Below are 57,671 nucleotides of genomic sequence, written 5' to 3'. Positions count from 1 at the left end.
TTCTGCTGGCGTTGCTCGGTGAGCTCGTAGCGCAGGCGCTCGATGGTCGAGGTGAGGCCCTCGAGGGCGTCGGCCGCGGCGTCGCGTTCGGCGAGCAGTTCGATGCGGCTGGGCTGTTCGCCCGAGCCGCCCGAGAGCACGTGGGAGGTGAGGACGTCTCCGGTGTCGGTGACGACGGTCACACGGTCGGGATGCGTGAGCGTGACGCGTTCGCGGCGGGCGCTGTCGACATCCGGCGCCACGTAAATGGTCGAGAGGAGCGCGAGCACGCCCTCGGGGGCCTGCACGAGCGTGTCGGCGCGCACGAGGCTGCCGGCGCGCGCCGGGAAGTCCATCGAGCCGGCGCCGTCGTGGCGAGCACTGGCCTTTGTGTCCGAACCCGCAACGTCCGCGTCTGAGGCGCGGCCTCGCTCTGTGGCGTTGGCGTCGTCCAAATTTGCGTCGGGGGGCGGGGAAAATTGCAGCGACGCGTCTCCCGCGATGACGACGTCGACGCGGCCGAGCTTGTTGTCCCGGGCGTAGGCGACCGCGCGCGCGGCGTTCTCATCGGTGTCGGCCAGGACGGCTTCGGCGAGAGTGCCGAGCGCCGCCGCGATGGCGGCCTCCGAACCGGGCGTCACCTGCACGTGGTCGGCGACGACGCCCAAGATCCCCGCGAGCCCGGCGGCCGTCAGGTCGGCCGAGCCGTTCTTCACGTCGAGGGCGCGGGATAGGGCGCTCTTCTTGGCCTGCAGGGCGTCGCGTTCCCGTTCGGCCCGGTGCAGCTCGTCGCGCAGGCGTTCGATCTCGGCATCCGTGTCGAACACGCGCGCCTGCGCGAGCTCGTACTCCTCGTCGAGGCCCGACTGCCCGTGGTCGGTGGGTGCCTCTTCGCCTTCGAGGTCGGCCAGACGAGCGGATGCATCCAGCCGGCGTTGCTCCGCCGCCTCCAGCGCGTTCTGCTGCCGCAGGTGTTCCCCCCGCACGGCCGCCAGGCGCGATGCGGCTGTGTCGGCCTGCCCGCTGAGCTTCGAGATCTCGAGATCGTGGCGCGACACGAGGGCGCTCTGCGCGGCGATCTCCTGGTCGATCCCGTCGAGGCTGGCCCGGGCCGCGGCGGTCTCGGCGGCCGCCCGCTTCCAGGCATCGTCGGCATCGTCTACGGCTGCGGTCAGGCGCAGAAGTTCGGCGCGCGCCTCATCGATGGTCGCGGCACTCACGGTCGGCTGGGCGTCGGGCGTCTCGGCCTCGCTGCCGAGCAGGGCCAGGCGCTGGTTCGCCAACGTGTAGAGGCTGCGCAGTCGTTCCTGCACCGATTCGAGTGCGAACGCCGTGCGCCTGGCTGTGTCGACGGCGTCGCCGATTTGCGCCTGTTCGAGGCGGGAGGCGCGCAGCTGGGCCTGCTCGAGCTGCTCTTGCACGACGATGCGTTCGCTGTGCCGCTCCTGCTCGCCGCGGGTGTGGTCGTCGAGGGCGCGGCGCAAGGCCACCACGTCGTCGGCCAGGAGGCGGGCTCGAGCATCCCGAACCACGGCCTGGATGCTCTGGGCCTCGCGCGCGATCTCGGCCTGGTGTCCGAGCGGCTTCAACTGGCGACGGATCTCGCCCGCGAGGTCGCTCAACCGCGTGAGGTTGGCCTGCATGGCGTCGAGCTTGCGCACGGTCTTCTCTTTGCGCCGACGGTGCTTGAGGATTCCGGCGGCCTCTTCGATGAACCCGCGACGCTCTTCGGCGCTGGCGTGCAGCACCTGGTCGAGCTGCCCCTGGCCGACGATGACATGCATTTCGCGGCCGAGACCCGAGTCGCTCAGCAGTTCTTGCACGTCGAGCAGCCGGCAGCTGTCGCCGTTGATGGCGTATTCGCTGCCGCCGTTGCGGAACAGCGTGCGGCTGATCGTGACCTCGGTGTAGTCGATGGGCAGCGCGCCGTCGGAGTTGTCGATGGTGAGCAGAACCTGGGCCCGGCCGAGGGGCCCGCGCGTCGACGTTCCCGCGAAGATGACGTCTTCCATCTTGCCGCCGCGCAGCGTTTTGGCGCCCTGCTCCCCCATCACCCAGGCGAGCGCGTCGACGACATTCGATTTGCCCGAGCCGTTGGGCCCGACGACGCACGTGACGCCCTGCTCGAAGGCGAACGTCGTCGATTGCGCGAACGACTTGAACCCCTTCAGCGTGAGGCTCTTCAGGTACACCGGGTTCGCCCTTTCGGTGGCGGGAGATTGATCTTTCTACGCTAGCGGATGCGGTGCCCGGAGCCCCGGACATCCGCGCGTTTCAGGCCTTGTCGGCCGTGCGGGCAGCGCTCGCCTCTGCGGGTTTCCTCGCCGCCCGTGGGCGCTTCTGGCAGAACGGGCAGAAGTGCGAGCCCCGGTTCATGAAGGAGACGCGTTCGATGGGGGTGCCGCAGCGCGCGCAGGGTTTGCCCGTCTGGCCGTAGGCATTGAGGCTGTGCGAGAAGTACCCGGATGCGCCGTTGACGTTGACGTATTGCGCGTCGAAGCTCGTTCCGCCTTCGGCAAGGGCCTTCTGCAGCACCGTGCGCACCTCGTCGAGCAGCACGGCGGCCTGACGACGCGTGAGGGCCGCGGCCTGGCGTTCGAAGTGCAGGCGCGCCGCCCAGAGCGACTCGTCGGCATAAATGTTGCCGATGCCCGACACGACGGTCTGGTCGAGCAGCACGCGCTTGATGCCCACCTTCTTGCGAGACAGCGCCTCGAAGAACGCGGGCTCATCGAAGTGCGGGTCGAGCGGATCGCGCGCGATGTGCGCCACCTGCGACGGGATGAGCGCGGCGGGCGGGATGTCTCCGGCAAAACCCGAGGGGAAGCCGTCGCGCGTGGGAACAAGGGTGTCGATGGCGAGCGAGCCGAAGATGCGTTGGTCGACGAAGTTGACACGCAAATCGCGGTGCTCAGGATGCTCGAGCGACAGTCCGATGCGCGTGCGCTCATCGAGCGTCCCCGGCTCGCGCAGCAGCATCTGGCCGCTCATGCCGAGGTGGCCGACGAGCGCGCGGGGGCGTTCATCCGCACCGGTCTCGAGCGGGAACCAGAGGAACTTGCCGCGGCGCACGGCGGCTGTGACGCGGCTGCCGCGCAGGAGGTGGACGAAGGTGCCGAGTGCGCGGTCGTGACGGCGAAGTGAGCGCTCGTCGTAGATGTCGATGTCGGCGATGCGGGCACCGACGATGGCGGGTTGCAGGCCGGCGCGAACGACCTCGACTTCGGGAAGCTCAGGCACGGGAACTGCCTTGCAGCGCGTGTGTCGCTGAAATCACCGCGTGCGCTCGGGCTTCACAAAGCCCGTCAGCTGCGACCAGGCGTCGAGGGCGGCGGCCATCTCGGCGTGCTTCTTCGACGAACCCGTTCCCTCGCCCCGCGCGACGCGGCCGACGGTGACGACGGCCGTGAAGCGGCGATCGTGGTCGGGGCCCTCGCTCGTGACCTCGTAGTGCGGCGCCGGCTGGTTCTGGCGGGCAGCGGCCTCTTGCAGGCTGGTCTTCGGGTCCATGGCGGCGCCGAAGCGCTCGCTGTCGGCGAGAAGCGGCCCGACGAGGCGGAGGACCAAGTCGGTCGCGACGTCGGGACCGCAGCCGAGGTAGACGGCGCCGATGATGGCCTCGACCGTGTCGGCGAGAATCGACGGTTTGCGCGCACCGCCCGTGAGGATCTCGCCGCGGCCGAGCAGGATGTGCGGGCCGAGCTCGATGCGCTCTGCCACCTCGGCGAGGGCGATCGTGGAGACTACGCTGGCGCGGCGCTTGGCGAGCTCACCCTCGGACAACTCGGGGTTGTCGCGGTAGAGCTTGACCGTCACGGCCTGGCCGAGGATCGAGTCGCCGAGGAACTCGAGGCGCTCGTTGTGCGGCGTGCCGCCGTGCTCGTAGGCGTAGGACCGGTGAGTCAGGGCCAACGACAACAGCTCGGGGTCGAGGTCGACTCCGAGCGTATGACGAAGAACGGACCGGTCGACCTGCTCCCCCTCGACGGAGGAAACAGCGTCGACCGATCCGGCAATTCTGCGTTCGGCGTTATTCAATTCGCGGCGGGGCGTGCTCTCGACAGGCGTGCTCTCGACAGATGCCACGGGTGAACCGATACCGAATGAACCGAGCGTCTGTTTAGACGTCGGCGACCTTGCGGCCCTTGTATTCGAGGAACAGCGCGGTGCCCGCGGAGTCTTCGACAACCTTGGCGCGGTGCGGCAGGCTGTAGGTGACCTTGCCGTTTTCGACCGTCTTCACCAGGGTGGGGACTTCGGCCTTCCACTGCGAACGGCGGGCGTGGGTGTTGGCGCGCGACTTTTTCCGCTTCGGGACAGCCATGGTTATCTCTCTTCTGTATCGGCAGCGTCGACGTCTCTCGAGCTGATGTCTGGGGTGAAACTCGCGAGCGCAGCCCAGCGAGGGTCAACGGGTTCGTGAGAGTCTTCGTCGGGTTGTTCGGCCAGCGGCTCGCCAGTTTCTAAGTCGAGACCGGGGCAGTCAGGCCGGCAAACCGGCTGAAACGGCAGTGACAAAACCACTGCGTCTCTGATGAGAGGTTCAAGATCCACGTGGTCATCGTGAACCTCATACTCAGATGCTTCCTCGTTAGGATACGCGAAAAGCTCCTGGAATTCGACTTCGACAGGCTGAACGATGTCTTTCAGGCATCGACCGCATACTCCCGTGGCCCGGGTTTCGAGTTCTCCGGTGACCAGGATGCCCTCGTGCACCGACTCGAAACGGACGCGCTGGTAGAGCGGCTCGCCCTTCGGAACGGACACGAGGCCCTCGCCGAGCTTCTCGGGCGACGGGATCTCGTAATCGTGCTCACGCATCTCGCCCGGATGCCGGACGATGTCCCGAAGGTTCACCGTAAATGGCGTCTTCTTCACATAACTCACCCCGCGAGTCTACCCGCCGCGTGCTGAGGCAATGCGCCGTTTCACCCAGGGCGGACGCGGCGTGGCGAGCCTCAGTGGGCGTCGGCGGGCGTACGTTCGCGGCGCGCCGACGGGGTGAGCACCGACGCGGGCAGGGCGGTGGCGAGGATGCGGCGACCGGTCGGACGTGAGCGTGCGAGGGCATCCAGAACCGTCGTCGTCGCCCGTTCGAGGCTGACACCCTCGGGCGGGCCCGCCACGCGATCGCCCGCGAAGCGCAGACGCTCGACGGCCTCGAGAAGTTGCGTCAGGCGCGCGGACTCCAGCGGGGCGAAGGGCACCTCGGCGGAGAGGGACTCCGCGATCTGGCGGGGTGTCGCCGCATCGGAGACCGACAGGCCGAGGTCGCGCGCGGTTTCGGAGATCTCGAGCCAGGCGACATCCGCTGAGGCCGCGCCGGAACGCAGACGGCCGAGCCGGAGCCGGCGCCGCACGCCCCGCACCGTGCCGGGGATGGCCGCGAACAGCAGCAAGAGGAGCGCGAGCAACGGGGCGGTTGCCGGAGGGGTCGCGTCGTCGGCGCTCTCGGCGACGGATGTGTCGGCCGGCGTGGTGGCGGAGGGCGTGGGCGTCGACTGCTGGCCGTTCTGCTGTTGCGGGTCGACAGGCGCCGCCGAGGACGTGGACGAGGTCGACTCGGGGATGGCGTAGTCGGGCACCTCGCCGCGGCTCGGGGTGGGCTCGAAGGGCACCCAGCCGACACCCTCGAAGTAGAGCTCAGGCCACGAGTGCAGGTCGTCCGACGAGACCGAATACGAGATTTCGTCGCCCGATGCCCCCGAACGCGTGCCGGGGAGGTAGCCGAGCGAGACGCGGGCCGGGATGCCCTCGAGGCGCGCCATGATCGCCATGGCCGACGCGTAGTGCACGCAATAGCCCGACTTCTTCTCGAGGAACTGCGCGATGACGTCGAAACCGTCGCCGTCGTAGCCCTCGTCGACGGGCGCCGATTCGGAGTAGAGGAAGTCGCCCGAGCGGAAGTACTGCTGCAGGTCGACGGCACGCTCATAGGCGGTGGTGTCGCCCTCGGTGGCCTGGTCCGCAGCATCCCGAATCGTGCCGGGTACATCGTCGGGCAGATCCAGGAAGCGCGAGACATCCTCAGGGAATCCAGCGGATGCCTCGGCCAGCTGCTCGGGCGTGGGCTCGATGTTCTGGCTCGTCGCCGTATAGGTCTGGTCGCGCGTGCTCGAGATGCGACTCGAGAGCGTCAGGCCCTCGACATCCCACATCCACGTGCCGCGCAGATCGGAGACTTCGGTGCTCGGGAACGGCACGGGAAGCCACGGGCTCTCCATGGTCTCGATCTGAACGCGCGTCGTAGCCTCGGTGGTGGCGATATCGGGACCGAGACCCGGGATGTCGATCACCGTGTCGTCGTCGTTGCGCTCGGTGCGGTCGGAATTCGACGACGACCACGTGGTGCCGTCGAACTGATCGAGGGTGAGCAGGCGGAAGTACTGGCGGTCTTGGCTCGTGGTGCTGTAGCGGAAGGCCTCGCTCGTGCCGGGTTGCCGTAGGTCCTTTCCGAGGTCGATGAGCGGGCTCACTCCCCCGCCGATGCGCACGCCGCCCGCGGATGGCACGAGCGAGGCGCCGTTGAAACCGGGGACGTTGAGGGTGGCGATCAGCGCGACGACGATGGCCGCTGCGCCGACGGCGGCCACACTGCCGAAACTGCGGCGAGCCAGGCGGCGAGCCCCCGCATCGGCCCACAACACCAGCACGTAGAACACGGCGCACAGAGAGAACGACCACAGGTCGACGTCGCCCGTGAAGATGCCCGGCACGATGGCGAGCCCGATGACCGGCACGCCCACCACGGCGGGCATGCGGCCCGTGAACGCGACGACGTCGAAAAGCACGGCGAAGAGCCCCGCCCCCACGACGAGGAGGAACTGGATGCCGATGTCGAGCGTCGCGGGCGTCGCCTGCGAATTGATGGACGCCGCACCGGCGTTGGCGAGAGACGAGATCGTGTCGATGCTCGCGGGGGTGGGGATGACGAACAGGATCGAATCACCGGCCGCGAAGAGCATGACAATGCTGGCCAGCCAGATGACGGCCGCGCCGACCGAGGCCCCCCATCGCGGCGCACCGAGCAGGCGGATGATCTGGGCGCCCACGAGCACGACGATGCCGACCAGTGCGGGCTCGAACCACCAGTCGATGCCCTCGATGACGGGCGCGAGGCCGCTGATCGCCACGAGGAAGAGCGCGACGAGCGCGAGTGTGAGAGGCCAGAGGGTCGTCGCGCGGACGCGGCGCACGAAACGAGAGTGGTCGGAGACGGAGCGATCGGCCGGACGGGACGACGAGGAGCCGCGGCCGCCACCGCTATCGCCGGAGGGACGTGACGCGGAGGGACGTGGAGGCGCTTGCGTGCTCATCGGCGTGCCCCCTCGCGGTCCGTGCCGCCGACGGCGATCTGACGCCAGGCATCGTCGAGCGGGCGGCCGGCGGGCAGGTGGGCGGCGCGCCATCCATTCGTCAGGAGGGAGTCGCGGAGGGCCGTTGCCGAAACCGACTGCTCTGCGGCGACCATGGCCACGGCCGGGTCGGCCGCACCCTTCACCGCGGTCAGGCGCGTCGAGCTGGCCGTGCCCGTGCCGGTGAGCACGCAGAACACCGGCAGCATGCCGCCGAGGGAGCGCAGATGCCCATCGACACCCGACCACACGTCATCGTCGTCGGTGGCGATCACGCGGCGCACGTCGGCCAGGTCCATGAGCAAGCTGGGTGCCGAACCGGGGCTGTAGTGACGCACGCGCGGGGCAACGCGGTCGCCCTCCCGTTCGAGTGCGGTCGCCGTCTCGATGACCGTGACCGCGAAACCGTCGGCGAGAAGCCGCAGCGCGATGGATGCCGCAGCCTCCACAGCTCGCTCGAACTCCGCCTCGGCGGCCGAGGTCGACGCGCCCGCACTGAGGCCGTTCGACGCCGCGCGCGGCGCAACAGTGGTGTCGAGCACGACACACGCCTCGGGATCGCCCTGCTGCTCTTCTTGCCGCACCATCAATTCGCCGCGGCGCGCGGTCTGCCGCCAGTGCACGCGGCGCAGCGGGTCGCCGGCGCGGTATTCGCGAGCGATGAGTTCGTCGGCGCGCGGATTCGAGGGCACATAGAGCTGGTGTCGCCCGCCCTCGCCCGAGGCCGTGAGCACGCCCGGCTGGTCGAGCACCGTCACGCGCGGCGTCACCGTGAGCGTCGACACCTCGCCCGCGGGCCGGAGCGCGACGGCGAGACCCAGCGGGTCGCCGTAGCCGAGCCAGAGCGGGCCGATCGGATAGCGGCCACGCTTCGGGGCACGCACGCGGTACTCGACCATGCCGCCGAAGCGACGGGCGTCGGCACCCGCCGACCAGAGGTCGCCGCCTTGTTCGCCGAAGCCCGCGGGCAGCTGTTCGGCCCAACGGTTGAGGCCGCGCGCCGAGCCCGTGGCCTCGATGACGACGCGCACCGTGGCGAGCTCGCCGACGGCGACGGCCGGTTCGGCGAAACGTCGGCGCACCTGCACGCGGGGCCGCACCATCCAGACCAGCACGGCCGAGACGAGCACGAGCGTGAGCAAGAAGAAGCCCACGTAGAGACCCTCGCGGCGGTCGATGAGTGTCGACGCCACGATGAAGGCGAGGGCGACCGCGAGAAAACCCCAGCCGCGCACGGTCGGGCGCACGGCGGCGCCGGAGGAACGTGAGCGTCGGGCCATGTGTTCTACCGCCCGGGAACCGGGACCGGGGTGTTCTCGACGATGCCCGCGAGTATGCCGGCGACGAGCTGGTCGGCATACTGGTGCTGGCCGAGGGCGCGGCCCGTGGGCACGACGCGGTGGCCGAGCACGGGAAGCACGAGTGCGTCGATGTCGTCGGGCAACACGAAGTCGCGACCCGAAACGAGCGCCAGGGCCTTCGCCGCCCGCACGAGCTGCAGCGTGGAGCGCGGGCTGCCACCGAGGCGGATGTCGGGGTGCTCGCGCGTGGCGCGCACGATGTGCACGGCATACTGCTTCACGGCTTCGGCGACGTAGACGTGGTGCACGGTCGCAATGACGCGTCTGAGGCCGGCCGTGGACAGCACGGGCTCGAGCACCTGAAGCGGATTGGCCTCGTTGCGGGAGCTCAGCATGCGCAACTCGGCGGTCTCGTCGGGGTAGCCCATCGAGATGCGCGCCATGAAACGGTCGCGCTGGGCTTCGGGCAGCGCGTAGGTGCCCTCCATCTCGATCGGGTTCTGCGTGGCGACGACCGTGAACGGCGTGGGCAGCGGGTAGGTCGAGCCGTCGACGGTGACCTGACGCTCCTCCATGCATTCGAGCAGCGCGGATTGCGTCTTGGGTGAGGCGCGGTTGATCTCGTCGCCGATGACGATGTTCGCGAAGACGGCACCCGGCTTGAACTCGAAGCGACCATCGACCTGGTTGTAGACCGAGATGCCCGTGACATCGGAGGGCAGCAGGTCGGGCGTGAACTGGATGCGACTCACGGTGGAGTGCACCGACTTGGCGAGGGCCTTGGCGAGCATGGTCTTGCCCACGCCCGGAACGTCTTCGATGAGGAGGTGGCCCTCGGCGAGCAGCACGACGAGCGCGGTGCGGATCTCGGCCGATTTGCCGTCGATGACGTGCTCGACGTTGGCCTGCACGCGCGCGACGACCTCGGTGGCCTCCTCGATCGTCATCGCGATATCGGATGTCGCGGACGAGGCCTGCCCGTCGGTCGGGGCACTGGTGGGATAGGTGGTCATGATTCCTGCAAGAAGTCGGCGACGGGCGCGGGAACGTAGGGTCGGATGTCGCCGCCGAGAGAGGCGACCTGCCGCACGAGCGAGCTGGACACGTGCGCGTGGGCGGGGTCGGGCAGCAGGAAGATCGTCTCGACGCCCGCGAGGTTGCGGTTGACGATGGCCATGGGCGTTTCGTAGGCGACGTCGACCTGCGAGCGGATGCCCTTCACGAGCACGGTGGCTCCGACATCCGTGGCGTAGTCGACGAGGAGGCCGACGCTCCACGACGCGACGACGACGTTGGTGATGCCGAGGGCGGCTATCGATTTCTCGAGCAGGGCGACGCGCTGCGCGATGGGCAGCAGGGCCGCCTTGTCGGGGTTGTGCACGACGAGCACGTGGAGCTGGTCGAACAGCCCCGCGGCTCTCTCGATGACGTCGAGATGACCCAGGGTGACAGGGTCGAACGAGCCGGGAACAACGGCGATCCTCTGCATCGCTCTAGCTTACCGGCCGGTCGTTACCTTTCCGTGACGATCAGACAATCGTCAGGGACGGTGAGGAAGCCTCTCAGGGCCGCTCGGTTTCGCCGGCGTTCCGGCCGAGGGAAGCTCAGTTTTTGGAGAGGGCCGCGCGCTCGGCGTCGTCGAGGCGGCGCTCGAGGGCCGACCGCAGGGCGGGATGCTGCGCGAGATCGGGATCGCCCGCGAGGAGTTCGCCCGCGTGCTCTCGGGCGCGCATGATGAGGTCGCCGTCGGAGACGACGCGCAGCAGCTTGAGCGAGGACCGCCCGCCCGATTGCCGATTGCCGAGCACGTCGCCCTCGCGCCGCAGCTCGAGGTCGATGGTGGCGAGCTCGAAACCGTCGATGGTGGATGCCACGGCCTCCACTCGCTCGCGTGCCGTCGTCTCGACCGGGGCCCCCGTGACGAGCAGGCACAGGCCCGCGTGCTGCCCACGCCCGACGCGTCCGCGCAGCTGATGCAGCTGCGACACCCCGAAGCGGTCGGAATCGAGCACGACCATGGTGGAGGCGTTGGGCACGTCGACGCCGACCTCGATGACGGTCGTCGCGACCAGGATGTCGATGTCACCGGCCGCGAAGGACTGCATGATGGCATCCTTCTCCTCGGACGACATGCGGCCGTGGAGCGCCTGGATGCGCAAACCCGACAGGGCGTCGAGCCGCTGCAACTCGGCGAGCGTGTCGACGACGGTGTGCGGGAGCGCGGGCGCGGGCTCGGCCGGGTCGGATTCCGAGGCCGAGGCAGAGGCAGCGGCGTCATCGGCCGTCGCGGGCAGATTCTCTCCCTCTTCGGCGACGGCGCGGTCGATGGCCGAGCACACGACGAAGGCCTGGCGCCCCTTGGCGACCTCTTCGGAGACGCGCTGCCACACCCGCCCCATCCATCCCGGCCGGTCTGCCGTGGGCACGACGAAGGATTTGATGCCCGCGCGGCCCGCCGGCAACTCGTGGATAGTGCTGACGTCGAGGTCGCCGAAAACCGTCATGGCGACGGTGCGCGGGATGGGCGTGGCCGTGAGGACGAGCACATGCGGGGGCACGTGGCCCTTCTGCCGCAGGGTTTCGCGCTGCTCGACGCCGAAACGGTGCTGCTCGTCGACCACGACGAGGCCCAGGTCGTAGAAGCTCACGGTGTCGGACAGCAGCGCGTGCGTGCCGACGACGATCTTGGCCTGGCCGCTGACGACGCGCAGCAGGGCACGTTTGCGCTCGGCCGCGGACAGCTGGCCTGTGAGCAGGGTGGGCACGAGCTCGGCGGCGAGGTCGGGGCCGAGGGAGCGCACGATCGAGCGCAGGTGCTGCGCCGCCAGGACCTCGGTGGGCGCGAGCAGCGCCGATTGGCCGCCCGAATCGGCCACGGCCAGCATCGCGCGCAGGGCGACGAGCGTCTTACCCGAGCCCACCTCACCCTGCACGAGACGGTTCATGGGCGCGGGGCTGCCCAGGTCGAAGAAGATCTCGGAGCCCACGGACTGCTGGTCGCCCGTGAGCGAGAACGGCAGCGCGTCGTCGAAGCGGTCGAGCAGGCCGCCATCCTTCGGCACACGCACGGTGGCGATGCGTGCGCGATCGCTCTGGCGTTGCTGCAGAAGCGCCGCCTGCAGGATGAACGCCTCGTGATACCGCAACGTGTCGCGCGCACGCATGAAGTCGGCGTCTTTCTGCGGGCGGTGCATGAGTTCGTAGGCCTCGCCGAGACCGAGCAGCTGCTCTTCGGCCCGCACCTCGGCGGGCACCGGGTCGTCGAGGGAGGGCAGCTGGTCGAGCACCAGCTCGACGGACTTCTGCACCTGCCAGCTGGCGATCGTCGACGTGGCGGGATAGATGGGAATGGGCATCTGCGCCCACTTCTTGGCCGCCTGCGAATCGGCCGGCCGCGTTGCCTCGTCGAACAGCTCATAATCGGGATGCGCGAGCTGCAACGCCCCGCGATAAGCCCCGACCTTGCCCGCGAAAATGCCCCGCACACCGGGCGACAGGTCCTTGGCCCGCCACGCCTGATTGAAGAACGTGAGGGTGAGGATGCCTTCGCCGTCGGTGATCTTGACCTCGAGGATGGACCCGCGGCGGGCCCGCATGGGTCGCTCGCGCACCTCGATGACCTCGGCCACGATCGTCACCGCATCGCCGATGGGCAGCTGGTCGAGCGCCGTCAACTCGCCGCGGCGGGCATAGCGCCTCGGGTAGTGCGCCAGCAGGTCGCCGACCGTGCGCAGGCCGAAGGCCTTCTCGAAGGCCGTGGCCGTGCGCCCGCCGAGAATGCCCGACAGCGCGGCATCAAGCGGGGACTCGGTCATGCGTCGAGTCTATTCGGGGCCACCGACATCGGCCGGTCGTCCCGCTATCGTGGAGCGGTGACCCGAATCGTCGCCGGCGCGGCCGGATCCCTCACCCTGCAGGTGCCGAAGCGCGGCACCAGGCCCACGAGCGACCGCGTGCGCGAGGCCATCTTCTCGGCCCTCGACGCCCGTGATCTGGTGCGGGGCGCGCGCGTTCTCGACCTGTACGCAGGGTCCGGGGCGCTGGGGCTCGAGGCCGCGAGCCGCGGGGCCGTCCACATCGACCTGGTCGAGCGCGGGACCGAGGCGGCGCAGGTGTGCCGCCGCAACGCGACGGTCGTGCGCAAGGCGCTGGCTAGCGACATCCCGATCGATGTTCATGCCAAGTCGGTGCAGGGGTATCTGGATGGGACACCGACGGGAAACTGGGACATCGTTTTCATCGACCCGCCCTATGACGTGGGTGAAGACGAGTTGACGGCGGTTCTCACGTCGTTGGCCCCCCTCGTCGCACCGGGCGCGAGCATCGTCGTCGAACGCAGTGCCCGCACGCCGCAACCCACGCTGCCCGCAGGCCTCGAGGTCGAGCGCCGCAAAGACTACGGCGAGACCACTCTGTGGTGGGTCGGGCCCGTCGAAGAATAGGTCATTCTGGGCGACTTGCTCCGAAGACTGCGTGCGTTGCCTCACCGCGGAATGATTGGCTCGGGCCCCCACGCGGCGACGAAGCTGGGCACCGGAGCGACATCGCACCGATATCGAGAGTCAGCCCTGCGCGCCGCTCCACGAGCTATAAGGGTCCCAACCATGCGGGTCGAGGTCGGTGCCGTCGAGGCTCACACCGTGGCCCGGCAGGACCCGGCCGATGACGGTGAAGCCCTCGGGGACGGCATCCTCGGTCGGGAACGCCGCGAGAAGTGAGTGGTCCTCTCCCCCGCGCAGCGCGAACCGGCCGTGCGGTTCGAGCGCAGTACCCGAGATATCGAGGCGCACACCGGATGCCGCGGCCAGGCGTGATGCGTCGAGGAGCAACCCGTCCGAGACATCCATCATTGCCGTGGCACCGGCCTCGGACGCGATGACGCCGTGGCCGATGGGCGGGTGCGGCGCGGTCTGGGCCCGGATGAGATCGGGGTGCTCGGTACGCAAGCGGGCCGTTGCCTCGACATCAGGATGCCCGTCGGCGTCGACGCCGTGCCGGAACAACAGGTCGAGACCTTCGGCGGCGCGGCCCATCGAGCCCGCGATTGCGAGCACATCGCCCGCGTGAGCGCCCGAACGGAGGACGGGTTCGCGACCCTCGAGGTCGCCGAAAGCCGTCACCGCGATGGTCAACGTGGCCGAGACCGAGAGGTCTCCGCCGACGACGCCACACCCCGGTGCCATCGCCGCACACCCCTCGCGGATGCCGTCGGCCAGCTGTTCGAGGAATTCGACCGGCAGGTCGGCCGTCGCCGCCAGTGCCACGACCAGGGCCGTCGGCCGGGCCCCCATCGCCGCGACGTCGGAGAGATTGGATGCCGCGGCCTTCCAGCCGAGCTCGAACGGCGTCGACCATGCCATCCGAAAATCGGGGCCGTGCACCATGAGGTCGGTCGTCACGACGAAACGTCCATCGGGGGCGCGCACGACGGCGGCATCGTCGCCCGGGCCGACGAGCGCCGCATCGGCCGCTCGAAAACGGGGCAGGATGCGGGCCAATAGCTCCGACTCTGCTGTGTGTCCGACCCGCTGGGGGTCGACGCCTGAGGACGACATATCGACAACGGTAGCCTGGAAGCGATGTCTTCCCGAAAACGCCTCCTCCCCCTCGTCAGCGCCCTGGGCGCCGTCGCGCTCGCGCTCGTCGTCACCGGCTGCGCACCGACCGTCACGGCCACCTCGGCCCCCGACGCCAACGACCCGGCGTGTGCCGACGTGACCGTGCGGCTGCCCGACACCGTGGCCGGCAAACCGCAGCGCGACACCGACGCGCAGGCGACGGGCGCGTGGGGAACACCGGCCGCCGTCCTGCTGCACTGCGGCGTCGCGGTTCCCGGGCCCACCACCGATACGTGCGTGTCGCTCAACGGCATCGACTGGATCGCCGACGACAGCGACAAACCCAACTACCGCTACACCACCTACGGCCGCACGCCCGCCGTCGAGGTGTTCGTCAACTCGGATGCCGACACGGGCGGCGTCAGCGGAACGACGGCCCTCATCGACCTGGGGCCGGCCGTGTCGACCATCCCCGCGACGAAGGCGTGCACGGGCCCCGAAGACGTTCTGGGCGGCGTCGGCTCGGACAACGGCGACCCGACCGCAACACCCGTGAACCCGGCCGAGCCGTCGACCAAACCGTCGGCCGAACCGACGACGGAGCCGTCAAACCCGACGCCCACTCCGTAAAGCCCGGCCGTAACGCCCGGCACTGTGCCGTCTCCCGCGCCGCTGGCGCACGCTGCGGCCGCACGCGGCGCGATCAGCCGCGTCGGGCGACCGCGACCTCGATGAGCTCGGTGATGAGCTCGGGGTAGCTGAGACCCGACGCCATCCAGCACGTCGGGAACATCGAGATGGGCGTGAACCCGGGCATGGTGTTGATCTCGTTGACGACGAGGTCGTCGCCCGAGAGGAAGAAGTCGACGCGGGCCAAACCCTCGGCGCCGATGGCGTCGAAAGCGCGCACGGCGACGTCTTGCAAGCCCGCGAGCTCGGCGTCGGTCAGCGCGGCCGGGCACACCAGCTCGATGCCGGGGGCGTCGAGGTATTTGGCGTCGAAGTCGTAGAAGTCGCGGCCCGTGATGATGACCTCGCCGGCCACGGAGGCGCGCGCGGGTTCGCCCGGGCGGCCGCCGAGCACGGCGATCTCGACCTCGCGGCCCGGCATGCCCGATTCGATGAGCACCTTGTCGTCCTCGTCGAAGGCGATACCCATGGCACGGTGCAATTCGGCGACGTCGCTGACCTTGCTGACCCCGACGCTCGATCCGGCGCGAGCCGGCTTCACGAACACGGGCGCGCCGAGCTGCTCGAGCGCCTGCTCGGCCACCGACGGTTCGGTGGCATAGTCGAGGGCCGTGATCGTGCGCCACGGGGCGACCTGGATGCCGGCCTGCTGCAGCACCGTCTTGGTGAAGTGTTTGTCCATCCCGAGGCTCGAGGCGAGCACACCCGATCCGACATACGGGATGTCGGTGAGCTCGAGCATGCCCTGGATGGTGCCGTCCTCGCCGTAGGGACCGTGCAGGATCGGGAACACCAGGTCGATATCGCCCAGCACGTCGACCGTGCCGTCCTCGCGCACGACGCGCAGCGTGCGGGAACGCGTGCTGTCGGGCCACTGCACGCGCGTGCCGTTGTCGAGCACCTCGGGCAGCTTCGCGGCGTTGAGTGCGAAGCGCGACGGGTCGTCGACCTCGAGCACGAACGCGCCGTCCCGCGTGATCCCCACCGGGATCACGTCGTAGCGCGTGCGGTCAATTGCCGCCAGAACCCCGCCCGCCGTGGCGCAGCTGATGGAGTGCTCGCTGGAACGGCCGCCAAAGAGAACTGCCACCGTCGGCTTGGGGTTCATCGTTCGTCCTTTCGCCCTGAGGTTCATCAGAGTCGGTGGTGAGGTGAGGGGCGATGTCTTTCGGGTTGAGAGTACCGTTCAGCACCTGTTCGACCTGTTGGACGATCGGCATGTCGACGCCGATGGTTCGCGCGAGTTCGAGAATGGGGGCCACGGATGCGAGGCCCTCCGCCGTCTGCTGCATCTGCTTCACGACGGCGTTGAAGCTGTAGCCCTGGCCGAGCAGGCGACCCGCCGTGTTGTTGCGGGACAGCGGGGACTGGCAGGTGGCGATGAGGTCGCCGAGCCCCGCGAGACCCGACAGCGTCTCGGCTTTAGCGCCGTGGGCGACCGCGAAGTCGGTCATCTCGACGAGACCACGCGTGATGATCGACGCCTTCGTGTTCTCGCCGTAGCCGACGCCGTCGACGATGCCGATGGCGACGGCGATGAGGTTCTTGAGCACGCCGCCGAACTCGGTGCCGATGACATCCGTGTTGACGAATGTGCGGAAGTAGCGGTTGCGCGCGAGCAGGGCCACGGCTTGGGCGGTCTCGAGGTTCGACGACGAGATGACGGCCGCGGTGGGCTGTTCCTTCGCGATCTCGAGGGCCAGGTTGGGGCCCGAGGCCACGGCGATGCGGGAGGGATCGATGCCGAGACCTTCTTCGAGCACCTGGCTCATGCGCAGGCCCGTGCCTTTTTCGACGCCCTTCATGAGCGAGACGACGATGGTGTCGGGGCCGATGAGCGGCTTGAGAGCGACGAGGTTGTCGCGCAGCGTCTGGCTCGGCACCGAGACGTAGATCTGCGCGGCACCGCGCACGGCGGCGGCGAGATCGCTTTCGGCGGTCAGGTTCTCGGGCAGCGTGACGCCCGGTAGGTAATCACTGTTGCGGTGGCGCAGGCGGATGTCGTCGGCCAGCTCGGGGCGGCGCGCCCACATGGTGACGTTCGTGCCGCCGTCGGCGAGGATCTTGCCGAAGGTCGTGCCCCAGCTGCCGGCACCGATGACGGCGACGCGTGTCGCGCCGGCGGGTTTACGACTCAAAGCGGCCCGTCTCCTTCTGGTTGTGCTTGGACGGGTCCCAGCGCTCGGCTGGTGCCTTCTCGCCGCGCAGCTGCTCGAGCAGCTTCGTGATGTCATCCATCACCGCGGAGGTCGCCTCGGTGAGCGTTGCCGAGTCGAGCGGGCGGCCGGCGAACGCCGACAGGTCGACGGGCTCGCCGAGCAGCAGGTCGATGCGCTTGGGCGGGAAGAAGTTGATCTTCTTCGAGTAGCGCGCCATGACCTTCTGCGTGCCCCAGTGCGCGATGGGGTAGACCGGGATGTCGTGGGTGAGCGCGATGCGCACCGCTCCCGTCTTGCCGCGCATGGGCCACATGTCGGGGTCGCGCGTGAGCGATCCCTCGGGGTAGACGATGACGCCCTGCCCGGCCTTGACGAGCTGGGCCGCGGCGGACACGGGGTCGTTGCCGCGCGTCGAGCCTTCGCGCTCGACCGGGATCTGCCCCGCCTTCTTCAGCGTCCAGCCGAGGAGCTTGTTCTTGAACAGCCCCGCCTTGGCCATGAAGCGCGGCGCGCGGCCGATCTTCCACACCGCGAGGGCGACCACGATGGGGTCGATCTCGCTGTAGTGGTTGGGCGCCAGGATGAAGGGCCCCGTGCGCGGAAGCATCTCGGGGTTGCGGATCTTGAGCCGCATCATCGACCACGAGACGGGTACCACGATCGCCGCGAGGGGCCACAGGAAGGAGGGTTTCGCCTTCTCGGGGCCCGCTCGCAGTCGGCCGGGTCGAGGGGTCAGCTCGGACTTCTGGTCAGGCATGGGTTCAGCCTTCGAGAACGAAGTCGGCTCCCAGCTGTTCCAGCTTGGTGATGAACTTCTCGTAGCCGCGGCTGATGATGCCGACGTTCGAGACGGTGGAGGAGCCTTCGGCGCTCAGCGCCGCGATCAGGTGCGAGAACCCGCCGCGCAGGTCGGGCACGACGATGTCGGCGCCGTGCAGCTTCGACGGACCGGAGATGACGGCCGAGTGGTTGAAGTTGCGCTGACCGAAGCGGCACGCCTGGCCACCCAGGCACTCCTTGTGAATCTGGATGGTGGCACCCATGTCGACCAGGGCGTCGACGAAGCCGAAGCGCTGTTCATACACGGTCTCGTGCACGATCGAGACGCCCTCGGCCTTGGTCAGGGCGACCACGAGGGGCTGCTGCCAGTCGGTCATGAAGCCGGGGTGCACATCGGTCTCGATCACCACGGGGCGCAGCGGCGTGCCGGGGTGGTAGAAGCGGATGCCGTCGTCGTGGATCTCGAACTTGCCGCCGACCTTGCGGAACACGTTGAGGAACGTGAGCATCTCGGCCTGGCGTGCGCCGCCCACGAAGATGTCTCCGTCGGTGGCGAGAGCGGCGGCAGCCCAGCTGGCCGTCTCGTTGCGGTCGAACAGGGCGCGGTGCGTGTAGCCCTCGAGGCGGTCGACGCCCTCGATGCGGATGACGCGGTCGGTGTCGACCGAAATGATCGCGCCCATCTTCTGCAAGATGTTGATGAGGTCCATGATCTCGGGCTCGATGGCGGCGCCACGCAGCTCGGTGATACCCGCCGCGCGCACGGCCGTGAGCAGGACCTGCTCGGTGGCGCCGACGCTCGGGTAGGGCAGCTCGACCTTGGTGCCCGACAGGCCGTTGGGGGCCGTCATGCGGATGCCGCTCGGCAGCTTCTCGACCACGGCACCGAACTGGCGCAGCACCTCGAGGTGGTAGTCGATGGGGCGGTCGCCGATGCGGCAACCACCGAGGTCGGGGATGAAGGCCTCGCCCAGACGGTGCAGCAGCGGGCCGCAGAAGAGGATCGGGATGCGGCTGGAGCCCGCGTGCGCGTCGATGTCGGCCATGTGCGCCGACTCGACGGCCGACGGGTCGAGAAGCAGCGTGCCCTCTTCGTCGCCCGGGGTGACCTTGACGCCGTGCACCTCGAGCAGGCCGCGCACGACCCGCACATCGCTGATGTCGGGAACGTCGCGCAGCACGCTGGGCGTCTCGCCGAGAAGGGCGGCGACCATGGCCTTGGTCACCAGGTTCTTGGCACCCTTCACCTCGATCCGTCCGCGAAGAGGCCGCCCACCACGAATGGTGATGCGGTCACCCTTGAGGCCGACGCTCGCGCCGGCTCGGGAGGAATCTTGAAGAAGAGTAGTCATTTTCACCTGTATTACTTCGTTATCTGGCGGGAAGAGTCTTCGGGCGCCAGGGTGCTCGGGTTTCTTCGAATGCGGTGATCTGTGCTTCGTTGCGCAACGTCAGTCCGATGTCGTCGAGACCTTCGAGCAGCCGCCACCTAGTGTAATCATCGATGTCGAAAGAGACTGTGAGGTCGCCCGCCGACACGGTCTGTGCAACCAGATCGACGGTGAAGCTTATTCCCGGCTGTGCGTCGATGACGGCCCACAGCTTCTCGATGTCATCCTCGGCCACCTGGGCCGCGAGAAGGCCCTGCTTGCCCGAGTTGCCGCGGAAGATGTCGGCGAATCGCGGGCTCAAGACGACCTTGAAACCGAAGTCGCGCAACGCCCAGACGGCGTGTTCGCGCGACGAGCCGGTGCCGAAATCGGGGCCGGCGACCAGAATGCTGGCGCCCTGGAACGGGGCCTGGTTCAGGATGAACTCGGGGTCTTGTCGCCATCCCGCGAACAGCGCGTCTTCGAAGCCCGTCTTGGTGACGCGCTTGAGGTAGACGGCGGGGATGATCTGGTCGGTGTCGACGTTGGACCGCTTCAGCGGGGCTGCGATGCCCTCGACGGTGATGAATTTCTCCATGATCAGTTCTCCAGGTCGCTCGGGCTCGACAGGGTTCCGCGGATGGCGGTGGCCGCGGCCACGAGCGGCGACACCAAGTGCGTGCGCCCGCCCTTACCCTGGCGGCCCTCGAAGTTGCGGTTGCTCGTGGAGGCGCAGCGCTCCCCCGGGGCGAGTTGGTCGGGGTTCATGCCGAGGCACATCGAGCAGCCGGCGAAGCGCCAGTCGGCACCGAAGTCTTTGAAGATCTGGTCGAGACCCTCGGCTTCGGCTTCGAGGCGCACGCGGGCCGAGCCCGGCACGACCATCATGCGCACGTTGTCGGCCTTCTTCTTGCCCTTGATGATCTGGGCGGCGGCGCGCAGGTCGTCGATGCGGCTGTTGGTGCACGAACCTAGGAACACCGTGTCGACGGGGATCTGCTTCATGGGCGTGCCTGCAGCGAGGTCCATGTATTCGAGCGCGCGCTCGGCGGCGGCGCGCTCGTTGGGGTCCGAGATCTGCGACGGGTCTGGCACATTCTGCGAGAGCGAGACGCCCTGGCCGGGGTTGGTGCCCCACGTGACGAACGGCTCGAGCTCGTCGGCGTCGAGGAACACCTCGGCGTCGAACACGGCGCCCTCGTCGGTCGGCAGGGTGCGCCAGTATTCGACGGCGGCATCCCAGTCGGCACCCTCTGGCGCGTGCGGGCGACCCTTCAGGTAGGCGAACGTGGTCTCGTCGGGTGCGACCATACCCGCGCGGGCGCCGGCCTCGATCGACATGTTGCAGATCGTCATGCGGCCCTCCATCGAGAGAGCGCGGATGGCGGAGCCACGGTATTCGAGCACGTAACCCTGGCCACCGCCCGTGCCGATCTTGGCGATGACGGCCAGGATGATGTCCTTGGCCGTGACACCCTCGCGGAGCGTTCCCTCGACGTTGATGGCCATGGTCTTGAACTCTTTGAGCGGCAGCGTCTGCGTGGCCATGACGTGCTCGACCTCGCTCGTGCCGATGCCGAATGCCATGGCACCGAAGGCTCCGTGCGTGGAGGTGTGCGAGTCGCCGCACACGACCGTGATGCCGGGCATGGTCAGGCCGAGCTGGGGGCCGACGACGTGCACGATGCCCTGTTCGATATCGCCCAGCGAGTGCAGGCGGATGCCGAATTCTTCGGCGTTGTTGCGCAGCGTCTGAATCTGGGTGCGGCTCGTCAGGTCGGCGATGGGCTTGTCGATCGCGACGGTCGGCGTGTTGTGGTCTTCCGTGGCGATCGTGAGATCGGGCCGACGCACGGGGCGCCCGGCCAGGCGCAGGCCGTCGAAGGCCTGGGGGCTCGTGACCTCGTGCACCAGGTGCAGGTCGATGTAGATGAGGTCGGGCGTGCCGTTCTCGCCCTTCACGACGAGGTGGTCGGCCCAGACCTTCTCGGCGAGCGTGCGCGGGCCGGCGTTGTCGGTGGCGACCGCTGAGGCCGAGGCCTGTGTGTCGGCGACGACAGCCTGATCGGGCTGACTTGTCTGATCGGGCTGACTCTGGCGATCGGGCTGCCCGGCGAGGTTCGCGGCGCCCGTCGTGGAATCGGCGCTCGCAACCGGCGTGCCGGATGCTGACGTGTTCGATGTCTGCTGCATTGACGTTTTCCTTCGAGAAAGGGGGTGGTCAGGCACCGCCAAACTCCGCGTCGAGGGATGCCTGGAACTAGGCCTCGTCGCGGCAGCTAAGAAGGAGCAGACCGAACAACATCCCGTCAGACTACCATCCTGACGCTCGCCTAGACGTCGTCGGAGGGGGCGTGTACGGGCGGGGCCGTGACGCCGCGCTTGCGGTCGCGCCGGTCCTTGATGAGGCTCGCGATGGTGGCGATGGCCATGGCGCCGATGATGACGGCGAGCGACGTCCAGGTGTCGATCTCGGGCGCCCACTCGATGTGCTTTCCGCCGTTGATGAAGGGCAGCTCGTTCTCGTGCATGGCGTGGAAGAACAGCTTGACACCGATGAACGCGAGGATGAAAGCGATGCCGTACTTGAGGTAGTCGAGGCGGTCGAGCAAGCCGCCCAGCAGGAAGTACAGCTGGCGCAGGCCCATGAGCGCGAACACGTTGGCCGTGAACACGATGAACGGGCTCTGCGTGATGCCGAAGATGGCGGGGATCGAGTCGATGGCGAAGATGAGGTCGGTCGTGCCGATGGCGATGAAGACCACGATCATGGGCGTGAAGAAACGCTTGCCGTTGATGGTGGTGCGGATCTTCGACCCGTCGAACTCGTCGGTGACCTTGAGCTTGCGCTTCAGGAAGGTCGTGAGGCGAGTCTCGCCGTCCTCGGCGTCGTCGTTGTGACCGAAGGCCTGGCGGAACGCCGTGACCAGCAGGAACGCGCCGAAGATGTAGAAGATGAAGCTGAACGATTCGATCAGCTGTGCGCCCAGAAGGATGAAGATTCCTCGCAGCACGAGAGCGATGATGATGCCCACCATGAGCACCTCTTGCTGGTATTTGCGCGGCACGCTGAAACGAGCCATGAGGATGACGAAGACGAAGAGGTTGTCGATCGACAGGCTGTATTCGGTCAACCATCCGGCCAGGAACTGCCCCGCGAACTCACCGCCCGCGAACTGCAGCATGAGAAAAGCGAAGACGAGCGCCAGCCCGACGTAGAAGACCACCCAGAGGGTCGCCTCCTTCATCGAGGGGATGTGCGGGCGCTTCACGACGTAGAGCAAGTCGAAGGCCAGCACCAGCAGCAGAACGACGTACGAGCCGATCTCGAACGGAAGGGGCAGAACGGGATGCATCGGCACGACGCCTTTCAGAGGGGGTGCGCCCGGGCGCACGACGATGATCGAAAGTCTCTCCCGCGCCGATGGTGCCGGCGCCCCGTGCCCGGAACCGCGAAGATGCGGTTCGTGATGACGATCACGGTGTGAGTGGGATACTCCCCTTCGCAAGGGTCAAGCATAGACCCGGGGACGACGACGGGGTGGATGCTCGAGCATCCACCCCGTCTGTGTGCAACCGGCCGCCCGAGGCGACTAGCGGTTGCGGGTGCGTTTGGCCGCCTGCGCGTCGGGATCGGGCACGGGCAGGGACGCCAGCAGCGTGCGCGTGTAGTCGTTGCGCGGCGCCGTGAGGATCTGCTCGCTCGTGCCCTCTTCGACGAGTTCGCCGTGATAGAGCACCCCGATGCGGTCGGCCAGAAGGTCGACCACGGCAAGGTCGTGCGAGATGAACAGGGCCGCGAAACCGAACTCACGCTGGATCTCGGCGAAGAGTTCGAGCACGCGCGCCTGCACCGACACGTCGAGCGCCGAGGTGGGCTCGTCGGCGATGAGCAGCTTCGGGTCGAGCGCGAGCGCACGGGCGAGGCTGGCGCGCTGACGCTGTCCACCCGAGAGCTCGTGCGGGTAGCGGGCACCGAACGCCTTCGGCAGCTGCACGGCCTCGAGCAGTTCGCCGACCTTCTTCCGCGTCTCGCGTTCGCCGAGCGAGCGCCGGTGGATGCGCAGCGGTTCGGCCACGCAATCGGCGATCGTGAGCAGCGGGTTGAAGCTCGACGCCGGGTCTTGGAACACGAAGCCGATGTCTTGGCGCGTCTTCTTGAAGTGACGCTCCTTCACACCGTTCATCTCCGTGCCGAGCACCGTCAGCGAACCGCCCGTGACCTGCGTGAGCCCCGCGATGGCGCGACCGATCGTGGTCTTTCCGCTGCCCGACTCCCCCACGAGGCCGAGCACTTCGCCCGCGCGGATCTGGAACGAGACGCCGTCGACGGCCGTGAACGAGCCGCGGCCGAGGCGGCCGGGGTATTCGATACGCAGACCGGATGCCTCGACGAGCGTTTCGGCCGTCTCGAGCGATTCCTTCTTGGCGCGCTCCTCGGCCGAACCGTGCACGCGCTGGCCGATGCGGGGCACCGACTCGAGCAGCTTGCGCGTGTAGTCGGCCTTCGGCGCAGCGAACAGCTCGCGCACGGGCGCCTCTTCGACCAGCTCGCCCTGATACATGACGGCGACACGGTCGGCCAGGTCGGCCACGACACCCATGTTGTGGGTGATGAGCACGATGGCCGCGCCGAACTCGTCGCGGCAGCGGCGCAAGAGGTCGAGGATCTCGGCCTGCACGGTGACATCGAGCGCCGTGGTGGGCTCGTCGGCGACGATGAGGCCGGGGTTCAGGACGAGCGCCATGGCGATGACGACGCGCTGCTTCTGCCCGCCCGAGAACTGGTGCGGGTAGTAGTCGACGCGCGTCGACGGGTCGGGGATGCCGACCTTGCCGAGGATCTCGATGGCCTGCTGCCGAGCCTCTTTCTTCGAGACCTTGTTGTGGGCGCGGATGCCCTCGGCGATCTGCCATCCGACCGTGTAGACGGGATTGAGCGACGTGGACGGCTCCTGGAAGACCATTGAAACGTCGCGGCCGCGCACCTCGCGCAGACCCTTGCGGTCGAGCGAGAGGATGTCGTGCGAATCGCTGCCGTCGCGGCGCGCGAGGATGACCGCTCCCCCGGCCGTCGCCGTCTCGGGCAGGAGGCCGAGGATGGTCTTCGCCGTGACGGTCTTACCGCTGCCGGACTCGCCCACGATGGCGAGGACCTCGCCGGGGGCAACGCTCAGGCTGACGCGGTCGACGGCTTTGACCGCTCCCGCGTCGGTCGAGAACGAGACGTCGAGCTGCTCGATCGTGAGCACGGCGGCCGGACGGGTGGTCGAGGCATCCGCCCCGGGTGTTGTGACTGCGCTCATGGCCTGGTCTCGATTCCGTCGTCGCCGAATGTTTCTCCCGATTCGAGGCCGCCGAGACCCGCGGGTCCGGCGGTCTGTGCGCCACCCGGGACGACCGAGGTGGCGGCAACGGTTCCGGATGCCGCGGCGACACGTCGTCGCCCACGCAGACGCGGGTCGGCCAGGTCGTTCAGGCTCTCACCCACGAGCGTGACGCCGAGCACCGCGAGGACGATGGCGATGCCCGGGGGAAGAGCCGTCCACCACACACCCGACGACACGTCGACGATGGCCTTGTTGAGGTCGAAGCCCCACTCGGCGGCCGACGTCGGCTCGATGCCGAAGCCCAGGAAGCCGAGGCCCGCGAGCGTGAGGATCGCCTCGGAGGCGTTGAGCGTGAAGATGAGCGGCAGCGTGCGCGTGGCGTTGCGGAGCACGTGGCGGAAGATGATGCGCGCGTTGCTCGCACCCACCACCTTTGCGCTCTCGACATACGCCTCGGATTTGATGCGCACGGTCTCGGCGCGGATCACCCGGAAGTACTGCGGGATGAATACGACCGTGATCGAGATGGCGGCCGCGAAGACGCCACCCCAGAGGCTCGACTGTCCGCCCGAGATGGCGATCGACATGACGATGGCGAGCAGCAGCGTGGGGAACGCGTAGATGGCGTCGCACACGACGACGAGCACGCGGTCGAGCCATCCGCCGAAGTATCCCGACACGAGGCCGAGGAACACGCCGACGAAGATCGACAGGATGACGGCGACGATGACGACCGACAGAGCCGTCTGCGCGCCCCAGATGGTGCGGGACAGCACGTCGTAGCCGCCGACCGTGGTGCCGAACAGGTGGTCGGCACTCGGGGCCTGCTGCGAACCGAAGGCTCCGTCGTCGCCGCGCAACTGCGAATAGCCGTAGGGCGCGATGACGGGAGCGAGGAGGGCCGTGAGAATGAACAGCCCGGTGACGACGAGGCCGGCCACGAGCATGAAGCGCTGGATGCCCATGCTCTGACGCACCTGGTGCACGATGGGCAACCGCGACAGCAGGCTGCGCTTGTGGTCGGGCGCGTCGGGAACGGTTTTCGGGGTCGTGACGGTCATGTCAGTACCTCACCCTCGGGTCGATGAGCGCCGCGATGACGTCGACGATGAAGTTGGTCAGCGCCACGATCACGGCGAGCAGGGCGACGATTCCCTGCACGGCCACGAAGTCACGCGCCTGCAGGTATTCGGCCAGCTGGAAGCCGAGACCCTTCCACTCGAACGTGGTCTCGGTGAGGACCGCTCCGCCGAGGAGGAGGGCGATCTGCAGGCCGATGACCGTGATGATGGGGATGAGCGCCGGACGGTAGGCGTGTTTGCGCACGAGCCGGAGCTCGCCGACGCCCCGTGAGCGCGCGGCATCCACGTAGTCGGTCGAGAGCGTGCCGATCATGTTGGTGCGCACGAGCCGCAGGAAGATGCCCGCCGTGAGCAGACCCAGCGTGATGCCGGGCAGGATGGCGTGCGCCAGGACGTCGCCGATGACGTCGGGGTTGCCGGAGCGCAGGGCATCGATCAGGTAGATGCCCGTCTTGCCGTCGAGTAGCTGCAACTCGAGTTCGGACGACGTGGTCGCTCTGCCCGACACCGGCAACCACTTGAGCTGCACCGAGAAGATGAGCTTCATGAGCAGACCCGCGAAGAACACGGGCGTGGCATAGAACAGGATGGCGAGGATGCGCAGCACGGCGTCGGGGAAACGGTCGCGGAAGTAGGCCGCGACCATGCCGAGCGGGATGCCGACGATGAACGCCACGATGAGCGCGTAGAACGCGAGCTCGAGGGTGGCGGCGCCGTAGGTGAGCACGACCTCGATGACCGGACGGTTGTCGCTGATCGTCTGGCCGAAGTTGCCGGTGAAGATCTGGCCGAGGTATTCGAAGTACTGCACGATGACGGGGCGGTCGTAACCGGCCGCGACGATGCGTTCCTGCAGCTGGGCACCCGAGAGACGGCCACCGAGGGCCGCCGTGATCGGGTCGCCCGTCGTGCGCATGAGCAGGAACACGAGCGTGACGAGGATGAAGACGGTGGGAATGATGAGCAGGAAGCGGACCAGGATGTAGCGGCCGAGGCCGCCCGATCGACGCTTCTTCGCCCGGGACGAAGGCTGTGGTGCGGGCGCTGCCGGTGTGGCTGCGGCATCCGCGAGTGTGGAGCTCAGGAGGAGGACCCTTCTTCTGTGCGGCGTGGGCCGCACTCAACGGTGTGAGCGGGTGGAGCGGCGGAACGGTGATGCGGTGATGCGGTGAAACGTGCCCGGGCCGACCGGAGCCGGGGCCGACCGCGTGAACGATCGACCCCGGCTGACCGGCTGGCCCGTCGGCCGCTCCCTCGGAGGGAAGCGACCGTCAGGGGGTGTTAGCCCTTGCTGAGCGGGGCGTAACGGAACTTGAACGACGCGTCGAGCGTGACGCCGTCGACGTCGGTGCCCGACACGGCGACCTGGGCGCCCTGCAACAGCGGCAGGGTGGACAGGTCGGCGGCCACGGCGGCCTGGATGTCCTCGATGAGCTTCGTGCGCTCGGCAGCATCAGGCGTGGAGGCCTGCTTGAGGATCATGTCGTTGACCTCGGTGTTGCTGTAGTGGTTGGCGAGGAAGTTCTCGGTGAGGAAGAACGGCGTCAGGTAGTTGTCGGCGTCGGAGTAGTCCGGGAACCAACCCAGCTGGTAGAGCGGGTAGACGTCGGCCGTGCGGTCCTTCGAGTACTGCACCCACTCGGTGGTCTGCAGGTTGACCTTGAACAGGCCGGACTCTTCGAGCTGCGACTTGATCAACGCGTACTCGTCGCCCGAGGACGGACCGTAGTGGTCGTTCGAGTACTGCAGGTTGAGCTCGACGGGCTCGGTGATGCCGGCGTCGGCCAGAACCTTCTTGGCCTTGTCGAGGTCGGGCTTGCCCGCACCGTCGCCGTACAGGTCCTTCAGAACCGTGGTGGCACCCGTAAGGCCGTCCGGAACGAAGGAGTAGAGCGGCGTGTAGGTGCCCTTGTAGACCTCGTCGGCGAGTTCGTCGCGGTCGACCAGGTCGGCGACGGCCTGGCGCACGGCGAGAGCCTTGGCCGGGTCGGCGTCGTCGGTGGTGCCACCGAACGGCTGCGTGTCGAAGTTGAAGACGATGTAGCGGGTCTCGCCGCCGGGGCCGGTGTGCACCTTGACGTTCTTGTTCTTGCTGAGGTCGTCGACGTCGGTGGCCGACAGGCTGCGGTAGGCCAGGTCGATGTTGCCTTCCTGCACCTCGAGCTTGAGGTTGGAGGACTCGGCGTAGTACTTGACGTTGACCGTCTCGGTCTTGGCCTTCTCGAGCAGACCCTTGTAGTCGGGGTTGGCCTTGTAGGAGATCAGGTTGTTGAAGTCATAGCTCGCGATCGTGTACTGACCGGCGAACGCCTCACCCTTCACGATGTCCTGGTCGGGCGTGAGAGCGTCGGCCGAGAAGACATCCTCGTCGACGATCGGGCCGGCGGGGCTCGAGAGGATCTGCGGGAAGACCTGGTCGTTCTCGCTCTTCAGCGTGAACACGACGGTGAGGTCGTCGGGCGCCTCGGTCTTGTCGAGGTTGTAGAGCAGCGAGGACGGGCCGTTCTCGTCGGCGATCTTCAGCTGGCGGTCGAACGAGAACTTCACATCGGATGCGGTGAGCTCGTTGCCGTTGGCGAACTTGAGGCCCTCTTTGAGCTTCACGGTGTATTCGGTCGGGGTGGTGAACTCGGCCGACTCGGCGATGTCGGGTTCGACGTCGGGGCTGTTCGACGGGGTGTTCATGAGGAACGGGAACACCTGGTTCTGCACGGCGAACGAACCGTTGTCGTACGACCCGGCCGGGTCGAGCGAGGTGACCTTGTCGGTGGTGCCGATCGTGAGCGACTTGGAGCCGCCGGACGAGTTGTTGCTGGATCCTCCGGCACAGCCGGAGAGGGTGAGCGCTGCAATCGCGACGCCTGCTGTGGCGGCTGCGATTCGGCGACCGGTGCGTGAAGCGGATGTCATATCCGTCTACCTCTTTCTGGGGTGGCAAGGCGCGGCACGGGCACAGTTCAACCGCGGCCGCTTTGCTGTGGTTGGGGATCATGCTTACACAGATCGCGCTCCCACGTTTGTCATTCCGGGGCTCGGCGCGCGGAAATAACATGACCGTAACCTGCCGAACAATGGCCGGAAACCTGGGATCTGCCCGAATTCGGGCACAAAAAATCCCCCTCCACGATTTCTCGAAGAGGGGGATTTTGATGCTGCGCTTCGTGAATGAAATTCACTCGTGACCCCAGCGGGATTTGAACCCGCGTTACCGCCGTGAGAGGGCGACGTCCTAGGCCGCTAAACGATGGGGCCGTTTTTGCAACTTGACGATTATGACACGGATTCGAGGCACCGGGCAAATCGAGCGAGGAGGCGTCGGCGAGGCTTGCTCACGGCCGCGCGGAGGGGTTAGCTCGAAGCATGAGACTGACCAAGCTGGAACACGCCGGACTACTGCTCGAAGACACCAACAAGAAGCTCTTCGTCGACCCCGGCATGTTCACCACTCCCCTGACCGAGGTGGCCAACACCTTGGCCATCGTGATCACGCACGAGCACCCCGACCACTGGACGCCCGAGCAGATCGAGCGCATCGTGTCGAAGAACCCCGACGTGCAGATCTTCGGACCGGCGGGCCTCGCGCAGGCGGCCCCCGATCTGCCCATCAACGTGGTGCAGGCGGGCGACGCCGTCGAGGTGGGGCCGTTCCGGCTGCGGTTCTTCGGCGGCAAACACGCCGTCATCCACTCGAGCATCCCCGTCATCGACAACGTGGGCGTGCTCGTCAACGACACGCTGTTCTACGGCGGCGATGCGCTCGACGTGCCCGAGGGCATCGAGGTCGACCTGTTGGCCGCCCCCGTCGGTGCCCCGTGGCTGAAGATCGGCGAGGCCATCGACTATGTGCTCGCCGTGAAGCCGAAGCGCACGTTCCCCGTGCACGAGATGGTGCTGTCGAAGGCCGGCAAGGACATGGGCAACGACCGCCTCAAGTGGGCGACCGAGCAGGGCGGCGGCGAATACTTTGCGGTGCAGCCCAACGAGAGCCTCGACCTGTAGCGGGCGAGAACGACGACGGCGAGGGTCGGATGCTGAGGCATCCGACCCTCGCCGTATCAGGGGTGTTGCGGGTGAAGCGACCTACGGGTTGCGCTGCGACCCGCCGGAGGACACGGTGTCGTCGGACGAGTTTGCGTGACGCGAACCCGAGAGTTGCTCCGCTCCATCCGTCGACCTGCCGTCGGCCGTGTCGTTGCCGCGGGCTTCGGAGGCCGCCAGGTGGGCGCCGGCACCCGGTTCGACGGGCTGGCCCTCGGGCACGGCAACCGTGGTCGCGAGCGGGATCTCCTTGACGAAGAACAGCAGCACGAAGGCGACGAACATGAGGGGCACGAGGATCAGGTAGACCGGCCCCAGGGCGCTGGCGTAGGCATCCGCAACGGCGTCGTGGATGGGGCCGGGCAGCGCATTGATGGCCGCCGGGGTGAGACCGTTGGTGTCTCCGACGGGAGCACCGGCCGGCAGCTGTTCGCTGAGCTGCGTGGTCAGACGCGAGACGAAGAGGCTGCCCACGATGGCCGAGCCGAACGTGGCACCGATCTCGCGGAAGAACGCGTTCGCCGCGGTGGCCGTTCCGAGGTCTTTGTGCTGCACCGAGTTCTGCACGATGAGCACCAGCACCTGCATCGACAGGCCGAGGCCGAGGCCGAGGATGGCGAGGTAGGTGCCACTCAGCCACGGCGAGGTGTCGGCCGTCATGGTGGCGAACAGCGCGAGCGCCACCATCACGAGCGCGGCACCCGAGATCGGCATCCACTTGTAGCGGCCCGTCTTGGTGATGAGGAAACCTCCACCGATGGCCGTCAGCATGAGGCCGCCGAGCATCGGCAGCAACAGCAGACCCGACTGTGTGGCGTTGACCGAGTTGACCACCTGCAGGAACGTGGGCATGTAACCGATCGCACCGAACATGCTGATGCCGATCATGAGGCCGGCGATGGTCGTGATCGTGAAGTTGCGGTCGCGGAACAGGTGCAGCGGGATAATGGGCTCGGGCGCACGCGTCTCGGCCCAGATGAACAGGCCCGCGAACAGCACGGTCGAGACGATGAGGCCGATGATGAGCGGCGAATCCCAGTCGTACTCGGTGCCGCCCCACGAGGTGACGAGCACGAGGCTCGTGGTGGCGATGGCGATGAAGATGGTGCCCAGGATGTCGAGCTGCGGTTTCTCGCGCTGCACCTTCGGCAGCTTGATGAAGACCATGGCGGTGACGATGGCCGCGATGCCGAGCGGAACGTTGATCCAGAACGCCCAGCGCCACGTGAGCACATCGGTGAACAGACCGCCGAGCAGCGGGCCGATGACGGCCGACAGGGCGAAGACCGAGCCGATGAAGCCGCCATATTTTCCGCGGTCTCGCGCCGGCACGACGTCGGCGATGATCGCCTGGGCGAGGATCATGAGCCCGCCGCCGCCGATGCCCTGGATGGCCCGGCCCGCGATGAGCCACGGCATGTCCATGGCGAAGCCGCCCACGAACGAACCCACGACGAAGATTGAGAGCGCCGCGATGAAGAGCGGTTTGCGCCCGATGAGGTCGCCGAGCTTGCCATAGACGGGCATGACGATCGTGACACCCAGGATGTAGGCGGTCGCGACCCAGAGCATGTGGTTGACGCCGTCGAGGTCGCCCACGATGGTGGGGAGCGCGGTGCCGAGGATGGTCTGGTCGAGCGATGAGAGGAACATCGCGACCATGAGGGCGATCAGGATCGGGATGACCTTGACCTGAGGGGTCGCGGAGGCGGCGTCGGTTTTCTTGGGCGGCGGAGCCGTCGTACTGTCGTGATTCGTCACGCTGTTTCCCTGTCTCGAAGGATTCTGGTGGTGTTCTCGACGGCTCTGTCGAAGTGGACGGCGAGGGGTTCGCCGCCCAGGTCTTCGCCCCATGCTCGGAACGATTGGTGGAAGAACGCGCCCATGATCGCGAGGATCGTGTAGGAGTCGCGTGCGATTTCGGCCTCGGTGTGCCCCTGGCGCCGCATGACGTCGGAGACGAACGACGTGAAGTCGCGCTCGAGCGAGGTCATCTTCTCGAACTCGCGCTGCAGAAGCTCGGGATGCTGGGCCAGAACCTCGTGGCGCTTCTTGTTGACGCTCTGGATGGAGGCGTCCCCGTCGCGGTCGAGCGCGCGCAGCTTCTGCCGGAACACGTCGATGACGACCGTCAGGGTGTCGACCCCGGAGTAGTCGGCCAGGTCGACCTCGGGCAGCGGCTCGCGCTCGCGGTGCACGCCGAGGAAGGCGTCGTCCTTGTTGCGGAAGTAGTTGAAGAAGGTGCGCGGCGTGACGTCGGCGCGTTCGGCGATCTGCTCGACCGTGACGGCGTCGAACCCGTGGGCGTGCACGAGCGAAACCGCCGCAGCCTCGATGGCCGCGGCGGTTCGTTGCTTCTTGGTCTCACGAAGTCCGGGTTGTGTCACGTATCCGATTTTTGCACAGTGTGCAATCTTTCACAATGTGCAAGTTACGACTTCGCCGCGGCGGGGACGGGAGTCTCGGCTGCAGCGGGCGTCGCGGCATCCACACCGTCCGAATCGACGCGGTCGATGGAGGCGCGCTCCCCCGGGTCGGCGTGGTCGTCGACGCTCATGGTGTTCTCGTCGAAGGGGCGGCGGCCGGCCAGCACCTCGCGCACCTGGTCGCGGTCGATCTGATGCGTCCACGTGCCGACCAGCATCGTGGCCACGGCGTTCCCCGTGAAGTTGGTCAGGGCGCGGGCCTCTGACATGAAGCGGTCGATGCCGACGATGACGCCCACGCCATCCACGAGATCGGGGCGGTGCGCCTGCAGACCGCCGGCCAGCGTGGCGAGCCCGGCCCCCGTGACACCCGCCGCGCCCTTCGACGCGATCATCATGAAGAGCAGCAGCGAGATCTGCTCGCCGAGAGACAGCGGGGTTCCCATGGCGTTGGCGATGAACAGCGACGCCATGGTGAGGTAGATGGCCGTGCCGTCGAGGTTGAACGAGTAGCCGGTCGGCACCGTGATGCCCACGACGGGCTTCGACACGCCCACGTGCTCCATCTTGGCGATCAGCCGCGGAAGCGCCACCTCGCTCGACGAGGTCGACACGATCAGCAGATATTCGCGGCCCAGATATTTCATGAGGCGGAAGATGTTGACACGCGTGACGAGCATGAGGATGCCGCCGAGGACGATCACGATGAACAGGATGCACGTGATGTAGAACGCGATCATGAGCGTGCCCAGACCGATGAGCGCCTGCACCCCCGTGGCCCCGACGACGGCCGCGATGGCCCCGAAGGCGCCGACGGGAGCCACCCACATGATCATGGCGAGCACCCGGAACACGAGCGCCTGGATCTGGCGGATGGCGTCGAGGATGGGAGCGCCCTTCGAGCCCATCTTCTGCAGCGCGAACCCGACGAGCAGCGCGACGAAGAGCACCTGCAGGATGTTGCCCGACGTGAACGACGAGATGAGCGTGGTGGGGATGACCCCGAGGATGAAGTCGGTGGTCGACTCGGATTTGAGCTCGGAGGTGTCGTAGCTGGCGCCCTGGATGTTGAGCGTGTCGCCCGGGTGGATCAGGTTGCCGACGACCATGCCGATGCCGAGCGCGAACGTCGACATGATGATGAAGTAGCCGAGCGCCAGCCCGCCGACCTTGCCGACCGTCGCGGCCTTGGCGATCGACCCGACGCCGAGCACGATGGTGCAGAAGATGATGGGTGCGATCATCATCTTGATCAGGGCCACGAAACCGTCGCCGATGGGTTTCAGGCCCACGGCGAAATCCGGGGCCGTGAGGCCGACCGTGATGCCCGCGGCGACGGCCACGATCACGAAGATGTAGAGGTAGTGCGAGCGCTCAAGCCGTTTACGCGGCTTCTGGCCGCGGCCGAGCGGGGGGATGCGATGCGTCGTTGCCATGAGAGTTCCTCCTCCGCCGTCACTTCTTCGTAGACGGCGATCACGTTGGTCCCCAGTGTGCGGCGGCCCGGCGCGGTCTCAGACGTTGTGTTCATATTGTTCTCGCCGCGCGACGGGCGGGTCGGGGACGGGCGCTCTATCGTGAAGCGAGCAGACTTTTCCGACGGAGTGAGAGCGGCCATGACATCCCTGTTTCGACGCTGGAGCATTTCGGCGCGGCTGTTCGCGCTGCAGCTCGTGTTCGTGGTGCTCGTATCGGCCGTCGTCTCGGTGTGGCTGTGGCTCGACGCGCGGTCGGATGCCGAGGCGGATGCAGCCGCGCACACCCGGGCGGTCGCGGCATCCATCGCCGACAACCCGTTCGTGCAGGATGCGTTGGCCGAGGCATCGACGGCGGCCGGGCCCGCTGCGGCTTCTGCTGCGGCGGCCGCGTCTGCGAGTGCGACCCTGCAGCCTTATGCCGAGAAGCTCATGCGCGACACGTCGACCGATTTCATCACCATCATGGCGCCCGACCGCACGCGCTACACGCACCCGGACCGCGGCGAGATCGGACGCCCCTTCATCGGCACGATCGGGCCCGCGCTCGAGGGGCGCACCTTCTCGGAGACGTATGCGGGAACGCTCGGGCCGTCGGTGCGGTCGGTGGCGCCCGTCTATGCCGAGCTGCCGGCCGGCCCGAGCGAAACCGGCGGGTCGGATGGGGCGACCGTGACGTCTCCTCAGATCGTGGGGCTCGTGTCGACCGGCGTCACGGTGGCGTCGGTGGCGGATGCCCTGCAATCGCGCCTGCCCATCGTGCTGGGCGCTGCCGCGCTGACGATCGTGGCGGGCGCCGCGGCGTCCTGGCTGCTGTCGCGGTATCTGCGCCGGGTGACGCGCGGGCGCGGGCCCGAAGAAATGGCGCGGATGTTCGGCTACTACGAAGGCGTGCTGCACGCGCTGCACGAGGGGCTGCTCTTGGTCGACCCGGCCAAACGGCTCGTGTTGTTCAACGACGAGGCCGCCGAACTGCTCGGATTGCCGCACGAGAGCCGTCCGGGCGCGGGCCCCCGCGACACGGATGCCGTACTCCTCGGTGCGCTCGACCTGCCCGCCGAGTTGAACGCCATCCTGAGATCCGGTGAGGTGGTCGTCGACCGGGTCGTCGTGACGCGCGACCGCGTGCTCGTGGTGAACCAGGAGGTCGCCTGGGACAGCGCGGGCGGGTCGCGCTCGGCGCGCCGACCGCTCGGAACCGTGACGACGCTGCGCGACCACACCGACCTGCGGCGTTTGGCGGGCGAACTCGAGACCGCCCGCACCCCCACCGACGCGTTGCGCTCACAAACCCACGAACACTCGAACCGCCTGCACACCGTCGTGTCGCTGCTCGAGCTCGGTCGCACGGCCGAGGCCATCGACTTCGCGGCCGAACAGCTCGACCGCGGGCAAGCGCTCGCCGACGACCTCATCGCGGGCGACACCAACCCCGTGCTGCAGGCACTGCTGCTCGGGAAGGCCGCTCAGGCGTCGGAGCGCGGCATCCGGCTCGTGGTCGAGTGGGAGGAGGGCGCGGGTGATGTGGCCGTGCCGCCCGATGACCTGGTGACGATCGTGGGCAATCTGATCGACAACGCCATGGATGCGGCGGCCGCGTCGGTCGTGGCAGCCGCGGGATCTGCAGCGGCCACGACATCGACATCGATATCGACACCCACAACCATGGAAACGGAAACGGCAACGGCAACGGCAACGGCAACGGCAACGGCAACGGAGCAGTGCCGACCCGAGAAGCCGTGGGTGCGGATCGAGCTGGCGGCCGATGGAGTGCTGCGCGTGTCGGACAGCGGGCGCGGGCGCCCGTTGGCTGCCGCCGGTCTCGACACGGCGCAGATCTTCGAACGCGGTACGACGTCGAAGGAGGACGAGAAGGGGTTCGGGCGCGGGATCGGGTTGGCGCTCGTGCGGCAGGCCGTCGTGCGGTCGGGCGGGTCGATCGCGGTTCTGCCGGAAGACGACGGCGATCGCCTGACCTTCGAGGTTCGGTTGCCGCTCGCCGTTTCCGCGGCGCAGACGGGGAGGGAATCATGACCGACGTTCGCGTTCTCGTCGTCGACGATGAGGCTCTCACGGCCGAGGCGCACGCCGAATACGTGCGCCGCCTCGACGGGTTCGAGCTGGCGGGGGTGGCGACGAGCGGCACCGAGGCCATCCGGATGCTGCGCGACAGCGCCGCTGAGAGCCCGCACGTCACGGCATCCATCGATCTGGTTCTGCTCGACTTCACCATGCCCGATCTGCACGGGCTCGACGTGTGCCGCCGCATCCGCGCCGCCGGGCTCGAGATCGACGTCATCGCCATCACGGCCGTGCGCGACGTAAAGACCGTGCGGCAGGCCGTCTCGCTGGGGGTCGTGCAATATCTGATCAAACCCTTCACCTTTCGGGCCTTCGCCGACAAGATGCAGGGCTATCTGGCGTTTCGGCACAGCTTCGACGAGGCGTCGGGCGCGACGACGCAGCGCGATATCGACCGCGGCATCGCAAGCCTGCGGACGCCCGGCCGCGAGACGTTGCCGACGGGCCTGGCCGGTGAGACGCTCGACCGCGTGATCGCGCTGCTGCGCACCTCGGAGGGCCTTTCGGCCTCGGAGATCGCGGCCCAGTTGAACCTCTCGCGGGTGACCGCCCGCCGATACGTGGAGCACCTCGCAGATTCGGGCGTCGTCGAACGCGGCGCGCGCTATGGGACCCCCGGCCGCCCGGAGGTGGAGTTTCGCTGGGTCTCGACAGCCCGTTCGTGATGTACTTCGAGAATCGATGCTGAAGGAGCCCGCATGACCGTCTTCCATCCCGATCTCGCGATCGGCCGCTTCATCCCGCCGGTGTCGGTCGGGCCCCGGCTGGCGACACTGGCGCAACGGGGTGGGCGACGCGAGCGAGAGATCCCCGAGGACATGCTCATCGACGACGTGCAGGTGCCGGGCGCGAACGGTGCTCCCCCGGTGGACGTGCGGCTCTACCGCCCGCGCATCCTGAACGGTGTGGCCCCGGCCCTGCTCTGGATCCACGGCGGCGGGATGGTGTTCGGGGATCACCTGCAGGACGAGGCCTCGAACATCGCCTTCGCGCGCACGCTCGGCATCACGGTGGCAAGCGTGAACTACAGGCTCGCGCCCGCCCACCCGGCGCCGGCCGCCGTCGAGGATGCGTACGCCGCCCTCTCCTGGCTGGTCGAGGAGGCGACCGAGCGGGGCATCGACGCGTCCCGGATCGCTATCGGTGGGGCGAGCGCCGGCGGCGGTGTGGCGGCCGGGCTCGCGCTGTATGCCCACGACCGGGGCGACATCCGGCCCGCTTTTCAGCTGCTCGTCTACCCCATGATCGACGACCGCACGGTGCTGCGGACCGATATGGACACGAAGAACGTTCGGGTCTGGACGCCCGGGAGCAACCGGTTCGGCTGGACGTCCTATCTGGGCCAAGAACCCGGGTCGGCCGATGTGTCGCCGTATGCCGCCCCCGCGCGGCGTGAAGATGTCTCGGGCTTGCCGCCGGCTTGGATCGGTGTCGGCACGCTCGACCTGTTCCACGATGAAGACCTGCGCTACGCCGAACGGCTGGCGGCGGCCGGTGTGCCGTGCGAGATCACGCTCATCGAGGGGGCATTCCACGGCTTCGACGCGCTCTTTGCCCGCAAGCCGGTGTCGCGCGAGTTCTGGCGTGCCCAGGCGGCCGCACTGCGGGGCGCACTCTTCGCCTGACGATATCGTCAGAGGCGGTCGACGGCCGACGACCAGACCCAGGCGCGCTGCACCACGCCATCCGAGTCGGTCCACTCGATGTGCACGGCGCGGCTCGTCCACTCGATGGCCCGGCCCTCGATGCGCGCGGAGGTCTCGGGGTAGCGCGTCCACGCGCGCACGGGGATCGGCTGCCCGGGCCGGCGCACGGGATCGTGTTCGACGTCGAGCTCAGCATCGCTCAGGCTCACGGGCTTGGGCCGGATGAGGATCTCGGACAGCCGGCGCTCCATGAGCTTGTCGTAGTGATGCGCGTAGCGACGATTCGTGCCCATGACGACAGAATAGCCCGATTCGAACATATGTTCTAACACGCTTCGGTTGCCGGCGACTCCCCCTCCTGAGGGCAACGAGGCACAACCCGAGCGCGTCGCCGCGGAGGCCATCATCCTTCCGTGAGTGACGAGACCATACTGCGCAGGATGCGGAGAGCCGCGGCTCGATCGGCGTCGGACAGGCCGCTCAGCATTCTGACCTCGACCGACCTGACGGCCGCCGTTGCCTGCTCGAGGGAGCGGCGGCCGCGCGGCGTGAGTTTCGTGGGCAGAACCTTGCCAACGGGGGCCTCGCTCGGCCTCGTCACGAAACCGTCGCGCTCGAGCGTCTGCAGCAGCACGTTCATCGACTGCCGGGTGACGAAGGCGCCGCGGGCGAGGTCCGAGTTGGACGAGCCCGGCCGCTGCGCGAGCAGTTCGAGACACGAATAGTGCGTGATCGTCATGCCGAGGGGCCGCAGGACATCCTCCATCGCCGCGCGCAGGGCACTGGCCGCCTCTTTCAGCAGGTAGCCGAGGGATGTTTCGAGATCGATGCCCGCGTCGTCTTGACTCATGTCAATAGTCTGACATAGGTTGATGCATGTCAGATAACTGACACCAGCTAAGGAGAAGCACGATGCCCGCCACCGGACCCGATTTCATCTCACTACAGGTACGCGACCTCGACGCCTCGCAGGCGTTCTACGAGAAGTACCTCGGCCTCGTGCGTTCGCCCGCCGGGCCGCCGCACGCCGTCGTCTTCCGGACCCAGCCCATCGCCTTCGCGCTGCGCGACATCGTGCCCGGCACCGACCTCGCCGCCGCATCCCAGCCCGGAATCGGAATGGCCCTGTGGCTGCACGGCACCGAGGTGCAGCAAATGCACGACGCGCTGGCCGCCGATGGGCACACGATCGTGCAGGCGCCCATCGACGGCCCCTTCGGCCGAACGTTCACGTTCGCCGATCCGGATGGCTACCACGTGACGTTGCACGACCGCGCCTAGTCCGCGCCCAGTCCGTGCACGGCGGCATAACGGCATGACGGAGGGCCCGCTCAGAGCTATCGCTCGGAACGGGCCCTTCGGTGTTACTCACCGCGATGCGGCGCTCCCCAATGAGGAGGAGATGGTGCAGCTGATCGTGCCGGTATTACTTGGTGGCGACGGTGATCTTCGCAACACCGACGAGCATTCCGCCGGCGACCTTGTCGGTGCCGAAGGTCTCGTTCAGAAGCGCAGCAGCGTCGTCAGAGATGTGGACCGTGGTGCCCTCGAGGATCGCGTTGTCGCCATCCATCTGGAGCGGCTTCAGCGTGCCACCGTGCAGGTCGAACAGGACGGCGTCTTCAACAGCAACGGTGCCATCGACGGACACGTCACCCATGAGCTTGGAGGTGCCCGGGTCGATCACGAAGTTGCTGAGCTCGACGACCTTCGCGCCAGCGGTCAACGACAGGCCGGAACCCTCGTGGTCGATGGTGCCCTGCACGTAGGGACGGTAGTCCTCCTGCGGGTCGTAGTAGTCCACGTTGCCACCCGTGATCGGGAACGAGAACGTGCCATCGGTGAACGTGGCCGTGCCAACCGTTCCGGGAGTCAGACCCAGCGAGGTCAGAGCGTCAACGAACGACGCGTCAACGGCGACCTGCGTGTCGACACCCTTCGAGAGGTCAGGGATCGACGCAACCGGAGTGGGCGTCGCGTCAGCCGACGACGAGGAAGAGCTGGAGGGCGAGGAGCTGGACTCAGTGGAGGTGCCACCGGTCGAGCACGCGGCCAGAGAAAGGGCGAGAGCGCCAGCAGCAGCAACTCCGAGTGTGGTCTTCATGTACTTACGCATGGTGTCAATCCTTCGTTCATGTTGATGAGGCTGTGGGCGGAATGCCTGTGTGATGTGCCTGTGGTACGGGGTGTTGATAGGGGTTCGGCACCCGCCCCTGAACGGATTGGTCTACCGCGCAAAAAAGTCTCCAACCCCCGGAAACAGGCGGGAGTTGGAGACTTTTCGGCGTGCGGTTGGGCTCAGACGCTGGTGGAACCCCAGGAGGTCGACTCGCCGGCGGGGGCCGTGGCGCGGGGCACCGAAGACGGGTTGCCGTCGCGCAACTCGGGCGGCAGCATCCGGTCGGGGGCGCTCTGGAACGCGACCGGGCGCAGGAAGCGGAGCAGGGCCGCCGTGCCGACCGAGGTCGACGAATCGTTGGTCGTCGCGGGCCACGGGCCGCCGTGCTGCATGGCCGGGGTGACGGCAACACCTGTGGGCCAACCGCCGAAGAGCACGCGCCCGGCGTGGCGACTGAGGGCGAACACGAGGTGGTCGAGGTCGTCTGACTGCTCGGTGTCGCCCGCATAGACCGTGGCCGTGAGCGAACCCGGGAAGAGCTCGGGCACGAGTGCCGCGAGGTCGGTCGTGGCCGGATCGTATTCGACGACGATCGAGAGCGGACCGAAGGCCTCGTCGAGCAGGTCCTCCCCCGCCGACCGCAGCGTGTCGAGGTCGACCGAGACGATCGTGGGCGTGACCCAGCCGTGGCCGTCGCCGTCAACCTCGACCGTGCCCGCGGCGACCGGGCGCACGCCCTCGACGCCGAGGATCGTGTCGCGACGCTCGACGTAGCCCGACGTGATCTTGGGGTAGAGCAGGCGGTGGGCGGCGACACCTGCGGCGGCCTCCCGGATCGGCGCGTCGAGCTGCGCCAGAGTGCCGGTGGGCACGAAGAGGAAGCCCGGCTTGGTGCAGAGCTGGCCGGCCGAACCCGAGACGCTGGCGACGAAACCGGCGGCGAGGGCATCCGCGCCCCCGGCCGACACGAGACCGTCGCCCGTGACGAAGACCGGGTTGACGCTGCCGAGCTCGCCGAAGAACGGGATGGGGGCGGGGCGGGAGGCCGCGATATCGGCGAGCGCACGGCCGGCGCCCAGTGATCCGGTGAATGATCCGGCGGCGACGCGGGGGTCGCGCAGGGCCTCGATGCCGGCATCCTGGCCCTCGATGAGCTGGAAGGTGCCGTCGGGTATGCCGGCCTCGGCGAGCGCGCGCACGACGACCTGCGCGGTGAGACGCGAGAGTTCGGGATGTCCGGGGTGCGCCTTGAGGATCACGGGGCAGCCGGCCGCCAACGCCGCAGCCGTGTCGCCGCCCGCCACCGAGAAGGCGAACGGGAAGTTGCTGGCGGCGAAGTTGACGACGGGTCCGACCGGCACGAGGTAGCGGCGCAGGTCGGGCCGGGCACCCAGCGCGAACCCGGGGTCGGCCTCGTCGATGCGCACGTCGAGGTAGTCGCCCGCGCGCACGGTGTCGGCGAAGAGGCGCAGTTGCACGACCGTGCGGTTGAGTTCGCCGCGCAGTCGGGCCTCGGCCAGTCCGGTTTCGCGCATGCCGACGGGCACGAGCGTGTCGGCGTCGGCCGCGAGCGCATCGGCCACGGCGAGGAGCGCGTCGGCGCGGGCTGCGCGATCGGTGAGGGCGAAGGGTGTCGAGGCGGCGTGAGCGCGCGCTGCCGCGTCGGCGGCGCTCGTGACGACGCTCTGCTCCTCGGTCACCCGCGTCGCGGTGTCTGCGGACCCGGCCTTGGGGCCGTCGGGAGTGCTGTCGAGAGGGCTATGCGTCATCTTTTTCTCCTGTGAGCTATTCCTGCTGAACTATTCCAGATGGAATATTCCAACGGGAATAGTTCATCTGGAGGATCGATATTCGCGAAATCGTGTCGATGTCGGGCGCTTTGTCGGTGCGTCGGCCATCTGTGAGGGGTGGTGGTGGCGGCGGGCGGCGGGACGGCGGCCGGCGCTAAGGACGGCGGCCGGCGGTAAGGACGGCGGCGGGCGGTAAGGACGGCGGCGGGCGGTGGTGCCCGGCAAGTTGCGCCGGGTCGTTAGAGCTGGAAGCCCGTGGGGAAGGGGTCGCTCGGGTCGAGGAGGTATTGAGCCATCCCTGTCACCCAGGCGCGACCCGTGATGGTCGGGATGACCGCGGGCACACCCTCGACGGTCGTTTCGGCGATGAGGCGGCCGACGAACCGGCTGCCGATGAACGATTCGTTCACGAAGTCGGTGTCGAGGAGCAGGTCGCCGCGCGCCCAAAGTTCGGCCATGCGCGCCGACGTGCCGGTGCCGCACGGCGAGCGGTCGAACCATCCGGGATAGATGGCCATGGCATGCCGCGACAGCTCGGCCGTCGAGCCCGGCGCGATGAACTCGACGTGGTGGCAGTGGTCGACCCCGTCGATCGTCGGATGCCGCGGCGGCGCCTGCTCGTTGATGGCCGCCATGATCGCGAGCCCCGCATCGAGGATGTCGTGCTGGCGCGAACGGTCGAACGGCAACCCGACGGCGTCGAGGTCGACCATGGCGTAGAAGTTGCCGCCGAACGCGATGCTGTAGGGCACCGCACCGAGACCCGGCACCTCGATGACCTGGTCGAGCCGCTCGACGTAGCTCGGCACGTTCTCGAGCGTGACCGAATCGGCGTGACCGTCGGACACCGCCACCCGGGCGACGACGACACCGGCCGGCGTATCCAGCCGGATCGTCGTCACGGGCTCCTGCACGGGCACCATGCCGGTCTCGACCAGGACCGTCGCGACACCGATGGTGCCATGACCGCACATGGGCAGGCACCCCGACACCTCGATGTAGACGACGCCCCAGTCGCAGTCATCCCGCGTGGACGGCTGCAGGATGGCGCCCGACATGGCCGAGTGCCCGCGCGGCTCGTTCATGAGAAACAATCGCAGATCGTCGAGGTGCTCGATGAAGTGCAGGCGTTTCTCGTTCATGGTCGCGCCCGGAATCACCCCCACTCCCCCGGTGACGACACGCGTGGGCATGCCCTCGGTGTGGGAGTCGACGGCCTGGATGACCCGAGACGATCTCACGTGTTGCTCCTCAGAACTGGTGAACGGACGAACGGACGAACGGACGGACGAACGGACGGACGAACGAACGAAAGAACGGATGCTCGCTCTGCGCTCGACCGGTGAATGGCGGGCCGAGTGTTAGCGCGTGGCCAGGTAGTCGAGCGCGCGGCGCGTCTCGTGCGTGACGCGTTCGGCGTTCTCGGCGCTGAGCGGTCCGCGCGGCGGACGCGTGGGACCACCGTAGCTCTCGCCGGCGACGTCGATCGACAGCTTGATGGCCTGCACGAACTCGGTCTTCGAGTCCCAGCCGAAGACGGGCACCAGCTCGCGATAGAGCGTGCGCGCCTCGTCGATCTTGCCCGTGGTGACGAGCGTGTAGAGCTCGACCGCCTCGCGCGGGAACGCGTTCGGGTAGCCGGCGAACCAGCCGGTGGCGCCCGCGACGAGCGACTCGAACAGCAGGTCGTCGGCGCCGGCGATGACGTCGAGGTCGGTCTTGTCCTGGATCTCGAGCACGCGGCGGATGTCGGTCGAGAACTCCTTCACGGCAACCAGGTTCTCGAGCGAGGACAGCTCGGCCAGCAGGTCGGGCGTCAGGTCGACCTTGGTGTCGATCGGGTTGTTGTAGGCCATGATCGGCAGGCCGACCTCGTTGACCTTCGTGTAGTGCTCGATGACCTCGGAGCGGTTGGCGCGGTAGATGGTCGGCGGCAACAGCAGCACGCCGTCGGCACCGTCCTCGGCGGCCAGCTCGGCCCAGTGACGGGCCTGGTGCCAGCCGACACCGTGCACGCCGGCGACGACGAGGCCGCGGTCACCCACGGTGTCGACGGCCACCTGGATGACGGTGCGACGCTCTTCGTCGGTGAGGGACGAGTATTCGCCCAGCGATCCGTTGGGGCCGACGCCGCGGCATCCGTTCTCGATGAGCCAGTTGCAGTGCGCCGCGAACTTGTCGTAGTCGACGGCGAGCCCGGCGGGGGCGTTGTCGTCGGGCTTGAACGCGAGCGTCGTGGCGACGATGACGCCGCCGAGATTGAGGGGGTTCTTGGCCATGGTGGCTGTTTCCTTCCGAGGGTGTGTGTGAAAAACGTGTCGTGGTGTGGGAGGTGGATGCGACGGGCGCGGGGTGGCCGCGGTCAGTCTTCGGCCGATCGCGCGGGTCGCGCATCGGGGAGGTCGAGGGGGTCGGGCGGGTCGAGAAGATCGGGCGCGGCAGAGACGACAGCGGCATCGCGGTCAACTGTCGAGCCACCGAGGTCGGCGGCGCCGAGCGATGGCCGGGTGGATGCCGCGAGCCCCGCCAATTCGCCGAGCCGGACGGGCGACACGATGGGTCGCCGGTCGGTGCTCACGGGCGGACGGACGGGGTCGATGCCCGAGTCGCCGGGTGCAGACAAAGAAGCGTCGGGTGTGACGGCCGGGTGTTTCGCCGAGACCTTCGTCGAGACGGTCCTCGACACCGAACCGGTCGCGGATGCCGACGGAGAAGCCGGCGCAGCGTCGTGCTCGGCCGTGCGGATGAGCTCCTCGACCGTGCGGCCGCAGATGCGCGCCTGGCAGATGCCGAGGCCGGCCCGCGTGGTCAGCTTCACCGAGCGCACCCCCGTCTGCGCCGTGCGGCGGACGGTCGAGCGGATGGTTCCGCACGACACCTCCTCGCAGCGGCAGGCGATGGTGTCGTCGCGCAACCAGCCGGTCCACCCGCTGCGGATGCCGTGCGCGCGCTCGAGGCGTGCGGCAAACGCGGTGAAGGTGCGACGGCGGCGGCGATCGGCGCGCAGCGACACGTCGGCCGGATCACCGCCCGCCGCCACATGTCCCGCCACACTGCCCTCGGCCAGCGCGGCGTCGGCTCCGCCGATACTCGTGATCTCGCCCGCGGCAAAGACGCCCGGAACACTCGTACGGCCGAGGTCGTCGACGCGCACGAAACGGTCCGAGGTGATGTCGCAGCCCGCGGCGATCGCGAGTTCGAGTCGTGGCGTGAAACCGTGGCTGACGGCGACCGCGTCGGCGGCGATGCGACGGCGCGTTCCGGGGATGGGCGCCCACGAGGCATCCACCTTTTGCACGGTGACGCTGTCGACCCGGTCGGTGCCGTGCGCCTCGACGACAGCCCAGCCGGTGCGGTACGGGATGCCGTGGCGTAGGTGTCCGAGGGCGTAGTCGACGAGCTCGGGGGCCTTGCCGCGGGCGCCGAGCAGTTCGAGGGGCTTCGACGACCAGCCGCGCAGGAGGCGAGCCGGGGTCGACGCCTCGAAGACGCCGACGACGCGGGCACCCGTTTGCGTGAGCGATTTGGCGACGGGCAAGAGGAAGGGCCCGGCCCCGGCGATGACGACGCGGTCGCCGATCGAGACTCGCTCCCCCTTGGCGAGGGCCTGGGCGGCGCCGGCCGAATAGACACCCGGCAACTGCCATCCGGGAAAAGGCAGCGTGCGGTCGTGGGCACCGGTCGCGAGCACGAGGGCGTCGGGGCGGTAGGTCTGGGGCTCGCGGTCGGTTCCGTCGGGAGGGCCGACGAGCACATGAACGGTCACGGAGACCGCGCCCGCGGCGTTCTCGGCCGCAGCGTTCTCGGCCGCGGCGCCGTCGCGCGGCACAACACGGGTTGCCGCGTCGCCCGGCGAGGCGTCCAGGGTGGCGGCGCTATCCCGAGCGGCATGCAAGGTGGCGGCGCTATCTCGAGCGGCATCCCCTGTTTCGATCGCCCAGACCTGAGCTTCTGTCACGATCGTGCAGTCGGGATGCTGCGCCAACACGCCCCGGCGCCGCACAAACCCCTGCCAGCCGTGGTGCAGCCGTTCCTCGTGGGCCGCCGGACGAGCCGACGGCAGGTGCCGCCAATACTGCCCGCCGAGTTCATCCGAGGAGTCGAGCAGAGTCACCCGGGCCCCCGCGGCCAGCGCCGATTCGGCCGCCGCGAGTCCCGCCGGGCCGCCACCGACGACCAGCACGTGTCGAGCATCCGTCATGACGTCACCTCGGGAAGTTCATCGTGTTGCGTGCGCACCACGTCGCCGTCTTGCGCGCGCCGCTGGCAGGCGCGGATGTCGCGCACCCCGTTGACCTCGACGATGCAGTCGAAGCACACGCCGATGCCGCAGAACACGCCGCGCGGCGAATCGCCCACGCTCGTGCGCCGCCACGACAGCACTCCCTCGGCCAACAGCACACCGGCGATCGTCTGCCCGCGCAGGCCCGCGTGGGGCGTGCCGTCGAGCGTGAGCCCGATGCGGTCAGCAGTGAGCGGTTGCACGGGATCGTTCGAGGCCCGGATCATACGCGCGGCCATCACGCCACCTCCTCGAGGAACGGGGCCAGGCTCGGCCGGGACACCTGGAACGGAGCGGCGTCGATCGCGGGTGCGGCGCCCGTCACCTGGTCGGCCAGGAGTTCCCCGGTCGCAAGCGACAAGCCGATGCCCGCGCCCTCGTGGCCGGTGGCGTGCCACAGCCCGGGCAGGCGGTGGTCGGCGCCGACGAGAGGCAGGTGGTCGGGCATGAACGGGCGGAACCCGCCGTAGGCCCGCATGGCGCTGGCGGTCTCCAAGAACGGGAAGAGTCGTAGGGCCTTCGCGGCCACCTCGGCCAAGACGTTCACGCGCAGACTGTCGTCGAAACCGATCTGTTCGCGGCTCGACCCGATCAACACGGTTCCGGCCGCCGTCGACTCGACCACGCTGGATGTCTGCAGCGCCGCGTCGCTCGATTGCGTGGCGCCGAAGTAGTCGCCGTCATAGACCTTGTGGAAGACGCGGTGCGGCATGCGGGTCGTCACGAGCACCATTCCGCGTCGGGGGCGCACGGGCAGCGGCGCCCCCAGGCGCCCGGCCACCTCGCCCGACCAGGGACCCGCGGCGACGATGACCGCACCGGCGTCGAAACGCCCGGCCGAGGTCTCGACGCCGATGAGGCGGCCATCGCTCCCCCGCACGGCGCCGGTGACGCTGACGCCCGGTCGCACATCGGCACCCGCGAGGCGGGCCGAGGCCAGGAGCGCCTCGGTGGCGGTGACCGGCTGCACCTGGGCGTCTTCGGGGTAGAACACGGCGGCCGTGATGCCGCGGTTGAGCGAGGGCTCGAGCGCGAAGGCATCCTCGAGCGGGATGATGCGCGCGTCGACCCCCGCCGCGACCTGTCCGCGGGCGAAATCTTCGAGGGGTGCCGCGCCCTGTTCGGTGGTGGCGACCACGAGGCCGCCCTTGCGCTCGAATTCGATCGAGGGGAAGTCAGGGCCGAGTTCGTCGGCGAGCTGCGCGGCGACGGTCGGCCACAGCGACGACGCGTATTGGGCGAGGACGAGCTCGGGGCCCGCACCCTTGTCCGAGAGCAGCAGGTTGCCTTCGCCGGCCGCGCTCGTTCCGCTGGCCGCGGCCGCGCGGTCGAGCACGAGCACCGACAGGCCTCGGCGGGCGAGCGAGCGAGCCGTTGCGGCACCGACGATGCCGGCACCGACGACGATGACGTCCGTTGTCATACTCCCGCCCCCTTCGTTCGGCCCGTTCGCTCCGGCATCTGCGCCGTGTCTCTGTCTTCTCAGTAATATGTCACACATTTACTCGACGTGCACCCGTTTTCACCGGAATGACTCCGAGGTGTAACGCGCGCGTTACAAGACCGCGAGGTCGTCCTCGACCGTCTCGGCCCGGCCCGACCACCAGCCGAGCGCGTGATGGATGTGCCGGTGCATGAGAGCGCCCGCGGATTCGGCGTCGCCGTCACCCAGATAGCCGAGCAATTCGTGGTGTTCGGCGGCCGACTCGCTCAGGCGATCGCTCTCGAGCATGGCCGCCAGACCCACGAGCCGCGTGCGGCTGCGCAGGTCGGACACCATCTCGGTGAGCAGCGGATTGCCGAGCAGAGCCGTCAACTCGCGGTGGAAGACCTGGTCGGCCTCGAGGTAGGCCTTCAGGTCGCCCGTCTGCGCACCCGCGACGATCGCATCGGCGCGCGCCGCATGCTCGCTAGCCTCGTCGCGAAAACCCCGGCGCGCCAGCTCCTCCATGGCGGGAGGCTCGAGCAGTTGCCGCACCTCGACGATCTGGCGCAGGTGCTCGTCGCTCACGGCCGTCACCCGGAACCCCTTGTTGCGCACCGACTCGACGAAACCGCGCTTCTCGAGATCGAGCATGGCCTCGCGCACGGGCGTCGCCGACACGCGGAACTGCACGGCCAGCGTGGGCACCGACACGAGGGTGCCGGGCGCCAGTTCGCCCGAGATGATGGCGGCCGACAGCGTTTTCTCGACCTGCGCGCGCAGGCTCGCCGGTTGCTCAGCTCGGTGGAGCGACGTGATGGTCACGGTGCATTTCCCCTCTCAGCCCGCCGTGCGGGAGCCGGTCGGGGCGGCGCGGTGTCGACGCATCCATTCTTCGATTCCGGACGCGTCGATGGGAAGCGCCTCCGACAAGACGTCGGACCCCGACGGTGTTACGAGAATATCGTCCTCGAGGCGCACACCGATGCCCCGCAATTCGGGGGGCACGGTCTCGTCGAACGAATGGAAGTAGAGGCCTGGTTCGACGGTCAGCACCATGCCGGCCTGCATCGTCGAACCCTGGTAGGCGTCGTAGCTCGACTTCGCGCAGTCGTGCACGTCGAGACCCAGGTGGTGGCCGATGCCGCAGACCAGGTAGCGGCGGTGCTGCTGGCCCTCGGCGCTCAACGCTTCGTCGACCGACACGGGCAGGAGCCCCCAGTCGTCGAGGCCCCGCGCGATGACCTCCATGGCGGCCGTGTGGAAGTCGGTCCAGGCGCGTCCCGGGCCCACGGCGGCGAGGCCCGCGCGGTGCGAACGCTCGACGAGGTCGTGAACGGCGCGCTGTTCGGGGCTCCAGGTGCCCGAGACGGGGAACGTGCGTGTGACATCCGCCGTGTAGAGGGAGCGCGCCTCGACGCCCATGTCGAGCAGGATGGCCTCGCCCTCGTTCACGTCGCCGTCGCAGCGCACCCAGTGCAGCGTCGGGGCGTGCGCGCCCGAGCCCACGATGGTCGAATAGCCCACGCCGTTGCCGTGCGTGCGCGCGTGGCGGTCGAACGTGCCCTGCAGCCAGCGTTCCCCGCCGCCCGCGATGGCCTGGTCGAACTGACCGACGACGGCATCGAAACCGCCGACCGTGGCGTCGATGGCGTGGCGCAATTGGCCGAGCTCCCAGTCATCCTTGATCATGCGCAGTTCGGACAGCGTCTGCCAGAGGGCGGCGGATGCCTGAACCCCCGTCAGCGCCTCGTGCACGTGCGCCCCCGCCAGCGTGGCAAGAACATCGCGCTCGCCGGCCAGGTCGGCGTCGAGCGACGCGAGATCGCGCACCGTAACCTGCAGCGCCTCGGCCCAGTCGCCGAAGCCGGGAGCCGAGCCCACCCACAGTTCGCCGTGGGCGGCGTCGGCGAAGAAACCGGTCTCACCGGGGTAGGCCGGGGCGGGAACGTAGAGCACGGCGTCGTGGCCGCTCCCCCGCGCGAACAACACGACGACGGCATTCTCGGCCGTGCAGCCCGTGAGCCAGAAGAAGTTGCTGTCGGGGCGGAACTCGTAATAGGCGTCGTTGCTGCGCACGGGCGCGCGTCCCGCGGCGACAACGAGGGTGCGGCCCGGGAACGCGCCCGACAGGCGTTCGCGGTGCTGGGCGGATGCGGCGGCCACACCATCGACGGTCGGCGGCGTGCGGTCGGGGGTGCCCCAGCCGGTGGCCATGAAATCTCGGAACGCCGGGACCTGGGTGAGCCGGGGCAGGCGCGGATCCTTCGTCGCGGGGGCCGGCATCGACGACGCGGTGGCGGATGCTTCGGCGGGGGCTTGCCCGGTCAGTGCCGCTTCTGGGGTCGTCGTGTCGGCCGTTGTCGTCTCGGCGGCCGTCGTATCGGCCGTTCTCGTCTCAGCTGCTGTTGTCTCAGCCGTCTCGTCGCTCATCGCGTCTCCTCGTTCGTCGCCGTCGTTGGCGCTGTCGGTGTCGGTGTTGCCTCGGTTGCCGGTTCTGCCGCATCCGTCACGGTCACTGTGCCTACGACGCGCGCCATCGTCTCGGACGTCGCCTCGTCGGCGAGCGCCCCACCTCGTTCGGCGATCATCTGCCGCAACCGCGGGAACACGCGCGGCGAACCGATGCCGTCATGCTCGTACTCGTTCGTCACCCAGGCGTGCGCATTGCCGACGTGCGCCACGGTTTCGAGCTGCAGCCCCGCGTCGACATACATGTCGTCGTAGTACACGGCGGCGGCGAGCGGAACCTCGTTGGCGGCCAACCGGTCGAGGTCGTAGAGCGGCTCCCAATCGGTGCGCTCGGCCAGCAGGTTCACGGCGTCGGCGAAGGGTCGCAGCGCGCGGATCTCGTCGAACATCCAGGGGTACATCATCTCGCCCGTGAAGGTGAGGGGCCGGGCCGTTTCGGCGAACTCGGGCCGTGTGTCGCGTTCGGCCTGCGCCGCCCAACCGGTGGCTCCCGACGACGCCTGCCCGTAGATGCTCTCTTGCAACGCCGCGAACAGCGGGTTGTCGTCATAGGAGGACCGCGCCAACACCTGCGCCAGGAACGTCTCGGTGAGCCCCGTCTCGGTGCGGTCGTCGAGCGCCTCGTCGACGAGCCAGTGCATGCGCTCGTATCCGGGCTTCATGCCGAAGTCGATGCCGAGGCTCTGGAAGCGCCGCACGGTCAGCACATCGCCGTCGGGCAGCTTCACGTCGCCGCCGGCCAAGCGGTCGGCGATCCGCGCCACCTGGTCGACGTCGTGCGGGTAGCGGTCGTAGAACTCGGCGTTCTTGGCGACCACGCGCGGGTAGGTGCGGCGATACACCTCGCGCGCATCGGGTCGGATGCTCGCGAGTCCGCCGGTCACATGGCTGGCGCTGAGGCCTTGCGGCGCCTGCGAGAGGTAGGTGAGCGTGAGGAATCCGCCATAGCTCTGGCCGAGCGTCTGCCAGCGCCGTCCGCCGTAGAGCGTCTGGCGCAGGTGTTCGGCGTCTTTCACGATCGAGTCGGCGCGGAACATCGACAGGTAGGCGGCCTGTTGCTCGGCCGTGCCGCGGGCGCGCAGGATGCCGCCCTCGATGCGCGTGCTCCGCCCCGTGCCGCGCTGGTCGAGCAGCAGCACGCGGTAGGACTTGAGCGCCTCACCGATCCACCCATCGGGTCCCGTCGGCCGGGGGCCTTTCCCTCCGGGGCCGCCCTGCAGGTAGACGAGCACGGGCAGGTCCTCGCGCTGCCGCACGGGGTCGACGAGCTCGCGGGCGAAGAGCGTGATCGTTTCGCCGCCCGTGTGGCCCGCCGCATCCGCCCGCCAGTCGAGGGGAACGGGCACGGCATGATCGGTGACCCGGATGCCGGGAATCAGGTAGCTCGTCGAGGTGCCGGAGGTGCCGGTCGTGCCGGCTGCGCTGGTCGTCATCGTCTCACTCTGCCAGTTCTTCGGCCAGGATCATCTCGGCGCGGCGACGCTCCCACTCGGGGTCGATCGTCGGAACCGCGCGCAGCAGATCTTTGGTGTATTCGTGTTGGGGGTTGTCGAAGATCTGCTCGCGATCGCCCTGTTCGACGATCTTGCCCTGCGTCATGACGGCCACGCGGTCGGCGATCTGTCGCACGACGGCGAGGTCGTGCGCGATGAAGATGTAGCTGAGCCCGAGTTCGGATTGCAGGTCGCGCAGCAGCGTGATGACCTTGGCCTGCACCGACACGTCGAGCGCCGAGACGGCCTCGTCGCACACCACGATCTTGGGGTTGACGGCGAGCGCGCGGGCGATGCCGATGCGCTGGGCCTGCCCGCCCGAGAATTGGCCGGGGTATCGCTGCACGTGGTCGGGGTTGAGGCCTACGCGGTCCATGAGGTCGCGGGCGAGCTTCGTGTAGCCCTGCGGCGCCTTGACGCCCTGGTAGACGAGCGGCGCCGTGATGAGCTTCTCGACGGTGTGGCGCGGGTTGAGCGAGGAGAACGGGTCTTGGAAAACCACCTGCACGTCGCTGCGGAAGGACTTGAGCGCCGCACCCTTGGCGCGTGAGACATCCTCGCCTTCGAAGAGCAGCGAACCGCGCGTGATGTCGAGCAGTTTGGCCGCCATGCGAGCGGTCGTCGACTTGCCCGACCCCGATTCGCCCACGATCGCGAGCGTCTTGCGCGCCGGTACCTCGAACGAGACGTCGTCGACGGCCACGAACGTGCGCTTGCCGGCGATGAACGCGCCGTCACCGCGGGTAGTGAACTGCTTCGTCAGCCCACGGGCCTCGAGCAGCGGTGTCTCGCTCATCGCACACCCCCGTCCCGGGCGACGCCCAGCTCTTCGAACGGATCGTCGATGCGCGGCAGGGCGTCGAGCAGCGCCCGCGTGTAGGGATCGCGCGGATTCGAGAAGATCTCCTCGGCCGTGCCGAACTCCACGGGGTCGCCGTTCCGCATGACCAACACGTCGTCGGCCACCTGGCTCACGACGGCGAGGTCGTGGGTGATGAACACCATGCCCATTCCGGTCTCCTTCTGCAGCGTCTTCAGCAGGCTGAGGATCTGCGCCTGCACGGTCACGTCGAGCGCCGTGGTCGGTTCGTCGGCGATGAGCAGATCGGGTTCGAGGCACAGCGCCATCGCGATCATGATGCGCTGACGCATACCGCCCGAGAACTGGTGCGGGTAGTGGTCCACGCGTCGCGCGGCGTCCTTGATCTGCACCCGTTCGAGCGCCTCGACGACCACCTGGCGGGCGGCCTTGCGCGTGCCGCCGCGGTGCGTGCGATACGCCTCCTCGATCTGCAGCCCCACCGTGTAATAGGGGTTGAGCGAGGACAGCGGGTCTTGGAAGACCATGGCCATGCGCTCGCCGCGGATCTTGCGGTACTCCCGCTCGGGCAAACCGAGCAGTTCTCCGCCGCCGAGCGCGATGCTGCCCTGCGTCACGCCGTTCGAGGGCAAGAGGCCCATGATCGCGAGCGAGGTCATCGACTTGCCCGATCCCGACTCGCCGACGATGCCGACCGTTCGGTTGCGTTCCACCTGGAACGAGATCTTCTTGACGACATCCGTATCGCCCGACGAGGTCGGGAACGTGACGGTGAGGTCGCGCACCGACAACAGCGGGGCGTCTGAGGGTGCGGCATCCGCCTGGCGTCGCCGGGCACGGAACGACCCGGTCGGCGTCTTCTCGATGTGTTCGCTCATCGTGACTTGATCCTCACTCGGGGGTCGAGCGCCGTGTAGGCGAGGTCGACGACCACGTTGCCCACCACCACAAAGGCGGCGGCCAGCAATGTGACGCCCAGGATGACCGGCTGATCGTTTTTCGAAATCGAGTCGGCCGCGAGCTTGCCCACACCGTTCAGGCCGAAGACCGTCTCGGTGATGAGCGCGCCGCCGAGCAGCCCGGCGAAGTCCATGCCGAACAGCGTGACCACGGGGGTCAGCGACGGGCGCAGGGCGTGGCGGCGCAGGATGAGGCCGGTCGGCAGGCCCTTGGCACGGGCCGTGCGCATGAAGTTCTCGCCCAGGGTGTCGATGACGTTGGCGCGCACGAGGCGGGCGTACATCGACGCATAGGCGAGGGCCAGAACCATCCACGGCATCAGGTAGGACGCGAACCAGAGGCCCGGGTCGTCGCCGAAAGCCACGGCGGTCGGGAACGGCAGGATCTGCAGCTGCACCACGAGCACGTATTGCAGGATGAGGGCCACGAAATAGTTCGGCAGGCTGATGCCGGCGAGCGCGACCATCATGGCGCCGCGGTCCCACCAGGTGCCCTGCTTGACGGCGCTGAGCAGGCCGCCCGAGACACCCACGAGCAGCCACAGGATGGCCGCGCCGATCGCGACGGTGGCCGAGACGGGCAGGCGGCTCGTGATCATGTTGAGCACGGACTCGTTGGTCTGGAAGCTGTAGCCGAGGCACGGGGCCGCGCACGAGATCGCCGAGGCGCCCTCGCCATAGGTGCGGCCGACGAACAGCCCCTGCAGGAACTGCCAATACTGCGCCCAGAACGGCTGGTTGAGTCCGAGGTTCTCGCGAATCTGGTCGATGCGCTCGGGGGTGCACGTCTTTCCGCAGATCTGCACGGCCGGGTCGGGCGACAGAACGAAGAAGATGACGTAGGTGAACAGGCTGATCAGCAACAGAATGCCGATCGCGGCGAGCACGCGCCGCACGAGATAGAGCACCATCAGGCAGCATCCCCCGCATCGATTGCTTTGCGCAGGTGGTCACCGAAGACGGTGAACGACAGCACGGTGAGGAACAGGAACATGCCCGGGATCACGAAGAACATGGGGTCGACCGTGTACCAGCCGACCGAGGTCGCGATCATCTGGCCCCAGGAGGGCGTGGGCGGGATGACGCCGACGCCGAGGAATGACAGGCCGGCCTCGGTGCCGATGTATCCCGGCACGGCCAGCGTGGCGATGACGATGATCGTGCCCCTCAGGTTGGGCAGGATCTCGCGGAACACGATGCGGGCCCCCGACGCGCCGGATGCCTGGGCGGCCTCGACGAATTCGCGGTTGCGCAGCGACATCGTCTGACCGCGGATGACGCGAGCGGTGTATGGCCATCCGAAAATGCTCAGCACCAGCACGAGCAGCACGGGCCGGTTGCCGGCGGGGAGGGCCGAGAGGAGGGCGATCATGAAGATGAGGGACGGGAAGGCCATGAGAAAATCCATGACGCGCGAGATGATCTGGTCGACCCAGCCGCCGTGGTAGCCGGCCAGCATGCCGAGAACGACGCCCACCGTGGTGGTGACGACCGTGGCCGAGGCGGCGATGAGCAGCGAGACCTGGGCGCCGTAGGCGATGCGCGCGAAGATGTCGCGGCCGTTCTGCGGTTCGACGCCGAACCAGTGCTGCGCGCTGATGCCGCCGAGGTCACCCTTCGGGATGCCGCCGAGGTCGGAGTCGATGGCCGACGAGTCGAATGTGTAGGGCCCCCAGCCTGTGATCGCGGACAGCCACGGCGCGAAGACCGCGAGCAGCACGACGAAGGCGAGGAAGGAGACCGAGAGCACGACCGCCGGGGAACGGCGTAACTCGCGGATGACGCGGCGGGCGGGTGTGGGGGCGCCGCCCGTCGAGGGGCCGCCCTTCTCCCCCGCCTCGACGGCGAGATCGCTCGGGACTGTCGACATGTGAACCGTCTTTCGTAGTTTCTGTCGGAGTGTGAGGTCCCGCGGGGCCGGCGGGCGTTCAGCCGGCCGGCCCCGCGGGGCGAGAGGTTACTTCTTCGGGTCGGAGAGACCGACCGACACGAAGTCGATGCCACCGGAGAACGCGGCGTCGGAGTAAGCCCCCGCGACACCCTCGCCGACGACCATCACGGCCTTCTCGAACAGCAGCGGAACGGTCGGGGCCAGCTTGGCGATCTGCTCGTCGAGCGCACCCCAGGCCTTGTTGGCCTCGTCGGCGTCGGTCATGGCGTAGATCTCGTCGATCTTGGCGTTGACGTCGGCGTCGTCCAGCTGGGCGATGTTCGAGTTGCCCTTCTCATAGATCTGGCGACCGTCGAACAGCGGCGGCAGGAACGTGGAGCCCGACGCCCAGTCGGGGCACCAGCCGGTGATCGCGGCGTCGTGCTGCTGCGACGTGGTTCCGATGACCTCGTAGTAGGTCGCCGAGTCGATCAGGTTCAGCTCGACCGTGATGCCGGCCTTCGAGAGGGCCTGCTGCACGGCTTCGGCCTGCGCCTGCATCTTCGGCTGCGAGCGGATGTCCATGGTCATGGTGAATCCGTCGGGAAGGCCGGCCTCGGCCAGCAGTTCCTTGGCCTTCTCGGGGTCACCCTTCGAGTCCTTCGACGCGTACAGGTCGAAGTCGGTCTGGCCGGCGACGGTCGGGGGCAGCATGGTGGTGGCGACCTCGGCCAGCTGCGAGCCGCCCGTGGCATCCTTCACCGACTGCTTGTCGATGGCGTAGTTGATGGCCTGGCGCACGAGCGGGTTGTCGAGGTTCGGCTTCGTCGTGTTGAGGCCCATGTAGGTGGTGCAGCCCTGCACGCCCGAGATGGTGCGATCCTTCAGGGCGGGCGTCTGGATGCGGGCGATGGACGAGGCCTGAACGGTGCCGGCGATGGCATCCTTGTCGTTGCCCTGGCCGGCGATCATGCGCTCGTCGATGGTGGAGGCGTCGAGGCCGAACGTGAAGTCGAAACCGTCGGGGTAGGCGGCGCGCACGTCGTCGGTCTTCTTGTCCCAGTTCTCGTTGCGTTCGAGCACGAGCTTCGAACCGCGCTGGTAGCTGGCGACCTTGTAGGGGCCGGAGGAGATGGGCTGCTGGTCGAGCGACGTCGTCGTGACGTCGGCGTCGGCGGGGAAGGGCGTGAAGACGTTCTGCGCGGCGGCCGACGGGAAGTCGGCGAACGGGCGGTTGAGCTTGAACGTGATGGTCTTGTCGTCGGGGGTGACGATCGAGTCGAGATCGCCCGTGATGTAGGGGCCCTCGTAGCCGTCGGTGTCGGCGAGCAGCAGCTTGGCGTAGGGCGAGCCGATCGAAAGCGCCGGGTCGAAGGAGCGCTCGACGCCGAACTTCACGTCGGCCGAGGTGATGGGCGAGCCATCCTCGAACTTCACGCCGTCCTTCAAGGTGAACGTCCACTCGGTGGCGTCCTCGTTGGGCGTGCCCAGGTCGGTGGCGAGGTCGGGCACGATCTCGGTGCCCTTCGCGCCCTCACCGACGCCCGTGGTGGTGAGCTGGCGGTAGATCAGGCGGTAGAAGTTGTTGACGCCGCCGTCGAAGCCCATGGTCGGGTCGAGGTGCGAGAAGTCGGCGTTCTGCAGGACGTAGAGCGTGCCGCCCTCTTTCGGCGTGCCGCTGACGCCTGAGCCGCCCCCGGTGGAGGCGCCCCCTCCGCCCGTGCAGGCGGTGAGCGCCAGGGTGGCGGCGAGGGCGAGCCCGGCCGCTGCGTAGCGTTTCTTCATGGGTGTCTACTTTCGTTCGGTGGTAACGGAAGGGATGTCGCGGCGCAGCCAGACCCGCATGGTGAGCGGCTCTCGGTTACCCCAGAGGTAGTACGGGATGAGCGCCAGCTGGGTGGGCGACGCGTCGGGGGTGGCGGCGGATGGGTTGACCGTGCCAGCGGATGCTGCGCGGCCGGACGTCAGCTCGGGATAAAGCTCGGAATCAGCACGGGTCGCGGCGATCGTCGCGGGCAGGACGATGGCAACCGCCTGAGTCTCGGCGTGACCGTCGAGATCGGTCGGCACGACCCGAGCCCGGCTCACGTCGTCCACGCTCACCACGATGTCGTCGAGCGGCGCCTCGTTGTCCTCCTGCTCGGCGGCGAAGACGAGCGGGCCGCGCGCGATGGCGATCGCTCCCCGCGTGCCGTCGACGGCCGGGTGCGAACCGTGGGCCCGAACAGGCATGTCGAGGTGCAGCTCGACGCTGTCGCCGACGGCCCACTCGCGCTCGACGCGCAGCCAGCCATCGGCGGTCGCGGCGCCGGCAGCTGGGTTCTCGCCGTTTACGGTCACGGTGGCCGAGTGGCACCAGGCCGGCACGCGCAGGGCGAGGGTCCGTGACGCACCCTCACTCGCGTTCACGGTCAGGCGGATGTCGCCCTCGAACGGGTACGCCGTCTGCATGTCGAGGCTGAGGCCATCCGAGTCGATGTTCGCGGTCGTGTACTGGCCGATGAACAGCGTGTTCTCGTCGGTGCCCACACCGGTGGTGGCGACGTAATCTTGCAGCTCCGACATCCAGCGCACGATGTTGGGCGGGCAGCACGGGCACACGAACCAAGCGCGGCGCAGGATCTCGCCGTCGGGTTCGGCGCCGGTGCGCTGCTGGTGGTCGGGGCGGCGCTGCAGCGGGTTGTCGTAGAAGAAGGCGCAGCCGTCGCTCGAGAGTCCGGCGGCGTAGGCGTTGTAGAGCACGGTCTCGAAGGCGTCCAGGTAATGCGTGTCACCCGTGGCCAGGTGCAGGCGCCACGCCCACTGCATGGTGGCGATGGCGGCGCAGGTCTCGCTGTAGGACCGTTCGGACGGCAACTCGAAGCGGTCGCCGATGGCCTCGTCGGAGTGCCGGCTGCCGAGCCCGCCCGTGATGTAGAGCTTGGTGCGGCTCATATCCCGCCACAGACGCTCGGATGCTTCGAGCAAGGTTTCGTCGCCGTTCTCGAGCGCGACATCGGTCGCCCCGGCGGCCAGATAAGCCATTCGCACGGCGTGCCCGGTCACCGAGTCCAGCTCACGGAACGGCGCGTTGTCCTGGAAGTATTCGGCCGGGAACACGCGGAGTTCGACCGTGCCGTGCCCGCGCCGGTCGACCAGCAGCTCGGCCAACGTGAGGTAGTCGCGGTTGCCG

At 68.2% G+C, this 57,671-nt stretch carries 50 protein-coding genes and 1 tRNA gene (2 of these 51 running past the window's edge); 7 read left to right on the top strand and 44 right to left on the bottom strand.

Features of this window, described 5'->3' with window-relative positions; genetic code table 11:
- The 10 genes from ACUWEX_RS06400 to ACUWEX_RS06355 form a co-directional block, all read right to left on the bottom strand.
- On the bottom strand, positions 1–2,171 hold the 5' portion of the coding sequence (locus ACUWEX_RS06400) for an AAA family ATPase (RefSeq protein WP_445997471.1). It extends 1,690 nt beyond the left edge of the window; only the first 2,171 of its 3,861 coding nucleotides appear in the window; it begins with the start codon at positions 2,169–2,171; its stop codon lies off the left edge, out of view.
- An 82-nt stretch (positions 2,172–2,253) separates the two neighbouring features.
- A complete protein-coding gene (mutM, locus tag ACUWEX_RS06395; RefSeq protein WP_445997470.1) occupies positions 2,254–3,219 on the bottom strand; it encodes a bifunctional DNA-formamidopyrimidine glycosylase/DNA-(apurinic or apyrimidinic site) lyase in 966 nt (321 codons plus the stop codon).
- A gap of 33 nt (positions 3,220–3,252) precedes the next feature.
- A complete protein-coding gene (gene rnc / locus ACUWEX_RS06390; RefSeq protein ID WP_445997612.1) occupies positions 3,253–3,996 on the bottom strand; it encodes a ribonuclease III in 744 nt (247 codons plus the stop codon).
- 103 nt (positions 3,997–4,099) lie between these two features.
- Positions 4,100–4,303 carry a 50S ribosomal protein L32 gene (gene rpmF / locus ACUWEX_RS06385; RefSeq protein ID WP_077053432.1) on the bottom strand — a complete coding sequence of 68 codons (204 nt, stop codon included), beginning with the start codon at positions 4,301–4,303 and terminating at the stop codon, positions 4,100–4,102.
- A gap of 2 nt (positions 4,304–4,305) precedes the next feature.
- Entirely contained in the window at positions 4,306–4,800 is a 495-nt protein-coding gene (locus ACUWEX_RS06380) for a YceD family protein (protein ID WP_077053971.1), read from the bottom strand.
- Between the two features lie 137 nt (positions 4,801–4,937).
- Positions 4,938–7,175: a transglutaminase family protein gene (locus ACUWEX_RS06375; RefSeq protein WP_445997469.1), complete on the bottom strand. Its 2,238-nt coding sequence runs from the start codon at positions 7,173–7,175 to the stop codon at positions 4,938–4,940.
- Positions 7,176–7,291: 116 nt separating this feature from the next.
- Positions 7,292–8,614, bottom strand: a complete 1,323-nt coding sequence (locus tag ACUWEX_RS06370; RefSeq protein ID WP_445997468.1) for a DUF58 domain-containing protein — start codon at positions 8,612–8,614, stop codon at positions 7,292–7,294.
- Positions 8,615–8,619: 5 nt separating this feature from the next.
- On the bottom strand, positions 8,620–9,648 hold the full coding sequence (locus tag ACUWEX_RS06365; protein ID WP_445997467.1) for an AAA family ATPase: 1,029 nt from the start codon (positions 9,646–9,648) through the stop codon (positions 8,620–8,622).
- The gene (gene coaD, locus ACUWEX_RS06360) at positions 9,645–10,124 is read right to left on the bottom strand and encodes a pantetheine-phosphate adenylyltransferase (protein ID WP_079727336.1); all 480 of its coding nucleotides are present in this window, start codon (positions 10,122–10,124) and stop codon (positions 9,645–9,647) included. The genes ACUWEX_RS06365 and coaD overlap by 4 nt, the downstream gene beginning before the upstream one ends.
- Positions 10,125–10,239: 115 nt before the next feature.
- Positions 10,240–12,450, bottom strand: a complete 2,211-nt coding sequence (locus tag ACUWEX_RS06355; RefSeq protein WP_445997466.1) for an ATP-dependent DNA helicase RecG — start codon at positions 12,448–12,450, stop codon at positions 10,240–10,242.
- Between the two features lie 57 nt (positions 12,451–12,507).
- Here ACUWEX_RS06355 and rsmD point away from each other — a divergent pair, with 57 nt between their 5' ends.
- Positions 12,508–13,077 carry a 16S rRNA (guanine(966)-N(2))-methyltransferase RsmD gene (gene rsmD, locus ACUWEX_RS06350; RefSeq protein WP_445997465.1) on the top strand — a complete coding sequence of 190 codons (570 nt, stop codon included), beginning with the start codon at positions 12,508–12,510 and terminating at the stop codon, positions 13,075–13,077.
- A gap of 120 nt (positions 13,078–13,197) precedes the next feature.
- Here rsmD and thiL read toward each other — a convergent pair whose 3' ends face one another.
- The gene (gene thiL / locus ACUWEX_RS06345) at positions 13,198–14,190 is read right to left on the bottom strand and encodes a thiamine-phosphate kinase (RefSeq protein ID WP_445997464.1); all 993 of its coding nucleotides are present in this window, start codon (positions 14,188–14,190) and stop codon (positions 13,198–13,200) included.
- 24 nt (positions 14,191–14,214) lie between these two features.
- On the opposite strand from thiL, the gene ACUWEX_RS06340 reads away from it, so the two are divergent.
- Positions 14,215–14,823 carry a DUF3515 family protein gene (locus tag ACUWEX_RS06340; protein ID WP_445997463.1) on the top strand — a complete coding sequence of 203 codons (609 nt, stop codon included), beginning with the start codon at positions 14,215–14,217 and terminating at the stop codon, positions 14,821–14,823.
- Between the two features lie 73 nt (positions 14,824–14,896).
- On the opposite strand, the gene ACUWEX_RS06335 is transcribed toward ACUWEX_RS06340, so the two are convergent.
- The 12 genes from ACUWEX_RS06335 to ACUWEX_RS06280 form a co-directional block, all read right to left on the bottom strand.
- The gene (locus ACUWEX_RS06335; protein ID WP_445997462.1) at positions 14,897–15,991 is read right to left on the bottom strand and encodes a D-alanine--D-alanine ligase family protein; all 1,095 of its coding nucleotides are present in this window, start codon (positions 15,989–15,991) and stop codon (positions 14,897–14,899) included.
- Entirely contained in the window at positions 15,894–17,021 is a 1,128-nt protein-coding gene (locus ACUWEX_RS06330) for an NAD(P)H-dependent glycerol-3-phosphate dehydrogenase (RefSeq protein ID WP_445997461.1), read from the bottom strand. The genes ACUWEX_RS06335 and ACUWEX_RS06330 overlap by 98 nt, the downstream gene beginning before the upstream one ends.
- Entirely contained in the window at positions 17,011–17,799 is a 789-nt protein-coding gene (locus tag ACUWEX_RS06325) for a lysophospholipid acyltransferase family protein (protein ID WP_445997460.1), read from the bottom strand. Before ACUWEX_RS06325 ends, ACUWEX_RS06330 begins: the two co-directional genes overlap by 11 nt.
- A 4-nt stretch (positions 17,800–17,803) precedes the next feature.
- Positions 17,804–19,174: a UDP-N-acetylglucosamine 1-carboxyvinyltransferase gene (murA, locus tag ACUWEX_RS06320; RefSeq protein ID WP_077053444.1), complete on the bottom strand. Its 1,371-nt coding sequence runs from the start codon at positions 19,172–19,174 to the stop codon at positions 17,804–17,806.
- A gap of 19 nt (positions 19,175–19,193) precedes the next feature.
- A complete protein-coding gene (gene leuD / locus ACUWEX_RS06315) occupies positions 19,194–19,790 on the bottom strand; it encodes a 3-isopropylmalate dehydratase small subunit (protein ID WP_079727328.1) in 597 nt (198 codons plus the stop codon).
- Positions 19,791–19,792: 2 nt separating this feature from the next.
- Positions 19,793–21,385, bottom strand: a complete 1,593-nt coding sequence (gene leuC / locus ACUWEX_RS06310) for a 3-isopropylmalate dehydratase large subunit (protein ID WP_445997459.1) — start codon at positions 21,383–21,385, stop codon at positions 19,793–19,795.
- 140 nt (positions 21,386–21,525) lie between these two features.
- Entirely contained in the window at positions 21,526–22,548 is a 1,023-nt protein-coding gene (locus tag ACUWEX_RS06305; protein ID WP_079727327.1) for a TerC/Alx family metal homeostasis membrane protein, read from the bottom strand.
- Between the two features lie 237 nt (positions 22,549–22,785).
- The gene (locus ACUWEX_RS06300; RefSeq protein WP_079727326.1) at positions 22,786–24,498 is read right to left on the bottom strand and encodes an ABC transporter ATP-binding protein; all 1,713 of its coding nucleotides are present in this window, start codon (positions 24,496–24,498) and stop codon (positions 22,786–22,788) included.
- The gene (locus tag ACUWEX_RS06295; protein WP_445997458.1) at positions 24,495–25,583 is read right to left on the bottom strand and encodes an ABC transporter permease; all 1,089 of its coding nucleotides are present in this window, start codon (positions 25,581–25,583) and stop codon (positions 24,495–24,497) included. Before ACUWEX_RS06295 ends, ACUWEX_RS06300 begins: the two co-directional genes overlap by 4 nt.
- 1 nt (position 25,584) lies before the next feature.
- Positions 25,585–26,586, bottom strand: coding sequence for an ABC transporter permease (locus tag ACUWEX_RS06290; RefSeq protein ID WP_445997611.1), 1,002 nt, complete (start codon positions 26,584–26,586; stop codon positions 25,585–25,587).
- Positions 26,587–26,885: 299 nt separating this feature from the next.
- A complete protein-coding gene (locus ACUWEX_RS06285; protein ID WP_079727324.1) occupies positions 26,886–28,514 on the bottom strand; it encodes an ABC transporter substrate-binding protein in 1,629 nt (542 codons plus the stop codon).
- Between the two features lie 269 nt (positions 28,515–28,783).
- A tRNA-Glu gene (locus tag ACUWEX_RS06280) sits at positions 28,784–28,856 on the bottom strand.
- Between the two features lie 108 nt (positions 28,857–28,964).
- Between ACUWEX_RS06280 and ACUWEX_RS06275 the strand changes: the two genes are divergently transcribed.
- Positions 28,965–29,603: an MBL fold metallo-hydrolase gene (locus ACUWEX_RS06275; protein WP_445997457.1), complete on the top strand. Its 639-nt coding sequence runs from the start codon at positions 28,965–28,967 to the stop codon at positions 29,601–29,603.
- Positions 29,604–29,684: 81 nt separating this feature from the next.
- On the opposite strand, the gene ACUWEX_RS06270 is transcribed toward ACUWEX_RS06275, so the two are convergent.
- The 3 genes from ACUWEX_RS06270 to ACUWEX_RS06260 are packed head-to-tail and all read right to left on the bottom strand — an operon-like array spanning position 29,685 to position 33,504.
- A complete protein-coding gene (locus tag ACUWEX_RS06270; protein ID WP_445997456.1) occupies positions 29,685–31,403 on the bottom strand; it encodes an MDR family MFS transporter in 1,719 nt (572 codons plus the stop codon).
- Positions 31,400–32,029 (bottom strand): TetR/AcrR family transcriptional regulator, encoded by a 630-nt coding sequence (locus ACUWEX_RS06265; RefSeq protein ID WP_445997455.1) that lies wholly within the window; start codon positions 32,027–32,029, stop codon positions 31,400–31,402. The genes ACUWEX_RS06270 and ACUWEX_RS06265 overlap by 4 nt, the downstream gene beginning before the upstream one ends.
- A 44-nt stretch (positions 32,030–32,073) precedes the next feature.
- Positions 32,074–33,504: a cation:dicarboxylate symporter family transporter gene (locus tag ACUWEX_RS06260; protein ID WP_445997454.1), complete on the bottom strand. Its 1,431-nt coding sequence runs from the start codon at positions 33,502–33,504 to the stop codon at positions 32,074–32,076.
- Positions 33,505–33,684: 180 nt separating this feature from the next.
- Between ACUWEX_RS06260 and ACUWEX_RS06255 the strand changes: the two genes are divergently transcribed.
- From ACUWEX_RS06255 to ACUWEX_RS06245, 3 genes are read left to right on the top strand one after another with little or no spacing between them, the layout of a single operon-like run.
- Complete coding sequence (locus ACUWEX_RS06255) at positions 33,685–35,577, top strand: ATP-binding protein (protein ID WP_445997453.1); 1,893 nt, start codon at positions 33,685–33,687, stop codon at positions 35,575–35,577.
- Complete coding sequence (locus ACUWEX_RS06250) at positions 35,574–36,290, top strand: response regulator (RefSeq protein WP_445997452.1); 717 nt, start codon at positions 35,574–35,576, stop codon at positions 36,288–36,290. The genes ACUWEX_RS06255 and ACUWEX_RS06250 overlap by 4 nt, the downstream gene beginning before the upstream one ends.
- Before the next feature lie 33 nt (positions 36,291–36,323).
- Positions 36,324–37,250 (top strand): alpha/beta hydrolase, encoded by a 927-nt coding sequence (locus ACUWEX_RS06245; RefSeq protein ID WP_445997451.1) that lies wholly within the window; start codon positions 36,324–36,326, stop codon positions 37,248–37,250.
- An 8-nt stretch (positions 37,251–37,258) separates the two neighbouring features.
- Here ACUWEX_RS06245 and ACUWEX_RS06240 read toward each other — a convergent pair whose 3' ends face one another.
- Both ACUWEX_RS06240 and ACUWEX_RS06235 read right to left on the bottom strand, forming a co-directional pair.
- Entirely contained in the window at positions 37,259–37,564 is a 306-nt protein-coding gene (locus tag ACUWEX_RS06240) for a hypothetical protein (protein WP_079727317.1), read from the bottom strand.
- A 110-nt stretch (positions 37,565–37,674) separates the two neighbouring features.
- Complete coding sequence (locus tag ACUWEX_RS06235) at positions 37,675–38,121, bottom strand: MarR family winged helix-turn-helix transcriptional regulator (RefSeq protein ID WP_445997450.1); 447 nt, start codon at positions 38,119–38,121, stop codon at positions 37,675–37,677.
- Positions 38,122–38,183: 62 nt separating this feature from the next.
- On the opposite strand from ACUWEX_RS06235, the gene ACUWEX_RS06230 reads away from it, so the two are divergent.
- Complete coding sequence (locus tag ACUWEX_RS06230; protein WP_445997449.1) at positions 38,184–38,552, top strand: VOC family protein; 369 nt, start codon at positions 38,184–38,186, stop codon at positions 38,550–38,552.
- Positions 38,553–38,697: 145 nt separating this feature from the next.
- Here the strand turns inward: ACUWEX_RS06230 and ACUWEX_RS06225 are convergent, their stop codons facing one another.
- From ACUWEX_RS06225 to ACUWEX_RS06150, 16 genes are all read right to left on the bottom strand, one after another.
- Entirely contained in the window at positions 38,698–39,387 is a 690-nt protein-coding gene (locus tag ACUWEX_RS06225; RefSeq protein ID WP_079727312.1) for a hypothetical protein, read from the bottom strand.
- A 182-nt stretch (positions 39,388–39,569) separates the two neighbouring features.
- The gene (locus ACUWEX_RS06220; RefSeq protein WP_445997448.1) at positions 39,570–41,159 is read right to left on the bottom strand and encodes an aldehyde dehydrogenase (NADP(+)); all 1,590 of its coding nucleotides are present in this window, start codon (positions 41,157–41,159) and stop codon (positions 39,570–39,572) included.
- 260 nt (positions 41,160–41,419) lie between these two features.
- The gene (locus tag ACUWEX_RS06215; protein ID WP_445997447.1) at positions 41,420–42,421 is read right to left on the bottom strand and encodes a proline racemase family protein; all 1,002 of its coding nucleotides are present in this window, start codon (positions 42,419–42,421) and stop codon (positions 41,420–41,422) included.
- A 120-nt stretch (positions 42,422–42,541) separates the two neighbouring features.
- Entirely contained in the window at positions 42,542–43,459 is a 918-nt protein-coding gene (locus tag ACUWEX_RS06210) for a dihydrodipicolinate synthase family protein (protein ID WP_077053461.1), read from the bottom strand.
- A gap of 83 nt (positions 43,460–43,542) precedes the next feature.
- Positions 43,543–45,381 (bottom strand): FAD/NAD(P)-dependent oxidoreductase, encoded by a 1,839-nt coding sequence (locus tag ACUWEX_RS06205; RefSeq protein ID WP_445997446.1) that lies wholly within the window; start codon positions 45,379–45,381, stop codon positions 43,543–43,545.
- Positions 45,378–45,701, bottom strand: coding sequence for a (2Fe-2S)-binding protein (locus tag ACUWEX_RS06200; protein ID WP_445997445.1), 324 nt, complete (start codon positions 45,699–45,701; stop codon positions 45,378–45,380). The genes ACUWEX_RS06205 and ACUWEX_RS06200 overlap by 4 nt, the downstream gene beginning before the upstream one ends.
- Positions 45,701–46,885, bottom strand: coding sequence for an NAD(P)/FAD-dependent oxidoreductase (locus tag ACUWEX_RS06195; protein WP_445997444.1), 1,185 nt, complete (start codon positions 46,883–46,885; stop codon positions 45,701–45,703). Before ACUWEX_RS06195 ends, ACUWEX_RS06200 begins: the two co-directional genes overlap by 1 nt.
- 132 nt (positions 46,886–47,017) lie before the next feature.
- The gene (locus ACUWEX_RS06190; RefSeq protein ID WP_445997443.1) at positions 47,018–47,710 is read right to left on the bottom strand and encodes a GntR family transcriptional regulator; all 693 of its coding nucleotides are present in this window, start codon (positions 47,708–47,710) and stop codon (positions 47,018–47,020) included.
- A gap of 15 nt (positions 47,711–47,725) precedes the next feature.
- Positions 47,726–49,171 carry an aminopeptidase P family protein gene (locus ACUWEX_RS06185; RefSeq protein WP_445997610.1) on the bottom strand — a complete coding sequence of 482 codons (1,446 nt, stop codon included), beginning with the start codon at positions 49,169–49,171 and terminating at the stop codon, positions 47,726–47,728.
- A gap of 143 nt (positions 49,172–49,314) precedes the next feature.
- Positions 49,315–50,790: an alpha/beta fold hydrolase gene (locus tag ACUWEX_RS06180; RefSeq protein ID WP_445997442.1), complete on the bottom strand. Its 1,476-nt coding sequence runs from the start codon at positions 50,788–50,790 to the stop codon at positions 49,315–49,317.
- Positions 50,791–50,794: 4 nt separating this feature from the next.
- Entirely contained in the window at positions 50,795–51,646 is an 852-nt protein-coding gene (locus ACUWEX_RS06175; protein WP_445997441.1) for an ABC transporter ATP-binding protein, read from the bottom strand.
- Positions 51,643–52,548 carry an ABC transporter ATP-binding protein gene (locus ACUWEX_RS06170; protein ID WP_445997440.1) on the bottom strand — a complete coding sequence of 302 codons (906 nt, stop codon included), beginning with the start codon at positions 52,546–52,548 and terminating at the stop codon, positions 51,643–51,645. Before ACUWEX_RS06170 ends, ACUWEX_RS06175 begins: the two co-directional genes overlap by 4 nt.
- On the bottom strand, positions 52,545–53,540 hold the full coding sequence (locus ACUWEX_RS06165) for an ABC transporter permease (protein WP_445997439.1): 996 nt from the start codon (positions 53,538–53,540) through the stop codon (positions 52,545–52,547). The genes ACUWEX_RS06170 and ACUWEX_RS06165 overlap by 4 nt, the downstream gene beginning before the upstream one ends.
- A complete protein-coding gene (locus tag ACUWEX_RS06160; RefSeq protein WP_445997438.1) occupies positions 53,540–54,499 on the bottom strand; it encodes an ABC transporter permease in 960 nt (319 codons plus the stop codon). The genes ACUWEX_RS06165 and ACUWEX_RS06160 overlap by 1 nt, the downstream gene beginning before the upstream one ends.
- A gap of 87 nt (positions 54,500–54,586) precedes the next feature.
- Positions 54,587–56,284: an ABC transporter substrate-binding protein gene (locus ACUWEX_RS06155; protein WP_445997437.1), complete on the bottom strand. Its 1,698-nt coding sequence runs from the start codon at positions 56,282–56,284 to the stop codon at positions 54,587–54,589.
- 6 nt (positions 56,285–56,290) lie between these two features.
- On the bottom strand, positions 56,291–57,671 hold the 3' portion of the coding sequence (locus tag ACUWEX_RS06150) for a glycoside hydrolase family 127 protein (protein ID WP_445997436.1). Its footprint extends 719 nt past the window's final position; 1,381 of the gene's 2,100 nt are visible here — the last part of the coding sequence; the start codon falls outside the window, past its right edge; it ends in the stop codon at positions 56,291–56,293.

The sequence above is a fragment of the Okibacterium fritillariae genome, assembly GCF_052783725.1.
The sequence above is the reverse complement of the archived record's forward strand: the minus strand, read 5'-3'. Positions and strand labels throughout refer to the sequence as shown.

Coding starts and splice junctions, on each gene's coding strand:
- rpmF (WP_077053432.1), bottom strand. CDS start 4,303: ATGGCTGTCCCGAAGCGGAAAAAGTCGCGCGCCAACACCCACGCCCGC.
- ACUWEX_RS06380 (WP_077053971.1), bottom strand. CDS start 4,800: ATGCGTGAGCACGATTACGAGATCCCGTCGCCCGAGAAGCTCGGCGAG.
- ACUWEX_RS06370 (WP_445997468.1), bottom strand. CDS start 8,614: ATGGCCCGACGCTCACGTTCCTCCGGCGCCGCCGTGCGCCCGACCGTG.
- ACUWEX_RS06365 (WP_445997467.1), bottom strand. CDS start 9,648: ATGACCACCTATCCCACCAGTGCCCCGACCGACGGGCAGGCCTCGTCC.
- coaD (WP_079727336.1), bottom strand. CDS start 10,124: ATGCAGAGGATCGCCGTTGTTCCCGGCTCGTTCGACCCTGTCACCCTG.
- ACUWEX_RS06355 (WP_445997466.1), bottom strand. CDS start 12,450: ATGACCGAGTCCCCGCTTGATGCCGCGCTGTCGGGCATTCTCGGCGGG.
- thiL (WP_445997464.1), bottom strand. CDS start 14,190: ATGTCGTCCTCAGGCGTCGACCCCCAGCGGGTCGGACACACAGCAGAG.
- ACUWEX_RS06340 (WP_445997463.1), top strand. CDS start 14,215: ATGTCTTCCCGAAAACGCCTCCTCCCCCTCGTCAGCGCCCTGGGCGCC.
- ACUWEX_RS06335 (WP_445997462.1), bottom strand. CDS start 15,991: ATGAACCCCAAGCCGACGGTGGCAGTTCTCTTTGGCGGCCGTTCCAGC.
- ACUWEX_RS06325 (WP_445997460.1), bottom strand. CDS start 17,799: ATGCCTGACCAGAAGTCCGAGCTGACCCCTCGACCCGGCCGACTGCGA.
- murA (WP_077053444.1), bottom strand. CDS start 19,174: ATGACTACTCTTCTTCAAGATTCCTCCCGAGCCGGCGCGAGCGTCGGC.
- leuD (WP_079727328.1), bottom strand. CDS start 19,790: ATGGAGAAATTCATCACCGTCGAGGGCATCGCAGCCCCGCTGAAGCGG.
- leuC (WP_445997459.1), bottom strand. CDS start 21,385: ATGCAGCAGACATCGAACACGTCAGCATCCGGCACGCCGGTTGCGAGC.
- ACUWEX_RS06305 (WP_079727327.1), bottom strand. CDS start 22,548: ATGCATCCCGTTCTGCCCCTTCCGTTCGAGATCGGCTCGTACGTCGTT.
- ACUWEX_RS06300 (WP_079727326.1), bottom strand. CDS start 24,498: ATGAGCGCAGTCACAACACCCGGGGCGGATGCCTCGACCACCCGTCCG.
- ACUWEX_RS06295 (WP_445997458.1), bottom strand. CDS start 25,583: ATGACCGTCACGACCCCGAAAACCGTTCCCGACGCGCCCGACCACAAG.
- ACUWEX_RS06285 (WP_079727324.1), bottom strand. CDS start 28,514: ATGACATCCGCTTCACGCACCGGTCGCCGAATCGCAGCCGCCACAGCA.
- ACUWEX_RS06275 (WP_445997457.1), top strand. CDS start 28,965: ATGAGACTGACCAAGCTGGAACACGCCGGACTACTGCTCGAAGACACC.
- ACUWEX_RS06260 (WP_445997454.1), bottom strand. CDS start 33,504: ATGGCAACGACGCATCGCATCCCCCCGCTCGGCCGCGGCCAGAAGCCG.
- ACUWEX_RS06255 (WP_445997453.1), top strand. CDS start 33,685: ATGACATCCCTGTTTCGACGCTGGAGCATTTCGGCGCGGCTGTTCGCG.
- ACUWEX_RS06250 (WP_445997452.1), top strand. CDS start 35,574: ATGACCGACGTTCGCGTTCTCGTCGTCGACGATGAGGCTCTCACGGCC.
- ACUWEX_RS06245 (WP_445997451.1), top strand. CDS start 36,324: ATGACCGTCTTCCATCCCGATCTCGCGATCGGCCGCTTCATCCCGCCG.
- ACUWEX_RS06240 (WP_079727317.1), bottom strand. CDS start 37,564: ATGGGCACGAATCGTCGCTACGCGCATCACTACGACAAGCTCATGGAG.
- ACUWEX_RS06235 (WP_445997450.1), bottom strand. CDS start 38,121: ATGAGTCAAGACGACGCGGGCATCGATCTCGAAACATCCCTCGGCTAC.
- ACUWEX_RS06230 (WP_445997449.1), top strand. CDS start 38,184: ATGCCCGCCACCGGACCCGATTTCATCTCACTACAGGTACGCGACCTC.
- ACUWEX_RS06225 (WP_079727312.1), bottom strand. CDS start 39,387: ATGCGTAAGTACATGAAGACCACACTCGGAGTTGCTGCTGCTGGCGCT.
- ACUWEX_RS06220 (WP_445997448.1), bottom strand. CDS start 41,159: ATGACGCATAGCCCTCTCGACAGCACTCCCGACGGCCCCAAGGCCGGG.
- ACUWEX_RS06210 (WP_077053461.1), bottom strand. CDS start 43,459: ATGGCCAAGAACCCCCTCAATCTCGGCGGCGTCATCGTCGCCACGACG.
- ACUWEX_RS06205 (WP_445997446.1), bottom strand. CDS start 45,381: ATGACGGATGCTCGACACGTGCTGGTCGTCGGTGGCGGCCCGGCGGGA.
- ACUWEX_RS06200 (WP_445997445.1), bottom strand. CDS start 45,701: ATGGCCGCGCGTATGATCCGGGCCTCGAACGATCCCGTGCAACCGCTC.
- ACUWEX_RS06195 (WP_445997444.1), bottom strand. CDS start 46,885: ATGACAACGGACGTCATCGTCGTCGGTGCCGGCATCGTCGGTGCCGCA.
- ACUWEX_RS06185 (WP_445997610.1), bottom strand. CDS start 49,171: ATGCCGGCCCCCGCGACGAAGGATCCGCGCCTGCCCCGGCTCACCCAG.
- ACUWEX_RS06180 (WP_445997442.1), bottom strand. CDS start 50,790: ATGACGACCAGCGCAGCCGGCACGACCGGCACCTCCGGCACCTCGACG.
- ACUWEX_RS06175 (WP_445997441.1), bottom strand. CDS start 51,646: ATGAGCGAGACACCGCTGCTCGAGGCCCGTGGGCTGACGAAGCAGTTC.
- ACUWEX_RS06170 (WP_445997440.1), bottom strand. CDS start 52,548: ATGAGCGAACACATCGAGAAGACGCCGACCGGGTCGTTCCGTGCCCGG.
- ACUWEX_RS06165 (WP_445997439.1), bottom strand. CDS start 53,540: ATGGTGCTCTATCTCGTGCGGCGCGTGCTCGCCGCGATCGGCATTCTG.
- ACUWEX_RS06160 (WP_445997438.1), bottom strand. CDS start 54,499: ATGTCGACAGTCCCGAGCGATCTCGCCGTCGAGGCGGGGGAGAAGGGC.
- ACUWEX_RS06155 (WP_445997437.1), bottom strand. CDS start 56,284: ATGAAGAAACGCTACGCAGCGGCCGGGCTCGCCCTCGCCGCCACCCTG.